This window comes from Actinoplanes sp. NPDC020271 (assembly GCF_044388125.1).
Lineage (GTDB): Bacteria > Actinomycetota > Actinomycetes > Mycobacteriales > Micromonosporaceae > Actinoplanes.
Genome location: NZ_JBIRWQ010000030.1, coordinates 1 through 57,671, shown reverse-complemented (window position 1 = coordinate 57,671; position 57,671 = coordinate 1). Strand labels below are relative to the sequence as shown.

The following is a 57,671-nucleotide window of genomic DNA, read 5'->3' as shown; positions in this document are numbered from 1 at the left end:
CGTCGGTGCCACCCCTGACCAGCGCAGGGCCGGCCGGTCCGGCTACTTGGCGGCGCTGAGCACCTACTCGTGCAGTGGAAGTCACGCGGCGAGGGTGCGGGAGGGGCCCGGGCAGGCCAAGACAGGTGGTCCGGCGGCCGGACCCCCCGCACACCGGCGGACGGCCACTGACGATCCATCGGCGCCGTTTGCTTCGCTCACGAAGTATCGGCAACAAACCTACGAGATACTTGAGTTGACAAATTCTTTTGGGGCACGTTCACTCCCCCTGGCAACGTGATCTTGCGCATTCGCGCACCCCCGCACCGCCCCGTTCCCACACCGATCCGCGTCGTGTCAGCGGCGACGCGTGCTGCATCATCCGTCAGGAGTCGTCTGAGATGCCGGAGAAAGCCGGTTCCGTGTCGTCGAACCGAGCGCTGCTGGTGCTCACCGTGGCCACCGTGCTCGCCGTGCTGAGTTTCGCCACGGCGGCCACCCTGGTGCAGCTCGGCTCGCCGTCGGTGCCGCACGACCCGGCCGGACCGCCGAACTGGGTGATGCCCGTGCCGTCACCGCCGGTCTCGATCCTTCCGGCGCTGCCCGGTGGCCTCCCGCCGAGCGGCCCGCAGGCGCTGCCGGTCGGCGGGGCTCCACAACCGACCGGCGCCCGGCCACCCCGGGCCGGTTCCGTTCCGAAGCCCAGCGCGAGCACCCCGCACAGCGCACCGGCCAGCCGCAGCATCGCGGCGACCGGGGCGCCCGTCAGCCTGACCCCCGGCACCACGATCGGGCTGGGCGTGGCGGCCCTGCCCGGATACCGCGTGCGGCACCGGGGTCCCGGGGTCAGCCTCGACGTCCTGACGGCGGTGAGCACCGCGGCCGATCGCGCCGACGCCCGGTTCGTGGTGCGGGCGGGACGAGCCGACGCCGGCTGCCTGTCGTTCGAGTCGGCCGACCACCCCGGCGCCTTCCTCCGGCACCGCGACTTCGTGCTGCGCTGGGAGCAGTCCGCCGGCACCGCCCTGTTCGACCAGGACGCCACCTTCTGCCCGGTCACCACCGGCGGCGCGACGGCGCTGCGCTCGGCCAACTACCCCGACCGTCACCTCGTGGTGACCATGGGCGGCATCCAGCTCACCCAGGTTCCGGCGCAGTGGGCGACCGGCTTCCAGGCCCTCGCACCGCTGTGACAGCGGGACGAAGGGTGTCGCTGACCCCGCCGGACCTCAACGAGGTGGCGTTCCGGAGGCCTCCGACGGGCCGGCCCGGCTACGACGAGAACCAGGTCGACGACTTCCTGGACGCGTTGCACCACCGGTTCACCGAGCTGACCGCACAGAACCGGGAGCTGAGAGAACAACTGCACGAGGCCCCGGAGCAGGAGGCGGCCTTTCTCACCGCACACTTGCGGCAGCTGCGGGACGAGCAGGCGATGGCCGAGCAGCGGGCACGCCGGCTCCAGCTCGAACTGGACGAGGCTCGCGCCGACGTCTCGGGAATGGTCGCCATGGCGCAACGCACCGCGGACAACTACCTGCGCGACGCCGAACACACGGCTGATGCCCTGCTGACCGCCGCCCGCACCAAGGCTGACCAGCTGACCAGCGAGGCGGCGATCAAGGCGTCGACCATCGAGAGCGACGCCCGGCATCGGCACGCCCAGGCGATGAGCGCCATCACCGCCGACCGCGCCGCCGCGCTGCAGGACATCGATCGCCTGGAGTCGGCCGCGCGAACGCTCCTGACCGGGATGCACGAGCAGGCCCGGCGACGACTGCAGAAACTGGATCCGCTCGCCTGAGCCGGCCCATGGCCCGGCGGGCTCCGACCGGGCCGGGGCGACCGCGCCGAGTTTCTCCGCGCCGTCGCCCAGCCCGCCGGCGACCAGCCGGATCGCCCTGGCCAGTATCGGCGGGGTGGACCGGTCGAGCATCTCGCGCACACCGGCCAGAAACGGACCACTCGCCGCGCCTCGAAGACCGTTTCCCCCAGGGCGCCGAGGTTGGCGTCGTTCTCCGCGGTCCCGCGGATCCGCACTCGGCCTGATCCGGTCACCCCGAGGCGGCGGCCGCCTGCAAGCGGGCGGCGAGGACGGCGATCTCCGCCCGCAGCTCGGCCGGCTTCTCCACGGTGAAGTCGTGGCCCAGCCCGGCGAGCATGCGGGCCATCCCGTCGAGCCGTTCCGCGCGGGCGGTCAGCCGGACGTCACGGCCGGCCCGGGTGAGCGTGGCCGCGGTCGGCGGGATCTGACGGCGTACGTCGTCGAGGTCGGCGTGCAGGAGCACGGACACCTCGTGCCGCCACGCGCCCGTGGCCAGACCGCCGGCGACGTGCGCGGCCGGGTCGAAACCGGCCGGGACCTCGAACGTGCCGTCCTGGACCGCCGGGTCGCGGACGCGGTCGAGCCGGAACGTGCGGACCGCGCCGCGCGTGTGATCACGACCGGTCACGAACCATTTCCCGGCATGGAACACCAGCCCGTACGGATCCAGCCCGCGCACACCCGGCTCGGCACCCGGCTTGGCGTAGGTGAACGTCACCGGACGGTGCCCACGGGCCGCCGCGGCCAGCGTGAGCAGCGTGCTGGTGTCGGGGTTGGCACCGGCCACCGGCCGGTTGGCGGCGAAGTCGAGCGTCGCCAGCAGCGCGTCGGTGCGGGCCCGCAGCCCGGCCGGCAGCACGCGCTGGATCTTGGCGAGCGCGGTCTCGGTCGCCGCCGCGGTCGTCGACAGGCCGATGCGGCGACCGGCGACCAGGCCGAGCAGGACGGCGAGTGTCTCTTCGTCGGAGAGCATCAGCGGTGGCAGGCGGTAACCGGGGGCGAGCGTGTACCCGCCGTACCGCCCGCGCTTGCCGGTCACCGGAATTCCCAGTTCGGCCAGGTGCGTGGCATAGCGTCGCACGGTCCGCTCGTCGACCTCCAGCCGCTCCGCGAGGTGACCGACGGTGACCCCTGCGGGCGCGGCCTGGAGCAACTCCAGCAGACCGAGCACCTTTCCCAGCGGCTGTGGCATGGACCACACATTATACCGGGCGGAAGTTGCCCGGTATTCGGCCTAGCGTCAGCGGCATGACGACATATGTGCTGGTTCCGGGGTTCCATCTCGGCGGATGGGCGTGGGACGCGGTGGCTTCCACGATCAAGGACGAGGGTCACGACGTACGGCCGGTCTCGCCCCGCCTCGATCCCGGAACCGGCGTCGAGGAGCACGTCCAGCAGCTCACCGACGTCCTGGACACGCTCGACGACGTGGTGCTGGTCGGGCACAGCTACGGCGGCCTGGTGATCACCGCGGCCGCTGATCGCAATCCGTCACGAGTGCGACACCTGGTCTACGTCGACACCGGGCCGCTGCCGGACGGCATGTCCCAGGCCGACTTCGACGGAACCCCGCCCGTAGCGGTCGGCGGCATGCTGCCCGTGCCCGTCGAGGCGCCCCCGGCGGCGATCGGCTTCGACTGGGCGGTCGTGCGGGAACGCGGCTGCCCGCAGCCGGTCGCGACCGCCACCGACCCGGTGCGGCACGGGGACGCGTGGCGGGCTCTGCCCCGTACCGGAATCCTCTGCTCTTTCTCGGCGGCGCAGGTCCGCGAGTTGGCGGCGACCGTGCCGGCCTTCGGCCTGATGGCCGGCGACGGCTGGACCTACCACGACCTGCCGACCGGCCACTGGCCGATGTTCTCCGAGCCCGCCGCCCTCGCGTCCCTGCTGCTCAAGATCTAGTCGCGGAACTGCTGAATCTTGTCCTTGAACAACGTGGTGGCGATGGCTGCCTTGTGGGGCTGACCCTTCAGCCACGCCGTGGCGAACTTCTTGGCCTGGTCGTAGGAGACCTTGCCGGGCAGCGGCGGCTCGTCCGGGTTGACCGCGACGTCGAGCAGGGCCGGCCCCGGGTACGCGAGCGCCTCGCCGAGCGCACCGGCCAGGTCGCCGGGCTTGTCGACGCGCAGGCCGAAGGCTCCGCAGCCCGAAGCCCACCCGGCGTAGTCCGGCAGGGGTGACCCGAAACGGACACCGTGTTCGGGGTAGCCCAGCACCATCTGCTCCCACAGGATCTGCCCGAGCGAGTTGTTGTTGTTGATGACCACCTTGACCGGCAGGTTGTAGCGGACCGCGGTGTGGAACTCGGCCATCAGCATCGCGAACCCGCCGTCCCCGACGTAGGCGATGACCTGCCGGCCCGGGTACGCGTGCTGGATCGCCAGCGCGTAGGGCAGCCCCGGCGCCATCGTGGCCAGCGTCCCCGACAGGTAGAACTCGCGTCCGCCCCGGATCTGCCAGTGCCGGGCCGCCCAGGTCGCGATGGTGCCGGAGTCGCAGGTCATCACCGCGTCGTCGGCGGCCTGCACGTCCAGCTGGTGGGCGAGGAACTGCGGCGCGATCGGGTCCCGTTCGGCCGATTCCAGCGTGGCCATCGCGTGCTGCCAGTCGGCGAACTTCTCTCGGTACGACCGCAGCAGCGACCCCTGTTTCGTCTCGAGCAGCGGCAGCAACGCCCGCAGCGTCGTCGCGACGTCGCCGACCAGCGGCACGTCGGTCGGGATGCGGGCGCCGGCGCGGATCGGGTCGATCTCGATCTGAACGACCTTCGCGCTGCCGGGCTCCGGCAGGAACTTCGTGTAGGGGAAGTTCGTGCCGAGCATGAGCAGCGTGTCGGCCTCCTCCATCAACTCCTCGCTGGGTTTGGTGCCGAGCAGACCGAGACCCCCGATGACGTACGGCGAATCGTCCGGCACCACCATCTTGCCCATCAGCGACTTGACGATCGGGGCGTCGAGCTTGGCCGCGACCTCCTCGACGAGCGCGCCCGCGCCCCGGGCGCCGACCCCGGCGAGAATCGCCACCTTCTCGCCGGCGTTGAGCACCTCGGCCGCCCGTCGCAGGTCGTCGTCGTGCGGCCGGACCTGCGGGGACAGGAAGACCGGCGACGTCGCGGGCGGGCGCACCGGCGCCACCGACTGGTACGGGTCGTCGTGCGCCGGCGCGATCTGGATGTCGTTGGGGATGGTCAGGTGGGCGACGCCGCGCCGCGCGTAGGCGGTCCGGATCGCCAGGTCCACGAGTGTCGGCAGCTGAGCCGGGTTCATGACCACCTGGTTGTATTCGGTCACGTCCTCGAAGAGCCGGTCGAGGGCCACCTCCTGCTGGTAAGAGGTGCCGAGCACACTGCTCTCCTGCAGCCCGGTGATCGCGAGGACGGGCACGTGGTCGAGTTTCGCGTCGTACAACCCGTTGGCCAGGTGCACCCCGCCGGGCCCGGACGTCGCCAGGCACACCCCGATCCTCCCGGTCGCCTTGGCGTGCGCGACGGCCATGAACGCGGCCGCCTCCTCGTGGTGCACGAGCACGAATCTCACCTTGTCCGAGTGCCGCCGCAGGCCCTCCATGATCCCGTTGATCCCGTCGCCGGGCAGGCCGAACACGGTGTCGACACCCCAGGCGGCGAGCCGCTCGACGAGAACCTCAGATGTAATCTCAGCCACCTGGTTGGCCTACCCGGAATCCGCGCTCCCAATCCGGCCCGCGGTTGCCGTGATCAGCCAGGCTCGGGCGTCGAACCACACGCCGTCCGCACTGGCCCGCTCCTGCAGGACCTGGCGCAACCGCGGCCGCGAACGCTCGTCCAGAAACCCTTTCGTGCAGGTGAAACCACTGATCCACGCCACCGCGGCATCGGCGTCAGGACCATGGAAGACCTTTTCCCGTACGTCGTGAAAGTCCACCTCGACGAACCCCGCGCTCGCCAGGATCGCCGCGGTGCTCCCCCGCCCGGCCAGCGAGAACGCCTCCGGAGCCGGCGGTGCTCCGATCGCCGCCCGGATCGTCACGTCCCACTCGTTGAGCTCGGCCTCCCGCCACACGAGCATGACGAGCCGGCCGCCGGGCCGCAGCGCCCGCCCCAGGTTGCGGAACGCGGCCACCGGATCGTCGAAGAACATCGTCCCGAACCGGCTGACCACCACGTCGAACGCGCCCGCCGCGAACGGGTGGGTCTGCGCGTCGCCCTGCACGAACGTCACGTTCCCGCCGGCCGCGGGCACCGCGCGCACGTCGATCCCGACCGCGCTGCCCGCCAGCCGGCCCGCCTCCCGGGTCGTCCCGCCCGCACCGCAGCCGACGTCCAGCACCCGGTCCCCGGGCCGGATCGCCCAGGCCCCGCGCAGCACCTGCGCGAAGCGGATCAGCTCGGCGTCGTAGTCCACCAGCCCACCATCAGGGGCAGTTGTCCTCGATGTCCAGACCGTGGCCGACCAGCATCCGATCGGCGAGCCGGGCGGCCGGCGGCCCGCTTACCCCGACCCATGCCCGCCCCCGCTGCAACGATGATCGTTGGAGCATAGGCCGGGCCGGAGTCTCCGGCGCCCGAGGGCAGACTTATGAGCCGTCGGGGCAGACCTCTCCGTTCACCGCCCGGACGTCTCGCGTTGGTCGGGCATAGTGGCCGGATGCCAGAGCACGTGCACCAGGAGGCCAGGTCCGCGCGCCCGTCCCGGCCCCCGCGCACCACCGGCGGTCACGCCCCGAACGATGCGGCTTCGGTGCTCGCCCTCCAGCGCACCGTGGGCAATGCCGCCGTCGGCCGCCTGCTCACGATCCAGCGCGTGCAGCAGAATCAAGCCGCGGCGCTGCCCGCACCGATCACGATCAACGAAGTCGAGGAGATCCGGCGGTACCGGGCCGACACCCCCAACGCGGACGTGCAGGATCTGCTCGACCAGCTGATCCCGCACCTGGACCGGATCTCCGCCTGGAACCGGCAGAACGGGACCGGTGGCGGCCACACCCAGATCGATCAGGACGCCACCGCCGCCGCCGGCAGCAACCGGTACGCCATCAACTACGCGGGCAACGGCACGGTCCCGCAGCAGGTCGCCATCCTGGTACACGAGCTGACCCACGTCCTCATCAACGAGTCCTACGACTCCGACATGCTCAACTATCCGGTGGCCCCGCTCCCGGCCGGCTCGGCCGCGACCACGGAAAGCCAACGGCAGTCGGAGCGGATCGCGGCCACCGACCCGGAGCAGCTCCGGCAGTTCGAGGCCTACGTCACCAGCACCGCCGCCGACCTGCTGCACCTGCTGCCGGGCGCCGGGTTCGCCCCGGCCCGCGTCTCCGAGGTCGCGCAGAAACTCAGCGGTCACACCGCGACGAAGCCGATGTTCGAGTTCGACGCGGTCCTCAGCCACCTGCTGACCTGGTCCGACCAGGACGACATCGCCACCACGTCGCCGTTCTACCAGCGCTTGCGAGCCGCCGTCGCCGAAACCCGGACCTGGCGCCAGACCGGCGTCGTCACCCCCGGGCCGGCCGGCAGCGTCGACACGGAACTCGGCCGCGTCACCAGTGCCTGGCCCGCGATCAACGCCGTGACCCGGCCGCCGGCACCTCCGCGACCACGCACCCGCGACCGCATCCTCGCCATCCTCAACAAACTGAAGCGGTAACCCATCAATCGATCAGTGCGCAAGAGCCCGCAGGTCAGGGTGCGTTCTTCTGAACTGATCAGCATGGTGGGGCAGCGAACCGATCCGGCCCTGCCAGTGCATTCCGGGCACCTCGTCGGACTGCGCGACCTCGGACTCAACGCCGCTGATACCGGCATTCGGCAACCCGCGACACTACCCTGGCCATCGTATTCACTGGCCTTATTCACTGGCCTTATCATTGGCAGCCGCACAGCGGCGCACAGCGGCGCACAGCGGCGCGGCAGCCAAGTTCCTACTCCGGCCCTGCCGCTCAATTGGAGTCGCGCCGGCCTGCTGCACAGCAAACGCTTGGCGAATGACGAGGCCTACAACTTCGCTAGGCTTGCCCAGTGGCCGGTGACGAGACGTCGGACCTCGACCAAGGTGATGACTTCAGGATTAATGGTCTCTGAGTAGCCGACAGGCATTTGAACCTTGGAGAGCCCTGGGCAAGCCCCAAGGCGCCTCAAATCGGTCAACACTGCATTTTCCAAGTCTTTGATGCGTCGGCCGTCGGGCGAATGCATTTTCAGAACATGACCCAGCTTGACGAGGCCACGATTGCTGTATCTCAGGGTCGCCGACCGCTGAACTAGATCGTTGGTCACGCCGAGCTTCCAAGCTAAAAGGGTGCCATCAGTAGAATCGCGTACGGTCTTGATGTAGAAGAAGCCAGGCTGGCTCTGGTCGTAACCACTTCGAGCGCACGACGGGCAACCCCGGCCGCGCACTGCTCGGTTCACGACCGTCGCATGCCATCGATGTCCTTCTGGGCACAACCACGGAAGCTTGGCGTTCCATCCAAATCCGACGGCACTCGCATCCCAGCCGTCCGCCTGCGTGGCCAGTTTTGGATGAGTCGTCGTAAGGTCGTTGTAACCGGCCTGAATACGCTGGCCGGCGCAGAACGGGCAGCCGGTAAGAGCGTTCGTACGGTTGTTGGGGGTGGCTGTCCATTGATGCCCGCGAGAACAGCGCCACAGGAGCTTGGTCTCGGAACCATAGGAGTACTGGAAGGGGTCCCAGCCCGCAGCCTGCGCGGCCAACTCGGGGAACATCTCAGCCAAGCTCCGGCCGGCCTGTGGCTTACTATGGAATTCGGCAGTCCTTTTGTACCCACATTTCGAGCAGCCGCTACCTCCGACGCGGTTGCTGAGTGGCGCCAGCCACTGATGCCCGCACTCAGCGCAGCGCCACGGCATCTTGCGATTCGACTTCGGCTTGAACTTCGACGGATCCCAGCCGTCCGCCTCGGCGGCAAGCGCTGGGTACTTGTCAAGCAAGCTTTCCCCTTCGCCTGGTACGGCTAGGGCCGCCCCGCGGCTGCGCGCACTGCATCGGGGACAACCCGCACCGTTGGTTCGGTGGACGATGCGCGTCTGCCATTCGTGCGAGCAGGAGACGCAGCGCCATGGCATACGTTTTCCGGAGCCGAGCCGATAGTGAGCCGGATTCCAGCCAATAGCCTCCGCGGCCAACTCGGGACGCAGCTCTGCCAGGCTAGCGCCCGTTGGCAGCATCAGGCGCTTAGCGGCAGCGCGCTCCCGCCCGCACGGCGGGCACCCCACGCCTAGCCGAGTGCGGTTTTCCACTCTGGCTGACCAACGATGCCCGCAAGATGGACAACGCCACGGCAGTTTTCTGGACGCACCAGGATGGACAGTGCTCGGGTCCCAGCCGTCGGCTTCCTTCGCCAGTTCCGGGTGAAGATCGATCAACGACTCCTGCCTCGGCTCCATGAGACGGAGAGTAGAGCGGGGGTACGACACTTCCCCGCTGCCGGGCAACGCGTGATCTCCGGTGGCTTCAGTCAGCACTGTGCCCCAGTGATACCGATACCCGACGAGAACGATCCGTCGGCGCCCCCGCTGCCGGTCACGGCGTTCACCCTGGCCGAGTGGTCTCGGTCCAAGGTCGCCCCGGACGTCCACGTCAAGTGCGGCAAGACGCTCTACTCGGTGCCCTGGCGCCTGATCAGGCAACTGGTCGACATCCGCGCGACCGCAACGATGGTGCAGATCTTCCAGCACGGCGAGCTGGTCAAGACACACGTTTGTAAGGACAAGGGCCGGGCCATGGACGTCGCGGACCACCCGCCGGAGAAGATCGCCTTCCACACGCGAACTCCGCAGTGGTGCCGCGAACGGGCCGAGCAGACCGGCCTGCGGCCGCCGCGGGTGTCGCCGAGCTGCTGGACGGGCCGGCTCTCCATCGGCTGCGTCCGGCGCGAGAGCAATGCCCGAGCGTTGGCGTTCTGCCAGCGAATCGGCTTCCGGACGACGCGCAAGGCGATCCCGTACCGACCCCACCCGGTCGAGCACTGCCACATCATGGAATACGAAAAAGTTGAGGCCGTGCTGACCTCGCGACCCGTAGTCGCCTCGGATGCCGGCTGCTTTCTCAGACGGCCGTCGAGGCGCGAGGTACCAGACGGCACGGCTGGGCCCGCTTGCCGTGTGCCGGCTCGCCGTTGATGGCGGCCAGCAGCAGTTCGGCCGCGGTCCGGCCGATACCTTCCAGGTCCATGTCGATGCTGGTGAGAGCGGGTCGGCTGGCGTCGACCATGACGTCCCAGTTGTCGAAGCCGACCAGCGCGACGTCGCCGGGCACGTCGCGGCCGGCTTCGCGGAGGCCTTCGGCGACGCCGCGGGCGATCTGATCGTTGCCGCAGAACACGGCGTCGAAGTCGGCTCCGGCGGACAGCAGCATTCCGGCCGCCTGGCGGCCCCACGCCTCGGTCCACTCGCCGTGCAGGACCGGGGCGGCCGGCTGCAGGCCCTCGGTGGCCAGCGTGTGGATCGCGGAGGCGGCTCGAACCTGGGCCGAATGGTGGTGTTCCGGGCCGGTGACGTGGGCGATTCGCCGCCGGCCGGTTTCCAGCAGATGGCGTACGGCCCGGCGGGCACCGTCGGCTTCGTCGGGCACCACCGAGCAGTCATCCGGGTCGCTGGAGCTGATGAAGGCGTACACCACCGGGACCGGCAGGCCCGTTCCGAGGGAGGCGCGCGCCTGGGTGCGGCGGCCGGTGACGATGATGCCGTCGACTTTGCGGCCGAGCAGCGTACGCAGGTAGTACTGCTCGCGGATCGGGTCGTCGCGGGCGTCGCAGAGGAACACCGACATCCGGCCCGCGCCGAGCGCGTCTTCGGCACCGATCAGCAGCGGGATGCTGAACCGGCCGATAGTGTCCGTGGTGATCATGCCGACCGTGTAGGTACGCCCGGTCTGCAGGGCCCGTGCGGCCGCGTTGACCACGAATCCGAGCTGGTCAGCGGCCTGCTGGACCCGCATCCGGGTCTCCGGCCGCAGCGCTCCCCGGCCGTTGAGCGCTTTGGAGGCGGTGCCGGTGGAAACTCCTGCGAGCGCCGCCACCTGGCTGATCGTGACGGCTCGTTCAACGGTGTTCAGTGTTTCCTCCCCGGTTTCCGCCGCTCCCGGCAAGGGCGCGCAATGTGACCGTAACTTGCTCTTGACATGCGGGCAAGCGGCTCCTAGCTTCGAGGCAATCGTTTTCCTTCTGTTTCCGTGCAGCGTTTCCTCCCTTACACACCACCGTTCAAAGGGAACCATCATGACCGTCTCCAAGCGGACCGCTCGGCTGCGCGCCGCCGCGGCTCTGGCCGTGACCGCCTGCCTCGTGACCGGCTGCTCCTCCTCCGGCTCCGGCGACTCCAGCTCAGGATCCGCCGACACCGAGTACGCCGTCTGGGATCCGTACCCGCAGTTCGACGACAGCTCGGACTGGGTGAAGCTGCTGACCAAGTGCGGCACCGACGCCGGCGTCACGGTCAAGCGCACCGGCTACGACACCACCGACCTGACCAACAAGGCCCTGCTCGCCGCTCAGCAGGGCAACTCCCCGGACGTGCTGATCGTCGACAACCCGGTCGTCTCCACCCTGGCCGAGGCCGGCGTGCTCACCACCACGGACGAGGTCAAGATCGACACCGCGGCCGTGTCGCCGAACCTGCTCGCCGCCGGGCAGCAGGGTGGGAAGACGTACGGGATCCCGATCGGCGCCAACACCCTGGCGCTCTACTACAACAAGAAGGTGCTGGACGCGGCCAAGGTCGACCCGGCCACGATCAAGGACTGGGCGTCGCTGACCGCCGCGCTGGAGAAGGTCAAGGCGGCCGGCAAGAAGGGCATCACGTTCTCGGCGATCGGCACCGAAGAGGGCTCGTTCCAGTTCCTGCCCTGGTTCTGGGGCTCCGGTGCGAACCTGACCCAGCTCGACTCGCCGCAGGGCGTCGCGTCGCTGACCCTCTGGACCGACTGGCTGAAGAACGGCTACGCGCCGAACTCGGTGCTCAACAACACGCAGACCACCAGCTGGCAGGAGTTCGCCGCCGGGGACTTCGCCTTCTCCGAGAACGGCACCTGGCAGCTGGCCAATGCCAAGAAGACCGGATTCGAGTACGGCATCATCCCCATCCCGTCCCAGGCCGGAGGTACTGCCCCGGCACCGACCGGCGGTGAGTTCGTCACCGCCCCGGTCCAGTCGGACACCGGCAAGTACGCCACCACCCAGAAGATCATCACGTGCCTGACCAGCGCAGACAACGCGCTGACCACGGACACCACGCTCTCCTACGTGGCGGCCACCACCGCCGTACAGGAAAAGCAGGTCGCCGCGAATCCGGAGCTGAAGGTCTGGGTCGAGGCGGTGCAGGCAGCCAAGGGCCGGACCAGTGACAACCTCGGCACCAAGTACCCGAAGATCTCCCAGCCGATGTGGGGCGCGTTCCAGGCCGCGCTGTCGGGTTCGAAGTCGCCGCAGGACGCGCTGAGCGCGGCCCAGCAGACCGCCGCCTCGGCTACCAAGTAGCCCATGGTTCACGACGTCACGGCTCGTCCCTCCCCCGCGGCCCGGCCGCGGGTGGAGGGGCGCCCTCCCCAGCACGAACGGTCCCGGAACCGGGGCAGCCGCTGGGCGGCATGGGCGTTCCTCGCCCCGGTGATCATCTACCTGGTCGCGTTCTACGCCTACCCGCTCTACCGCAACCTCGACCTGAGCCTGCGCCACTACACGGTCCGCAGTTTCGTGCAGGGCGACGCCCCGTTCAGCGGCATCGACAACTACACGACGGTGTTCGGCGACCCGACGTTCGGGCCGGCTCTGCTGCACACGCTGGTGTTCACCTTCGCCAGCATCGCGGTGCAGTTCGCGGCCGGGCTCGCGCTCGCGGTCTTCTTCAAGCAGCACTTCCCGCTGTCGACCACGCTGCGGGCGTTGTTCCTCGTACCGTGGCTGCTGCCGCTGATCGTCAGCGCGTCGACCTGGTCGTGGATGCTCAACAGCGACTCCGGCATCGTCAACTGGAGTCTCGGGCTGCTCGGCGTCGACCCGGTGAACTGGCTGACCTCGCCGGACTGGGCGCTGACCAGCGTGATCATCGCCAACATCTGGATCGGCATCCCGTTCAACCTGGTCATCCTCTACAGCGGGTTGCAGGCCGTCCCGGCCGAGGTGCACGAGGCCGCCGCGATCGACGGCGCCACCGGCTGGCAACGGTTCTGGCAGGTGACGTTCCCGCTGCTGCGGCCGGTCTCGGCGATCACGCTGCTGCTCGGGCTGGTCTACACGCTCAAGGTCTTCGACCTGATCTGGATCATGACCAAGGGAGGGCCGACCGACGCGTCGACCACCCTCGCCACCTGGTCCTACCGGCTGTCCTTCGGCAACCTGCTGCCCGAGTTCGGTCCCGGCGCCGCGGTCGGCAACCTGCTGATCGTGATGGCGCTGGTGTTCGGGCTGTTCTACATCCGGATCCAGCGGAGGCAGGCGTCATGAGCAGACCGCTGAAAACCGGGATCGGGGTGGTGCTCACCGCGATCATGCTGTTCCCGATCTACTGGATGATCAACGTGTCCTTCACCAAGGACACCGACATGCGCGCCGACCCCCCGCACTTGTTCCCGCTGCACGGCACCCTGGAGGGCTACCGGGCTGTCTTCGAGCAGCAGATGCCGTACCTGGGAACGAGTCTGATCGTGGGTCTGGGCACTGTCGCACTGACCCTGGCACTCGCCGCGCCGGCCGGATTCGCCCTGGCCAAGCTGCGCCCACGCGGCACCGGAGTGCTCAACTTCGTGCTGCTGATCGCGCAGATGATCCCCGGGGTCATCATGGCGATGGGCTTCTACGCCATCTACCTGCGCCTCGGCGTGCTCAACAGCGTGCCCGGCCTGATCCTGGCCGACTCGACCATCGCCGTACCGTTCGGCGTGCTGATCTTCACGGCATTCATGTCCGGCATCCCGGACGAGCTGATGAGCGCCGCGATGATCGACGGCGCCTCCCGGTGGCGCACGTTCCGCTCGGTGATCCTGCCGGTCTCGCGCAACGCGATCGTCACGGTCAGCCTCTTCGCCTTCCTCTGGGCCTGGTCGGACTTCGTCTTCGCCACCACGCTCGACGGCGGCGGCACGCACCAGCCGATCACGCTCGGCATCTACCACTACATCGGCAACAACAACCAGCAGTGGAACGCCATCATGGCCACCGCCGTGATCGCGTCCATTCCCGCAACGCTGCTGCTCATCCTGGCCCAGCGTTACGTCGCGGCCGGCGTCACCGCCGGCGCTGTAAAAGACTGAGGAACACCGACATGACTGCACCACTTGGCCCCGTCGTGCCCACCGCCCAGGCCATCAGTACGCTGCGGCCACTGTCCGCGGAGGCGGTCCGGCTCGCGCCGGCCGGTCTGCTCGGCGGCTGGCAGGCCCGCAACGAGACCGCCACGCTGCCGCACTGCGTGACCCAGCTCGACGCCGCCGGCAACCTGGCCAACCTGCGCCGGGTCACCGGGGATGCCGACGGTGACTTCAACGGTTTCTGGTTCGCCGACACCGACGTGCACAAGACTCTCGAAGCCGCGTTCTGGTCAGGAACCGCCACCGGGTTCGTCACCGAGGCGGCCGAGTTGCTGGAGAAAGCCCAGGACGCCGACGGGTACCTGGACTCCTACTACCAGGACCCGGCCAACCGCGACAAGCAGTGGGCGGAGCTGCACTTCAGCCACGAGATGTACACCGCCGGGCATCTCATCCAGGCGGCGGTCGCCGCGGCCCGGTCGGCACCCGCGGACGCCGCGGCGCAGCAGGTGGTCCAGGTCGCTCGCAAGTTCGCCGACCTGCTGGTACGGCGTTACGCCGACTCCGCCGAGGTGGACGGGCACCCCGAGGTCGAGACGGCGCTGGTGGAGCTCTACCGGGTCACCGGCCACCGGCCGTACCTGGACCTGGCCGCCCGGTTCGTCGACAACCGCGGCCACGGCGTGCTCGGTGAAGGCCGGTTCGGGTCGCCGTACTTCCAGGACCATGAGCCGCTGCGGCAGGCCACCGAGGTCACCGGGCATGTCGTGCGTCAGCTGTACCTGCTGGCCGGCGCGGTCGACGTGGCGGTCGAGACCGGCGACGAGCAGCTGCTCGCCGCGGCGGTGCGGCTGTGGGACTCGGCTCTGGACAGCCGCACGTACATCACCGGCGGGCAGGGTTCACGGCACCGCGACGAGGCCTACGGCGACCCGTACGAGCTGCCGCCGGACCGCGCGTACGCCGAGTCCTGCGCCGCGATCGGCAGCTTCCAGCTCGCGTGGCGCCTGCTGCTGGCCACCGGTGAACGCAAGTACGCCGACGAGATGGAGCGGCTGATCTACAACGGCATCGCCGGGAGTACGGGCGTCGACGGCGCCAGCTTCTTCTACTCCAACCCGTTGCAACTGCGCACCGGGCACGACGGCTCGCACGAGGACGCCCCCTCGCAGCGCCTGCCGTGGTTCTCCTGCGCCTGCTGCCCACCGAACCTGGCCCGGTTGATGGCGTCGCTGCACACCTATGTCGCCACCGGCGACGCCGACGGTCTGCAACTGCACCTTTACGGGGCCGGCACGGTCACCGCCGGCGGGCACACCGTCGAGGTGGAGACCAGCTACCCCTGGGACGAGCAGGTCGCCCTCACCGTGGTGTCCACCTCGGCGCCGGCCTGGACGCTGTCGCTGCGCATCCCGGGCTGGTGCGCCGACGCCCGCCTGGTGATCAACGGCCGGGCCGAGCCGGTGGACGCGTCCGACGGATACGTCCGGCTGCGGCGTGAATGGCAGCCCGGCGACCGGGTGGAGCTCACCCTCGCCATGCCGGCGCGCACCGTGATCGCGCACCGCCGGGTCGACGCCGTACGCGGCACCGTCGCCCTGGCCCGCGGGCCGCTGGTCTACTGCCTGGAGCACGCCGACCTGCCCACCGCACTGGCCGCTCTTCCTTTCGAGGACCTGGAACTGGACCCGGCCACCGAGCCGGCGGCCGCCTACCACACCACCGGGCTCGCCCCGGTCACCCTGCGGGTGCACCTGCGGGCCTCCGAGGGCGTGACCGAAACGCTCTACCACGACCGGCCCGGCCCCACCCCGCCGGCCGCCGGCGGTGTCGCCGCCGCCATCCCCTACTTCCTGTGGGCCAACCGGAAGCCCGGACCCATGCGGGTCTGGATCCCCGTGGCCGCACCGGAGGCGTAACCGAGCGGGCGGTTCCACCGCCGCCCGCTCACCACCCCTTCCCCCTGGAGTGACGACCGTGCACATCCGAAGAACCGCCGCAGCCGTAACCGCCCTCACCGTCCTGGGCATCCTCGCTCCCGGCCTGCCCGCGCAAGCGGCCGGCAACACGCTCACCGTCAACGTCGGCACCACTGTCCGCCCGGTCACCCACGTCGCCGCCGGCGGCCTCTACGCCGTCGACACCGGCACCAAGCCGCCGCTGGCGCAGATGTACCCGCTGCACCTGAACCACCTGACCCAGCCGCCGTACGGCGTGCAGCAACTCGGCAACGGCGCGACCACCCCGTGCTGCGACGGCCTGGCCGTGGCCGGGAAGGTCACCAGCGCCGGCGCCCAGCAGTTCTGGCGGCTGCCGGACGTCTACCCCGACTTCCCGTACAAGTGGGTCAGCTGGACCGACTGGGAGTCCAAGGTCCGCACCATGGTCAACGCACGGGTCGCGGCGACCGGCACCACCAACGTCGACGGCTACGAACTGTGGAACGAGCCGGACTGGACCTGGAACACCAGCTCGGCCGGCACCTTCAACGCCGGCTGGACGCGCACCTACCAGCTGATCCGCACGCTGGACACGGTCACCCCGATCGTCGGGCCCAGCTACTCGTACTACAACCACAACGCGATGCTGGCCTTCATGACCAACGCCCGTGACACCGGCACGCTGCCCGGCGTGACGGTCTGGCACGAACTCGGCACCGACGACTACCTCAACGTCCAGGCGCACGTCGACGACTACCGGGCGATCGAGCGGTCGCTGGGCATCTCCGCCCGGCCGATCTCGATCAACGAGTACGCCGCCCCGGCCCAGGTCGACATCCCCAGCGTCGGCGTGCACTACATGGCCGCCTTCGAACGCGCCGGCATCCGCGACGCCGAACGCGCCTACTGGTACGAGGCCGGCACCCTCAACGGCCTGCTCTACAACAACGCGCCGACCGCGTCCTACTGGGCCTACAAGTGGTACGGCGACATGGCCGGCAACGTCGTGCAGACCGTTCCGTCCTCGTGGCTCGACGGCGTGGCCGGCTACGACAGCACCCGCAAGATCGTCAACGTGGTGTTCGGCGGCGACAGCGGCGCGAACACCGTCAAGGTCAACGGCCTCGCCGCGCTCGGCTCCTCGGTCAGCGTAAAGCTGTCGCGTACCGGCACGACCGGCCGCACCACCAACCAGTCCGCGCCCACCACCGTCTCCACCAGCACCTACACGGTGTCCAACGGCAGCATCACCGTCCCCGTGTCCGGGATGGACGCACTGGCCGCCTACCAGCTGCTGATCACCCCGGCCCAGGGTGTCGCCAGCTGGCAGCAGCGTTACGAGGCGGAGAACGCCACCGCGGTCAACGCCAACCGTTTCACCTCGGCGTCGGCCTCCAACGGCGGCTACGTCGGCCAGATCGACGGCACCACCAACTCCCGCAACCAGTCGTTCGTCGACTTCGTCGTCAACGTGCCGACGGCCCGGTCGTACACGATGACCATCGGGTACGCCAACGGCACCGGCGCCACCTCGACCCAGGGGCTGGCCTACAACGGCAGCGCCTGGAAGACGGTCAGCTACCCGGCGACCGGGGCGTGGGGCTCCTTCGGATCCACCGTCAGCACCACGGTGACGCTCAACGCCGGCTACAACGTCATCCGGCTCGCCAAGGGTTCCCCCGGCTTCGCCGGTGGCACCGGCTACGCCGAACTGGACTACATCAACCTGGCCTGACGCGCGGACGGGCGTACCGTTCTCGTCGCCACCGTCCCGTCCGGGGGTTCCTCTCGGACGGGACGGGGCCGCCCACCCCGCGGCTCGACCATCCGGGCGCGATTCTCGCATTCCGTCACGTCCAGTAAAGGATGCGGCAGGCCGGCAGCCGCGCGGCGATTTCGTCGTGGAACCAGGTGCGCAGTTCGGCCATTGTCGCGGGCGGATAGACGTACTTGATGGCTCCGAATTTGCCGTGTTTGCGGCTGCGTGACTCCTCGTCCATCTCCAGCCGCGTCCGTGGATACCAGCCGAGCAGTATCTCTTTGCTGCCCGGCGTGAATCGATGGGTGATCAATTCCGCGGTCAGATCCAGATTCGGTACGTCGTGAAGCGCGCCCGCCACGTCGTTCAGCAACTCCCCGTAGTGGGTCCGCCAGTCCGGAACCGCGATGATCGGCGCGATGGTCAACCCGATCGGGTAGCCGGCGAGCGCGAGCCGCCGCAGGGCGATGATCCGGTCCTCGACGCGGCTGGTGCCGCCTTCGACGCGGGTGGTGACCGGGCGGCAGTTGACGCTGAGCCGCACCCGGGTCCGGCCCCGGTGCGCGAGTCCGAGGAACGGGCCGACGTCGTCGAATTTCGTCGTCCAGCGCAGCTGCACCGGTGCGTCCCAGGCGCCGAAGTGATCGACCGCGCGCCGCCAGCTGCCGGTCAGGTGGTCGAGGGCGAGCGGGTCGGTGTAGCAGGATGCCTCGAACGTGGTGCCTTCGTCGCGGCGGTGTTCACGGCGGCTGGTGATCGTGCCGCGGCCCGCGTAGCCGGCGAGCCCGGCGAGGATGTCGTCGAGGTCGGCGTAGACCCGGGTCACCGGCGGCCCGGACAGTGAACCGGCGAGGTAGCAGTACTGGCAGTGCGCGGGACAGCCCTCGGCCAGGTCGAAACGCCAGTCGGCACTGGGTGCGATCGGCTGCAGTGTGCGCCGTGCGGGTGGGCTGACCACGATCGCCATCGTCGACTTCGCCCGCGCGTAGGTCTCCCGGTCGGTGTCGCCGCGCAGCCCGGTGAGCCGGTTCCCGCGCAGCCGCTCCACCTCGATCCCCTGCGCTTCGACGAGGGCCATGATGCGGTGGCCGTGTGCGTGGTCGTACGCGGCCGGGGTCGCGACCACCCGCTTGGGGATCCAGCGGCGGGCCGGTCGCGGGGGCGGTGCGACCGTGTCGAGATCGTGGACGGCGATGGCCTCACCGCTGGCGCTGTGCGGGGCGGCGGGCGCGGCCGGGGCCAGTGGCGTGCTCACGTCGATCGAGTCGGTCGTCACCTCCCGCCAGATACCCCGAAGTGGCGGCTTCTACCTGGCCAGCCGGCCCGCGACCGCTCGTACGGCCGGGGTGAGGGCCTCGGCGATCACGGCGTAGCCGGCGCTCGACGGGTGGAAGCTGTCCGCGCTGAACAGGCCGCGGTTGCGGGCGAACCCGGCGGCCGAGCTCATCCCGATGTCGGCCACGTGGGCGCCGGCGGTGAGGGCGGCCCCGGCCTGCGCGTCGTGCATCAGCGTGCTGGCGGCCCGGACCGTGGCGCGCATCCCGGCCGGCACCCAGGGGACCACGCTCAGGTCCGGAGCGGGTGCGACGACCACCTCGGCGTTCACCGCCCGTAGCGCCCGGACTGCGGATTCCAGCTGGGCGGCGGCCTCGGCCGGGGGAACGAAACGGGTCAGGTCGTTGGCGCCGATGATGATCAGCGCCAGGTGCGGTGGCCAGGTCAGGGCCGTGGCGACCTGGGTGGACAGGCCGGAGCTGCGGGCGCCCGGCACGGCGAGGACCCGGGTGCGGTGCGGCACACCGCCCGCGGCCAGGTCGGCGGAGAGGCGGGCGGTGACGGTGTCGGCCTCGCGGGACGCGCCCAGGCCGTACGCGATCGAGTCCCCGAGCACGGCAAAGTTGATAACCACGTGATGTGTAACAGCGTTCAACCCCGGCGTGTTTCCTCCTGTGGGACGAGTCGCCGGGCGAGGTCGACGAATTCCGGTACGGCGGGATGGCTCGCCGGTTGCTTCCAGGCCAGGTAGACCGTGACGGCCGGCACGCCGGCGAGCGGGAGGTAGGCGACGGCCGGGTTCGGGTAGGTGGCCGCGGTGGCGATGGTGGTGACGCCGACGGCGTGACCGGCGGCGATGGCAGCGATCCAGTCGTCGGTGTTGGCGACCTCGACGATGTCGCTCGGGGCGTCGACCGCGGACCAGAGGGCGAGGCTCGCGGTCCCGGCGATGGTGTTGACGGCGATCGGCTCGGCGACGAGATCGTGCAGGGTGAGCCCTGTTCTCCGGATGAGCGGACTGTCGGCGGCGACGGCGGCGACGCGCGGCTCGTGCAGCAGGACCACGGTGTCCACCTCGGCGGGCAGGCCGGCCTCGCCCCGGATGACGGCGACGTCGACGGTGCCCTGGTCGAGCCCGGCGCTGCGATCGTCGACGCGCAGCAGTTGCAGCGGCGTGTCCGGGTGTTCCCGCTTCCAGCGTCGCAGCAGGGGCGTGGTGTGTTCGCCCAGCGCCGACCAGGCGTGACCGACACGCAGCGGCCAGGCTCCGGCACGGGCCGGGTCGAGGGCCTCGTCGACGGCCGTGACCGCGGCGGCGGCACGCGGCTGGAACGCGTGCCCGGCCGCCGTGAGCCGCAGGTGATGGGTGGACCGGTCGATCAGCCGGATTCCGAGGTGGGTTTCCAGTTGGCGCAGCGTGCGGGAGAGCGCGGGTTGGGTCACGTGCAACCGGGCCGCCGCCCGGGTGATGGTGCCCTCGGCGGCGATGGCGAGGAAGGCTCGCAGATGCCGCAGCTCCACGGTCATGACGACAGAGCATAACCGCAGCGTTTTCGGCATTTCCGCGGCCGAAGCGTGCCTCCTACCGTCGACCGCATGATCAACGCGTTAGGGCTGGTCCTGGGAGCCCTGCTGTCGGGCCCGTTCGGTGGTGCGGTCGCGGCGCTGCTGTTCCCGCAGGTCGGGGTGGACGGCGTCGTGACCCTGCGGCTGACGATCGCGGCGATCGTGCTGCTGGCGGTGAGCCGGCCCCGTGTGCGGGGCTATCGGCGTGCGGACTGGTTGCTGATCGGCGGTTTCGGGGCGGCACTCGCCGGCATGAACACGCTCGCCTACCACGCGATCTCGCTGATCCCGCTCGGACCCGTGGTGATGCTGGAAGTGCTCGGACCGCTCGTGCTGTCGGTGGTGACCGCTCGTCGCGCGGCGAGCTGGCTCTGGGCCGGGCTGGCCGCCGCCGGGGTGGCGTTGCTGAGCAGCACCGGATTCGACCGGCTCACCCCGGCCGGGATCGGGTTCGCGGTCGCGGCCGGGGTCGTCTGGGCCGGATACATCGTGGCCAGTGCGCGGGTCGGGCAGCGCTTTCCCCGGACCGACGGACTGGCCCTGGCCATGACCGCGGCCGCGGTCATCACGCTCCCCCTCGGCGCGGGAACCGCGCTGCTGAAGCCGCACATCCTGGCCATGGGCGCCGCGGTGGCGCTGCTGTCGTCGGCGCTGCCCTACAGCCTGGAGTTGCTGGCACTGCGCCGCATGCCGACCACGACCTTCGCCGTGCTGACGAGCCTCGGGCCGGCCGTCGCCGCGCTTGCCGGCTACCTCGTCCTGCATCAGCGGCTCACCCCGGTCGAGGGGCTGGCCATCGCGCTGGTCGTCGCCGCCGACATCGGCGCCGTACGCACGCCGCCCCGGGCCCAGCCGGTTCCAGCCGCCGCGACGGGACACGGTGGACATCCGCGGTGACGATCAGCCGGAGCGCCGGTCAGCCGCGCGACGCGATACCGTTGGCCACGTCGAGCAGGCCGGCGGCGACGATCGTGCGACTCAGCGGGCGGGCCAGCTCGGCCAGTCGCCGGCAGCCGTCGGCGCCCAGCACCGTGTAGGCGGGCGCGGCGAGCCGGTCGGTGGCGGCCTCGATCGAGGCACGCAGGGCGCGGCCGGCGTCGCTCAGGGTCGGTTCGTCGCCTTCGAGCACGCCGCGGTGCCGCAGGTCGTCGACGGCCCCGGCCCACTGCTCCTCGCTCCAGCCACGGCTGCGGCGCAGGAACCGTTCCGGCACTTCACCGGAGGCGGCGTGCAGCACCAGCGCCTGCAGGCCGGTCAGGCCGGCGAGCAGCAGGGCGGCCACGTGCCCGTCCCCGCGGAACTCGCGGAGGATCGTCTGCGCCTGCCACAGGATCAGGTGCGGCTGGTCGGGCCAGGGCAGGGCGGCGTGGGCCGCGAACAGGACCCGGCCCTCCGACCGGCCGGTCACCGACTCGGCGGCGCGGCGGGCCAGGCCGGCGGCCTCGGCGACCTCCGGGCTGTGCACCGCGTCGCCGAGGCCACGGGTCAGGGCGGCACCGGCGGCGTCCAGCCGAGCGGCCAGGACCGCGGCCGGGGTCGTCTTCTCCCAGGCGGCGGGCAGGGCGGCGGTGACCAGGCGCGGGTTGAAGTTGTAGAACGCGGCGACGACCGGCTCGGCGCCGACGGCTCCCATGGCCGCGGCCCGGGAGGCGAAGTAGCCGTCGCGTCCGGTGAGGCCGAGCGCCGCGTAGCGCTCGTGCGCCTCGGGAACGAAATAGATCATGCCGTGCAGGGGCTCGGCGAGGCGCCACGTCTGACGCACCACGGCGTGGTCGATCGCATCGCGTGGCTCGGTCAGATGGTGCAGGTCAGTCATGGCGCCGCCCTCCAGCACAGAAGTTACCGGTGGGTAGCTTTACATGGGAGGGGCACGATTGTCACCACCCGGGCGCGCCGTGCAAGCGTACGGGAAAATCGGGGGTTATAAATCTTTTCATGACCTTCTTCTCTCGCCTGGTGGCCGGAGCCGCCGCGTTGTCGCTGGTAGTCGTCGCGCCGGTGGTGTCACCGGCGCCCGCCGAGGCCGCTGCGGGACGGGTGCCCGGGTTCGTGGCGGTCGCCCGGGCCGACCCGTCGATCCTGTCCGACATCCGGTACGCGACCAGCCACAACTTCATCGGCCGGCCGATCGACGGATACCAGGAACCGCTGTGCATCCTCACCACGCAGGCGGCGTCCGCGCTCAAGAAGGCGCAGCGTGCGGCCCTGCGGCTCGGGTACTCGCTGAAGGTCTACGACTGTTACCGGCCGCAGCGCGCGGTCGACGACTTCGTGGCCTGGGCCGAGGATCTCGACGACACGAGGATGAAGGCCGAGTTCTACCCGGATCTGGACAAGTCGGTGCTGTTCGACCAGGGCTACATCGCGGCGAAATCCGGGCACAGCCGGGGCAGCACGCTCGACCTCACCCTGGTCGAACTGCCGCCGCGGTGGCAGCCGGCCTATCGGCCGGGGCAGCCGCTGGTCTCCTGCAAGGCACCGGTCGGTGCACGCTTCCCCGACAACACCATTGACATGGGTACGGGCTACGACTGCTTCGACACGCTTGCCAACACACTCGACCCGCGGGTCACCGGGCGGCCGCTGAGCAACCGGCTGCTGCTCAAGCGGCTGATGACCGACGCCGGATTCGTCAACTACGACCTGGAGTGGTGGCACTACACGCTCGCCGGCGAGCCGTACCCGGACACGTACTTCGACTTCCCGGTCGCGCGGCGCTCGGTCAGCGGTTGAACACCTCGTCCTCGAGCTCGTCGACGTTGACCGCGTGAGCGGCCAGCACCGCGGCCCTGAGCAGTTCCTTGTCGACCACGGTGCCGGCCGCCGCCCGGATGACGGTGGTGCCGTCGGTGCGGATGTACTCGTGGGCGGCGGCGCCGTGCCGGTAGAACAGCGCGCCGCCGTCCGCCTCGCAGCTGATCGGCCCGGGCGGTGCGGACGGGCGCGGCGACGGGGACGGGAACGAGCCGTCCGACTGGCGCAGGACCGGCGGCGGCTCCGGCACGAACAGCGGCTCGGGCCCGCAGTCGGTGACGGTGACCGCGGTGTGCGAGACGGTGACGACGATGTCCTTCTCCAGCCAGTACGCCACCGTGGACTGGTCGATCGGCTCGTACGGCGTTCGGGCGCTCAGCGGCGGAGTCCGGCGCTGATAACCGGGGATGTCCGTGGTGTAGATCAGATCGAGAGGATCCTGCAGCATGCCGAGCACGCGGTTCTGCTCGGTCTCGGCGTGCTGACGCTGCACCGCGTAGACCGCGCCACCGGCCAGCGCGACCACCAGCACGAACGCGACCACGCGGATCCAGCGGCCGATGAACAGCGCCGCGACCAGCAGGAACGGCAGGCCGCCGAGCAGGAACCACGGCTCGGGGCGTCCGTATCTCACGTGCAGCATCGCGGTCAGCCCGGCCGCGCCGGCGAGACCCAGCGCACCACCGAGCGTGACGACCACCGCCCACCCGAGCCGCCCGGCCGGCGTGGCGGTGGCCGCGGAGCCGTCCTTGGTCGCCGTCGCCACCACGTAGAGACAGGTGACCGTCGCGGCCAGCAACACGAGGACGACGAACCCTGCGACAACGGCGCCGCCGAAGAGCAGGCTCACGAAAGCGAACGCCCCGACCGGCAGCGCCACACTGCCGATCAGGTAGACCAGGGCCAGCCGGACCCCGGCCGCCCCTGGTCGCCCGCGGCCCTGATCAGCCGAAATCCGTTCCATCGAGCCAGCATGATCCGCTCAGGTCGCTGTTGCGTCACGCTGCGGCCGGGATCACGTCAAGGGCTGCAGGTCGAAACGCCCCCAGGCCAGGAAGACGAACAGGCCGAGGTAGCACAGGTCCCCGAGCAGGTAGGACCACTCGCTGCGGCGCAGGCGCGTGGTCACCGCGCCGGCCATGAACAGGGCCAGGCCGCAGGCGGCCAGCGGGGTCAGCACCGGCACCAGAAGTGCCACGGCGCCGATGGTCTTGATCGTGCCGATCGCCTTGAGGTGCGCGGCGCTGAAATCGTCGACCCAGCGCTGGCTCGGCCCGAACGCGCGGTACCGGTCCTTGGCCATCAGCAGCTGACTCAAGCCGCCCACGGTGAACGCCACGGCCAGCACGCCTGCGACGATCCAGAGAACGATGTTCATGGGTCCTCCTCGATGGTTACCTTCGCCCCTACGGGCTCGTCGTGGTGATGACGGACACCGCCGAGGAGAGGTAACACCATGACCGAGACGCCCGGGCCGGCCGACGATTTCGAGGCGCACCGCGACCGGCTGGTGGCCGTCGCCGCCCGGGTGCTGGGGAACCGGGCCGACGCCGAGGACGTGGTCCAGGAGGCGTGGCTGCGGTTCGCCCGGCAGGAACCGGGCTCGATCCGCAACGTGGCCGGCTGGCTCACCACCGTCGTCGGGCGGCTCAGCATCGACCTGCTGCGCAGCCGCACGAACCAGACAGAGATCGCTTACGACGTACGGTTCCTGGAGCCCCACGTCGAGCTCGACGACCCCGCCCCGGACGGGCCGGAGGACAGCGTGATCCGAGCGGAGGCGCTCGGGCTGGCGCTGCTGACCGTGCTCGGATCACTGCAGCCGGAGGAACGTCTCGCGTTCGTCCTGCACGACCTGTTCGCGATGCCGTTCGCCGAGATCGGGCCGATCATCGGCCGTACCGCGGACGCGGCGAAGATGACCGCCAGTCGCGCCCGCCGCAAAGTTCACGGAGCCGCCACCGGCCAGGTCACCGGCCGGCCGCAACACCGCGACGTGGTCGACGCGTTCCTGGCCGCGGCCCGTGACGGCGACTTCGAGGCACTGCTGGAGATCCTCGACCCGGAGGTGGTGTGGGAGATCCACGGGGCGCGGGCGATCACCGTCCGGTCCGGCCGGGCGGACGTGCTGCGGGCGATCAGCCGTGGACGGTCCGCCGACGTGCGGGTGCGGCGGGTCAGCATCGACGGGCAGCCGGGCCTTCTCGCCTGGGGTCCGGACGGGCGACCGGTGAGCCTGATGGCGTGCACGGTGGAGAACGGCCGGATGACGCGGATCGCGTCGTTGACCGACCGGACCCGGCTGGCGCGGATCGACGTGCCACCCGCTCCCCCGGCCCGACTCGGGAGGGACGGACGGTACGGCGCGTCCAGCACCGCAACGACCTGGTCCGGTTCATCGGGCGGGGGAAGACGGTCCACCCGGGAGAAGGACACCGACCGGTAGCCATTGCGTCGATTGTTGCGTCGATTTACGGTCGGCTGGTCAAACGAGGAAGGCGAGGTGATCCTGGTGGCCTCGACGCGCCGCAAGGTGGTACAGGCGAACAAGCGCTGGGGGAAAGACGCGTCGTTCGCCGGTTTCGAGCGCCGGCTGTTCCAGACCTGCACGGCACCACATCCGCACGACGTCGACGTCGACCTCACCGGGGTCCGCGCTCCGGACGCCTCGACTGCCGCCATGCTGCTCCACGCGCGCTCCGTCCTGCACCAGCGCGGCGGCGAACTTCGCATCACGCGCTGCCCGGACGGCTTCCTGCCGTTGCTGCAGGCCTGCGGCCTGCTGGCGACGGCGGCCGAGGGCCCGGGCTTCGCGGCGTGAAAATGCCGGCGCCGCCCGGGGCGGGCGGCGCCGCTCAGCCTCTCAGCTGCACTTCTTACCCTGGTTGATGCAGGTGGCGATGCGTTGCATGGTGCGCGCCGCGTTGACGTTGACGAAGTCGTCGTGGTCGGAGAACGGGTTGTGGTTCTCCTCCGGGAACGAGTCGAGCGCGTACTGGCCCTGGAGTTGAACGTCACGCGGAATGTCGTACGAGATGGTGACCCGCAGCTGCGGAATGGCGACAAAGCCCGACGGGCAGGCGCCGGTGGTCCGATCCGCGAAGGCGACATGGCTGCGATGGTTGGCGCTGTCCAGGTTCTTGCCGTCCCAGCAGCCCGGGAAGTCGTGCACCCGCTGGACCCGGCTGCCGTCGGGGCAGATCGAGTACTTGTCGGTGAGCCGGTCACCGAAACCGGAGCAGGTCCAGGCGGCACGGGCGTTGGCCGGTCCGCGGCTGGTCGGCTTGGCGTCACCGGTGAGCGCCCGCAGGAATTTGGGCATCGGCACCACTTTGCCGGCCGCGTTGCCGCGGTACTCGATCCGCACCTCGGCCGGGCGGACGATGCCACCGGTGTTGTTGGGCAGTTCCAGGTTCGGGCCCTGCGGATCCGGCAGCGCGCTGCCGGTAGGAGCCGGCGTGGCCGAGGCGCCACCGGGCTGGTTCAGACTGCAGTCGGCCAGGCCCGCGAGATCGCCGGGACGAGCACCGGTACGGCCGATGGCGATCCCGATCCGATCCAGGACCGCGACTCGCTTGGCCTTGAGCGGACCGAGAATCGCGTTGTCGACGAATCCCGCCCCGCCCTGGCCACGGGTCGTCACCAGTCGCTGATTCGCCTCGGAGATCTGCCGGTCCAACTCGTCCAGCGCCCGGTTCACCTCGTCCAGCGCCGTCGCCGGCACGCCCGGCAGCCGGTCCCGCACGCTCGGGCAACGTACGGCCGGCGTGGCCACCGACCCGGCCGGCACGCCGGTGGTGTGGGCGCCGTGCAGCGCCGCGTGGATCCCGTCGTAGCTGACGTCGCAGTCGGCCAGGGAGATCATCCCGGCCGGGCGTCGTCCACCACCGGCCTGGATCGCGGCACCGATCGCGGTGAGAACAGCCGCGCGCCGCGACCGCAGCGACTCCAGGACAGCGCTGTTGAGCTCGACGTTCACGCCCCGGCTGGCCAGCACCTGGCGATCGGCGGCGGCGGCCAGGCGATCCAGTTCGGCCAGTTGCCGGTCCACCGCGGCCTTGGCGCCGGCGGGGACGGCCGGGAGCCGGTCACGCACGGACGGACAGGCCACCGTCGGTGACGTCCCCGCCAGGGCCTGCTGCACCGCGCTGTTGTCGCGGACCGACCGGTCGATGCGCACCACCGGCCAGAAATATGACGACTTGTCACCGTTGCGGCATGTCGTGCCCGACGCGTCGAGGTCGGCGTCGGACGAATTCGCGGTGATGGCCAGGTTGCCGACGAAGTCGTGCACGTGCTCGGCCCCGTTACGGATACCGGGCTGAGCCACCGGATTGTCGGGGCTGAACTTGCGGTTGCCGTTCGTCCCGCAGTTGACCCGGAACACACCGGCCGAGCCGCTCGCCGACACCTTGGGCTCCCGGACGTTCGGACGCACCTGCTCGATCCGCACGTACTGGTTCAAGCTGGTCGCCGCGTCCGCGGTGCCCTTACCGCCGCCGGAGACGAACGTGACGGTCAGAACCCCGGCCGCCGCCAGCGCCACGGCTGCCGCCACGGCCCGAACCACCCTGGTGTTGCCAGATCCGCTACGCCTGCCTTGCCTTCGCACCCTGTGCCTCCTCGATGCCCATCGCGACTCCGGCCGTTCCGGCGCCGGGCGCACGGGACTACGGGGCCGGCCGGTGCGCGGACGGGCTCCGAGGCGATGCGTCATCGTTCGGTAAGAACTGCGACCACGTCCTTCCCGGTCACCGGGGACGAGCAGGCCGCGGCTGTCGCACCGAGAACGTTCGGGCGCCACCCGAGCACGACCGCCGACTGCGGCTGAGCCACCAGCGCACCTGCGGTGGCAGCCGGCAAGCCCTTCGCGGCCGGCCGCACCGGGACCAGGTCTGGCTCAGCGTGGCGGGGCGTCGTCGCGGAGATGGTCCAGTTCGGCCCGGTACATGGCCTGCATGCGCTCGAAGTGACGGGCCAGCAGCAGAAGCTCGTCGACGCGGTAGCCCTCGACGAGCTGCCGCGCCTGCCGTGCGAACCGTTCGTACGGCCGCTCGAGCTCGGCGCCCCGCTCCGGCCGCAGTGTGACGATCACCCGCCGCCGGTCGGCCGGGTCGCGGTCGGCGGTCACCCAGCCGCCCTGCTGGAGGCGGCGCACCATGCCGGTGACGGCCCCGGTGGTGAGGTTGGTCCGTTCGGCGATCTGCCCCGCGGTGGCCGGCCCGGCGTCGGCCAGGAAGTCCAGGCATTCCAGGTCGCTGACGGTCAGGCCGAGCCGGTCGGCGACGGCGTAGCGGAAGACCGTGGACAGGCGCGAGTTCTCGCGCCCGGCGCGCATGAGGCCGGCGATCGCGGACACACGCTCCGCCTCCTGGGACATGCCCGCAATCATGCCTCCGGGACGGTGACCCGGTGCAGGCGAGGTAGGAGCCGGGTCAGCACCCAGTGCGGGGCGGCCGCGGTTCCGGTGAGGCGGCGCATCAGACCGGCGGCGGTGTCGACGGCGCGGAATGCGTAGGACACCATCTCGTCCTGGTAGCCGGCGATCGCCTCGGGCATCGGCACACCGTCGGCGAGGGCTTCGCAGATTCGGTACCCGAGCAGGGCGGCGTCGCGCAGCGCGGTGTTGCCGCCGTGCGCGCCGAACGGCGGCATCACGTGGACCGCGTCGCCCATCAGGGTCGCGCCGGGCACCGCCCACTCGCGGGGGCGGCGGCCGGTGGCATAGAGGTTGAGCACCGTGGTGTCCAGCTCGGCGGTGTCGACCAGCCGGCGGACGAGCGGGTGGAAGCCGGCGCTCATCCGGACCGCCAGGTCGCGGAGGGCCAGCAGGTCACCGCGGGCGGCAACGGGGATTTCCGGCTGTCGCAGCAGCAGTCCCCACATGACGTAGTCGTCGCCGGTGGGTGCGTAGCTGCCCGGGGCCAGGCGCGCGAACGCCTCCTGCGGGTTCTCGCCGAACCGCATGGAGGTGAAGAAGAAGGCGCGGCCCGGCTGGTCGGCGATGGCCAGGACGCCGCTGGTGCGCAGCGCGTCCGGGATGACGCTGTGCCCGTTGCGCCACAGGGGCGAGCGGCTGTAGATGCCGGCCATCGGCGTGTTCTCCGGGTCGGCGCCGGGCATCAGCTGCGCGCGCAGGGCCGAGCCGACACCGTCCGCACCGACGACGACGTTCGCCGCGACCGACCCGCCGTCGGAGAAACGCAGCCGCAGCCCGGCCGGGCCGTCCCGGTCGACGGCGACCGCGGCCCGGCCGTAGTGGATGCGCCCGTCCAGCCCGGACATCAGGATCGACCGCAGGGTGGCCCGGTCGACCTGGCGGGTCGCGTGCGGCTCGTCCTTGAACGTGATGGTGAAGGCGTCCCGCAGCCGGCTGTCGGTGAAGCGCAGGTGCCCGCCGGGTTCGTCGCCGGTGGCCAGCGCGAGCCGGTACAGCGGGCGGGGCAGGCTCGTGCGCAGCGCCTGAAGCCCGTCGCGGTCGAGGATGATCCGGTAGCCCTGCTGCCGGACGAAGGGGCTCGGATCTCGTTCGTAGACGTGCACGTCGACGCCGGCGCGCGTCAGGTATTGGGCGAGGCAGAGCCCGGAGAGGCCGGCGCCGGCGATCGCTACCGAGAAGTCGCTCGATATGCCCATCCGTTTATCTTAGCCACTAAGATAGTTTGGGCAAGGCCGGCGTTACCCGGCGGCCGGCCCCTGCCGGGCGTGTCCGACGACGGTCCGGGTCAGAGCGGCCCCAGCGGCGACGGTCAGCAGGATCAGCATCGCGGTGGTGTGCGTGCCCACGCTGTCGGCGGCGGTCGCGACCGGGTTGCCGGCGCCGAGGCGGGCGAACAGCCAACCGGCCGCGGCGATCCCGGTGACGGTGGCCCCGGCGATGCGGAAGGCGGGGCCGAACCGGGTCCGGGCGATCACCACGATCACCGGCAGGGCGAGAGCCACCAGGAGCAGCTGCACCAGCTCGATGCCGAGGTTGAACCCGAACAGGCTCAGCGCGAGCCGGCCGGTCGACAGTTGCATCTCGGCCAGCACGAACGAGAACGCCATGCCGTGCCCGAGGCCGAAGAACCCGGCGACCGCGGCCTCGCGACCCGGGAACAGCGGCCGGACGGCGTGGATGGCGCCGACCAGGATGCTGGCCGCGATGAACGACTCGACCGGCCAGGCCGGGATGTCCAGGTGGGCGAAGGCGCTGACCGCCAGGGCGGCCGAGTGACCGATCGTGAACGCCACGGTGGTCCGGCCGATCCGGGCCGCCGCCGTCCGCGCACCGGCCGGTTCCCGCCAGCGGCCGGACCGGGCCGGCAGGGGCGCGGGCAGCAGCAGGATCAGGAGGAAGAGCAGGTGGTCGGTGCCTTCCAGGATGTGGCTGCCGCCGAGCCGGACCATGGCCACGAGACCGGACCAGGAGCTGCCGTTCGCCAGGTTCACCTCGAGCGGGGGCACGGTCATCGACCGAACGTCGATGCCGATCGTCCCGACCTGGACGGCAGCGCCGTCGGAGATGCGGCCGGCGGCCCAGTCCTGCCGGACCGAGACCAGCACGGTGTGTGTCACTACCTGATGCACGACCACGTCGTACGCGAAAATGAAGTTCCTGATGTCGGCGCCGGACGGCGGCGTGAGCGTGACTGTCGCGTCGAGCTCCTGGTAGGGCCCGGTCGAGGTCTGCTCGGCCTCGGTGAGCGCGAGGTCGCCGACCCCGACGGTCCACGCCCGGCCGTCGGTCGTGGCGGGTCTGATGTGGTCGCTCAGGTAGTCCCGGATCGTGTCGCTCCGGGCCGGGAGGGTCGCGGCGGTCAGGTCGAGGTGGCCGGCCACGGTGAGGTCGCCGAGCGGGATCTGCAGGTGTGCGGTCACCGACGTCTCGTGCACGTCGAGCAGGACCACCGAGTGCGGCATGGGATGCGCCGAGGCCGGCGACGCCCCGAACAGGAGCGCCGCCGTCACCACCAGCGCGATGATGAGCGCCTTGGGCATCAGAAGGAGAACTCGCCACCGTAGTCACGGGTGTGGTCACGGTAGACCGTGTGGTAGTGGATCTGGCCCTGGTAGACCACGCCGTCCTGGCAGACGAACTCGATCCAGACGCCCGGGCCGTCGATGCGCAGGTAGTCGCCCTGCGTGTGGTAGCCGGTGGTGCCGGAGATACCGACGAACGTCTTGTCGAGGTCCCGCTGGTACTCCTTCAACAGCTGCTGCGCGGTGGCGTTGTCGGCGACCGAGACCCACGGCTTGATCGCGTTGACCACGAGCTGCTTCTGCCTGGCCGAGAGCGTCTTGACCGAGACACCCTCCTTCGTGGCCGGGAACGCGCCGTCGGAGTCCGGGCCGAGCAGCACGTCGCTGAACGACTCGGTCAGGGTCGCCGCGGTCTTCTGCTTGGTGGTGAGGCTGTCGGCCAGCGCGGCGATCGCGTCGGACTGCCGGGCGAGCGCCTCGACGGTGTTGCCGTCGTCGTCGGTGAAGCTGGTCGGCTCGACACCGAGGAAGAACGGGGTGGTACCGGCGACCTTGCCGTTCTTGTAGGTCAGGTTGACGGCCAGATGATGGCCGCCGAAGTGCAGCTGCCACGTGCCGGTAGCCGACGGGGTGCCCAGGAACGCCAGGAAATAGATGCCGGAGCCGTAACCACCGCCGCCACCGCCGCCACCGTCGCCACCGGGACCGCCGGAGGGCGGGGTACCCGACGGGATGCCGGTGGGCTGGTCCGAGGGGGTCACGGACGGGTCGGACGACGGCGGGGTGCCACCGCCACCCCCGCTGCTGCCCTGCGCGGCCAGGTTGTCGTCGGCCGCGAGGATGTCGCTGATCTGGTCGAAGCCGGTGCCCGTACCGGTACCGGTGGCCGCCTTCAGCACCGCCTTGGCGGCGGTCAGCTGGTCGTCGGTCAGCGTGCTGAACTGAATGCCGACCCGGCACGACGAGCCACAGGGAAGGTTCGACCAGGCGGTTGCGTCGTCCTGGCTGAAGTCCAGCAGGACCTGGGCTTTCTGGTCGTCGGTGAGAGTGTCCACGAAGGCGTCGGCCGCGTTCACCACGCCGGTGACGCCGGCCGCACCCCGCGTCGGGTCCTTCGGGGCCGCCTTGGTCTGGTTCTGCCCGGCGCCCTTCTTGTCGCCGACGGTGGCCGCGTTGGCGGTGGCGACACCGGCGCCGAGCAGGACGACTGCGGTCGTGGCGAGCGCGAAGCCACGCCAGCGCCGCGACGCGGGCTTGGCGTGCACAGCGGTCTCCTCTTTCACAAGAAACTCCTAGGAATGATGAGGAAGAAAGTGGATGACGGCGCGCTCGTCATCGGCGGCGCCGTTCCCGAGGAATAAGAACAGCAATTCCACCCTGATAGCAAGCTGAAAAAGGCGATCATAGCTGTGAATCATTCACAGGATTCGCGATGCAGCTCTGTTCCAGAACATTGTCGCTGGTCGGAATGCTGGAGGGATCATCAACCCAGCATTCGACTATCACTGAGCTGTGAAAGCTATGCGTTTCCTTAGAAAATACTGACGCCGGCACGCGCCGACCAGAATGGCACAAACACAAGGACCAGGCACCGGTTCCGATGACGGTCCGGTGCCTGGTCCTGGTCAGATCTCGCGGCGCTCAGCCGCGGTGATCACCAGCTGGCGCGCCAGTACTGGGGCGGGTTCGGGAGGTCGGTGCGGTCGACGCCGAGGCGGGCGGCGGCGGAGGTGGCCCAGTGCGGGTCACGCAGGGCCGCACGACCGATGGAGACGGCGTGCGCCTGGCCGGTGGCCACGACCGTCTCCGCCTGCAACGCCTCCTCGACCAGGCCGACCGCGCTCACCACGACGGGGGTGCCGGCGAGCTGCCGGGTCAGTTCCGCGGCCAGGGGCACCTGATATCCGGGACCGACCGGGATCGTCGCGCCCCGGCCGAGGCCGCCCGAGGAGACGTCCACCCAGGTCACGCCGTTCTCCGCGGCAAGCCGGCGCACCAGCCGTGCGGACGCGGTCACGTCCCAGCCGCCGTCCACCCAGTCGGTGGCACTGATCCGGACACCGAGCGGCTTGTGGGCGGGCCAGACGGCACGGACCGCGGCGGCCACTTCGCGGACGAGGCGGGTGCGGCCCTCCTCGTCCCCGCCGTACTCGTCGGTGCGGGTGTTGGTCAGCGGCGACAGGAACTGGTGGATCAGGTAGCCGTGGGCCGCGTGCAGCTGGATCGCGTCATAGCCCGCGGCGTCCGCCCGGCGGGCCGCGGCGGCGAAGGCCGCGACCACCTCGGCGATCCCTTCCCGGCTCAGCCCGACTGCGGGCTTCAGACCCGGCAGTACGGGCCCGTCAACGGCACTGACCGTGCTCCAACCGCCCTCGGCCGCGGGCACCGTGCCTTCCGGCTGACCGGGAAGCCACGGGTACGTGGAGGCCTTACCGCCCGCGTGGGCGAGCTGCACCGCCGCCGCGGCGCCCTGGGAGTGCAGGAACGTGACCACACGCTCGTGCGCCCGCTGCTGCTCGTCGTCGTAGAGGCCGACGTCGCGAGGGCTGATCCGGCCGCGTGCCTCGACACCGGTCGCCTCGGTGGTGACCAGGCCGAACCCGCCCGCGGCGAAGGCGCCCAGGTGCTGCAGGTGCCAGTCCCGGGGCACACCGTCCTCGGCGTCGATGACGTACTGACACATGGGCGCGACGATGGCCCGGTTGCGCAGGACGAGGCCCGGGCCCTCAAGCGCGGGCAGGGTGAGCGGCGTGAACAGCACTGACATGGTGACGGCCCCGATCCGACGATTACTTGCACACGCTTTCTTTCAACGTATGCAACAAAACCTAGACGCGAGCATCCGGCCACGGCAAGCGATGTGACGATCGGTACGCGCCCGCTCAAGCCGGGTCGAGGAACATGATCAAGGATGCCTCCAGGCCGCGACCAGGAACGCGTCGCCGGCCTCCATGATCGCCTCGCCGACGCCGCCGAAGACCGCGAGGACCGGGACGCGCGACCAGGTCAGCGTGTTGGCCGCCGCCACCGGGGAACGGAACCGGCGTTCGGCGCGGATCCGCTCGGCCCGCGCGGTCGCCTCGACCAGCCAGGCACGCGCCTGTTCTGTGGCGTCGGCCGCTGCCGACCGCGGCTGCTCGGCCACCTGCCGCTGCTCGTCCCGGGTCTGCAGGCGTTGCAGGGCCTGGCCGACGGCGGACGACGCTTCGACCCGGTCGGCGACACCGGCGGCGCGGGCGTTGGCGATCAGCGCCTCCCGGCCGTTGCCGGCCACACCCCCTGACCCGCCGCGGCAGATTCGCCACCCCGCCCCCGATCGAAGCGGTTCGATTGACATGGGAGCGTTCCCATTCGACACTTCTCGCCAGGTGCGCGGACCGGATTCACCGCCGGTTCCCCGCCGCGGACCGCACGAGAGGAACCCCTTATGAGTTCGATGGCAAGGAGGACCGGGCTCGCGTTCGCCGCCGCCACCCTGGCCCTCGCCGGCGCCGTGTACGGCGTGACCTCCGCCTCGGCCGAGGTCACAGCCCAGCTGACCGCTCCTCAGCTGGTCGCCGACATGGGCGCCGGGTGGAACCTCGGCAACCAGCTGGAGGCCAGCAACAACGGCGTACCCAGCGAGACGGCGTGGGGCAACCCGGTCATCACCCAGACCCTGATCAACCGGGTGAAGGCGTCCGGGTTCAAGACCATCCGCATCCCCGTCTCATACCTGAACAACATCGGGGCCGGGCCGAACTATACGGTCGACGCCGCCTGGCTGACCCGGATCCAGGAGGTCGTCAACTACGCCTACAACCAGGGCCTGTACGTCGTGATCAACATGCACGGCGACGGCTACAAGTCCGTCGCCGGCTCCTGGCTGATCTGCGACACCGCCGACCAGACCACGATCAAGGCCAAGTATCAGAAGGTGTGGCAGCAGGTCGCGACGAAGTTCGCGAGCTACAACGACCACCTGATCTTCGAGTCGATGAACGAGGAGTTCGACGGCCAGTACGGCAATCCGACCCAGCCGTGCTACTCGAACATCAACGCCTACAACCAGAGCTTCGTCGACACCGTCCGCCGGACCGGCGGCACCAACGCCTCGCGCTGGCTGCTGGTTCCGGGCTGGAACACCAACATCGACTACACGGTCGGCAACTACGGGTTCACGCTGCCCACCGACCAGTACCGGTCGTCGTCGATCCCCAGCACCGAGAAGCGGATCATGATTTCCGTCCACTACTACGACCCGTGGGACTTCACCGGTCAGGAGGACGGCAACATCACGCAGTGGGGTCCGAAAGCGACCAACCCGGCGAAGACCTCCACCTGGGGTCAGGCGGACTACCTCGACGGACAGTTGAAGAAGGTGCACGACACCTTCGTCGCGAACGGCTATCCGGTGCTGGTCGGCGAGTACGGGTCGATCGACAAGACCGCCGCCGACTCCGCGAACAACACCTACCGCGCCGACTACGCCCGCACTCTGGTAGCAGCGGCCAAGAAGTACGGCGCCGCCACCGCCTACTGGGACAACGGCTACAACGGGGCGTACGGCTTCGGACTGTTCAACCGCAGCTCGGCCACCGTGACCCAGCAGGGCATCATCGACGCCATCATCAGCGCGGCCGGCGGTAGCACCACGCCGTCGACGAGTCCGTCGGTCTCGCCGTCCGCCTCGCCGTCCGCCTCGCCGTCGACGAGCAACCCGGCCGGCGCCTGCAAGGTCACCAGCACGGTCAGCGCCTGGAACACCGGGCTGACCAACAGCATCACGATCACCAATACCGGCACCACTGCCGTCAACGGCTGGAGTCTGGCCTTCACCCTGGCCACCGGACAGACCATCACGTCCGGCTGGAGCGCCACGTACAGCCCGGCCAGCGGCAACGTCACCGCGACCAACGTCAGCTACAACGGCACGCTCGCGGCCGGGGCCTCGACCACCATCGGGTACCAGGCCACCCACACCGGCAACGCCGCCGCCCCCACCGGGTTCCGGCTCAACGGCGCCACCTGCAGCTGACCCACCACGGCGGGCCGGGAGCCGAACAGCCCCGGTCCGCCGTCGCCGGCTCTGCCGCCGGAACGGGTGATGCGCCGCAGCGCCGGCAGCGTCATGGGTCGCGCCTGGCCGAGCTGTCCGAACTGCAGGCCTACCGGCAGGGGCGCGGGGTGACGCTGCCGGAGGAAGGTGTGCCCGGCTACTCCGGCAGCGCCGGGCCGGCCGCAGCACGAGGCGGTCGGCGACGGCGCGCTCCCCCGGTGGCGCAGCACCCGGCCGGCCCGGGCGTGACCCGTCAGGCCCCCGCCTTGCCGAGGCGGTCGTCGAGAGCGCGACCCTCGGCGGCGGTGATCGCGGGACCACCGATCGGCGTGCCGAGCGCGTCGGCGAGGTCGCGCAGGCGCAGGTCGATGACGGCCTCGACGAGTTCGGTCCACTCGGCCAGCGTTTCCCGGGCGCGCCGCCACGCGGTCAGCAGCACGCAGCCGGCGATGATCAGCGCGGGCCACCAGAGCAGGCCGGGCAGCAGGTAGAGGGTGCCCCAGCCGACCAGCGTGACCGCCTCGGCGTAGCGGATGCGGGCGTCGGTGACCGGGCGGCGCGTGTCCTCGGTGAGCAACAGCCAGAGCCGTGGCCAGACCAGCGCGGCGGTCACGTGGTACTGGGCACGGACCCTGACCTCGACCAGCCGCACCCGGTCGGCCATCCAGGTCGGCCGCTGCGGCAGGTAGGCCGCGACCGGAGACTGACCGGCCCGGTGGGCGGCGGCCCGGGCGCGCGAACGCCGGGAGAACCGGGTCCGCGTGATCCGATCGCCGGTCAGGAACCGGTGGCGCATCCACACACGTTGCGCCAGCCGGCCCAGCCCGGCCGCGGCGGTCCCGGCCACCCCGGCAGCCCCGACGATCAGCATCACCACGAGCACCAGCCGGGCCGGTTCCTTGACCAGACTGCGGCCGGTGCGCCCGCCCCACCCGACCAGCCGGCCCTCATCCAGGGCGTGGCCGTGCCGGACCACCAGGGCGACGGTCAGCACCGCGACGAACACCAGGCCGGGCAGCAGGATCGCGGTCACCCAGCGGCCGCTGACCCGCTTGCCGACCTCGGTCAGGACGCTGATCATGCCGGTCGCATCGGCGTGCCGAACGCCGCGCAGTTCGGCGGGTGACCGTCGTCGTCGCGGGCCGCCCGCCGGTTGCAGCGGTCCTGCGGACAGACGTAGGCACCCGCGCCGAGGCCGGCCGCGGCACCCCACCCGGGTAGTCGCGGGAGGCCCGCCGTAGGCCGGTCCGACCAGGTGCGCTGGGCCTGGTCCTGATCCTCGGGCTGCCACTTGCGCAGGGCCGGGCGGGCCGAACCGCCACCGCTGACCCGGTCGGCGTCGCGGTTCAGCCGGTCCAGCACGCCCTCCTGACGGGCCCGCTCGCGCAGCGCGGGCAGCATCGCGCACCAGGCGGCCAGGGCGTCGGCCTCGGATTCCACCGGTTCTGCCTCCTCGAATCGCGGAACCACGATCGTATCGATGGATGTTCTACTGTGGGTGCTCGGGCCATCACCGGGGAGGACCGCCGTGGGGAGTCAGGCCGCTGCCACCGCGCTGCACGAGGCACGGGCCCGGCTCTCCCGGGCCGAGCGCAGCCGCCGCGTCGCCGACATCGACCAGGCGGTCCTCGCCGGTGACCGAGCGGTGCACGCGTGTGCGGCCGGCACCCAGGAGCATTTCGAGGCGCTGGTCCTGAACGCCGACATCCGAGGCCTGCGGTACGAAGCCGCCGGCCACCCGGCCGACCTGGCCGTCTGCGTCGAGATGCGGGGCGACCTGCTCACCCTCGCCCGCAGCCGGCGTCCCGAGCTGGTGCCGAACCTGGTCTTCGCTTTCACGTACGCGTCCCTGGAGCTCGGCCTGCGCACCGGCGACCAGCGCTCGGTCGAGCTGGCGCTGGCCGGCGCCCAGGAACTGCACGACCTCGGAACCGACCACCGCGCCCCCAACCTGCACGCCGCCGCCGCGGACGTCCTGCGCCGCGGCGTGCCGCTGCTCCCGGCCGACCACCCGAACCGGGACGCGCTGGCCGGCGTGCGGGCCGCCGCCCTCGTCCAGGTAATCCTCGCGACGGGCGACCTGTCGCAGCTCGGCGAGGCCGCCGAGGAGGCGGGGCGCGCCGTCCGGCTGTGCCCGCCAGGCGACCCGAACCTGATGTCCTACCTCATGCTGCACGCCGACGTGCAGCGGCTGCGCTACTCCAGCGAGCCGGCCCTCGACACCCTGGACGCCCTCCGGGACAGCGTCCGGCAGGCGCTCGACCACAGCCCGGCGGGCCACCCGGGCCGCGACAGCCTGCTCCACAACCTCGGCCTCGTCCACCAGGAACGTTTCCGGATGACCGGCGACCGGGCCGACCTGGACAGCGCCGCCCACCACCTGCGGCTGGTCGCCGCCCAGACCCGCGACCCGGCGGTCCGCGATGCCGCCCGCACCACCCTGGCCGAGGTGAACCGGATGCGTGGCCCCGCGCCGGAAGTCCCGCCGGGGCTGACCTTCGTCGGGACCTCCGCCGATGCTCCGCGGGGTCCGTTAGATCCGGCCGGCGACGACCCGGTCGAGATCCTGCGGCACAGCGGTGTGGTGCAGGATCGGATGCTGGCGTATCAGAGGACCGGTGATCTCAACAAGCTCGACCAGGCCTGCGAGTACGGTCGCACGCTGCTGGCCGGGTTGCCGGAGGAGAACCGGTGGATGGTCGGCTCGGGGCTCGGTTCGGCGTTGATCCTCCGGTACGAGGAGCGCGGGCGGCCCGAGGATCTCGACGAGGCGGTCGACCTGCTGCGGGCGGCGGCGGCCCGCCCGGCCTGGGACCCGGATCATGTCGCGGGCGACGTGGCGAACCTGGCCAGTGCTCTGGGCCACCGGTTCCGGCGCGACCACCACGGCGCCGACCTGGACGAGGCGATCGCGCTGGCCCGGCGGGCGGTCGAGGCCGAGCCGCCGCACCGTCCCGAGTGGGCCCGGTATGCCGCCACCCTCGGAAGTCTGCTGGTGGACCGTTTCCAGCACACCGGGCGCCGATTCGACCTGGACGAGTCGATCGAGATCGGCCGCAGCGTCCTGGCCGCCGCCCGCGCCCCGGAGGCCGAACAGCACGCCCGGGCCAACCTGGGCAACCGGCTACGCATCAGGTTCCTCGTCACCGGCGAACGCGCCGACCTCGATGCGGCCATCGGCCTGCTGCGCGAGGCGATCGGGTCCGGTGACCCGTGGTCGCGGGTGAATCTCGGGCTGGCGCTCGGCGACCGGGGCGGCGACGATCTGACCGAGGCGGTCGAGCTGCTCCGGTCGGTGCTGGCCACGACCGGGGCACAGTCGATCCTGCAGGAGACGGCCAGGCTCGGTCTGGCCGAGGCGCTGGCCGCCCTGGGCCGGGTCGGCGAGGCCGTCACCACACTGGACGGGCAGCTGCCCGTCCAGCCCGTCGAGCGGCTGGACGCGCTGGAACTGCTCGGGCGGCTGCACGCCCGGCTGGCCACGGACGGTTCGGGTGACTGGTCGCGGGCCGCCGCCGCGTACGCCCGGGCGGTCGCCCAATTGCCGGTGACCGTGGCCGGCGGCCTGCCCGCCGGCGACCGGAACCGGCTCATCTCCCGCTGGTGGGATCTCGCCTGCGACGCCGCCGCGTCGGCCATCGCGGCCGGGACGCCCGAGCGGGCCGTCGAACTGCTCGACAACGGCCGGTCACTGTGGTGGGGGCAGGTGCTCGACGCGCGGGCCGACCCCGTTCCCGCCACCGCGTTCGCCGATCTGGCGGACGTCGCGGCGGACGGTCCGGTGGTGATGGTCAACGTCAGCCGCCATCGCTGCGACGCGCTCGTGCTGACCGGCGACGGCGTACGGGTGGTGCCTCTGCCCGGCCTGACCGCCGACGACGCGGACCGGCGCACCCGCCGCTACCTCGACGCGGCCGGCCGGGCCGGCGTCGGCGGCACCTCGGCCGGGCCGCGGGAGCAGGTGCTGCTGGCCTACCTCGAGTGGCTGTGGGACGTCGTCGCGGGACCGATCCTCGACGCGGTGCCGGTGCCGGGCGGGTCCCGGCTGTGGTGGTGCCCGACCGGGCCGCTGGCGCTGGCGCCACTGCACGCGGCCGGCTACCACGACCCCGAGGACGAGCCGGCCGGGCGCAGCGTCCTCGACCGGGTGGTGTCCTCGACCACCCCGACCCTGCGGGCGCTGCGGCATGCGAGGCGGACGCAACCCCGGACCACGGGACGGCGGCTGGTCGTGGCCGTCCCGGAGAAGCCGTCGTACGTCGCTGGACTGTCCGGCCTGCCGGCGACGGTCCGCGAGGCGGAACTGGTGCGGGCCCGGTTCTCGGACGCCACCGTGCTGATCGGGCCGGCGGCCACCCGTACCCGGGTGATCGAGCTCTTGGCCGACCACGACCGGGTGCATCTGGCCTGCCACGGCGAGCCCGGCAGCCGCACCGGCGAGGCCGCGCTGTACCTGGCCGACGCACCGCTGACCGTCACCGATCTGGCCGGGCTCGACCTGCGCGACGCGCGGCTGGCCGTGCTGACCGCGTGCCACACCGCGATCGGCGACACCGACCGGCCCGACGAGGCCGGTCACCTGGCCGCGGCGCTGCAGGTGGCCGGCTTCCGGCAGGTGGTGTCCACCCTGTGGGCGATCGGCGACGACACCGCGGTCGAGGTCACCGACCGGCTCTATCGCGACCTAGCGCCGGCCCACGCCGTGCACGCCGCGATCCGCGAGCTGCGCCGGCGGCATCCCTACCAGCCGGGCCGTTGGGCGCCGTTCGTCCACCTGGGCGCCTGAGACCAGTAGCCCTCCGACCGCACACGCAGCCGGCCGGCCGCTTGTTGATCGCGATCGAGCCCTCGCTGGACAGCAGTCGCGCGAGCCCGCCGCCGACGCCGGACTGCAGCCGGCCGCCCGGGCCTGACGCGTCAGCCGTTGATCGCCGGATAGTTTCCGAGTGGTTGATAGTTGCCATAGTGGAAAGCATCTGCGATAGTTTCCTCCATGGAAAACAACGCGCACGTCCCGAGCCCGGCCGAGGCCCGCGAGGCACTGGCGAACATCGAGACCGTCCAGCGCGCCGTGCGGGACACCCCGTGGCCCGCGTGGATCTACCCGGTCAACGCCCTGCTGCTGGGCGCGATGACGCTGACGTTCGCGTTCGGCGACGACGGCTTCGTCTTCCTGCTCGCCGGCGGTGCGGTGCTGATCGCGGTCAACATGCTGGCCGGTTACCGGATGGGGACACCGTTCACGCTGCCCACCAGCCGCGTCTTCCTCAGTTTGTGTCTCACCGCGATCGGGTGCCTGCTCGCCGCGTTCACCGTCGCCGAACTCACCGCCCAGCGGTGGCCGATCATCGTGCTCGCCGTCGCGGCGACCGCCCTCTACCTGGCCGCCGGTGTGGTGCACCGGCGCTCGACCGGGGCACCCCGATGACCGCGGAACTCGACCCGATCATCCACCCGACCCACCGCCTGCGGATCTGCGCGATGCTGGTCGCCGCCAACACGCTGGAACTGTCGGTGATCAAGGAGAATCTGGACCTGAGCCCGTCGGCCCTGAGCAAACAGGTCGCTGCCCTCGTCGACGCCGGTTACGTGAAGCAGGAACGGCTCGGATCGGACACCCGGAGGGTGTGGCTGTCGATGACACGACAGGGGCGGAAGGCGTACCAGGGGCATGTCGCCGCGCTCCAGGAAATCGTCACCGCGACGACGGTTCCCGCACCGGACTGACTCTCGTGATGCTGCGACGCCGGCCCAGCGCGCCGGGACTGCCGGCTGCCGGACTTCTACTCCCCATCGGCGCCGGCCGGGGGGCGGCGCCGGCGAGGAGCCCACCAGTTGGCACGCCCCAAGATCACCATGTCGTCACCCGCCGAGTTCGGCGCAGCCAGTCGGCCTGCCACACGGCATCGGCGGGTGGCGTGAACGTCGCGGTGGCGTCGTGCAGGCCACACAGCAGCACGCCCGCTCCGCCCACGGTCTCGTCGGACCAGGCGTGCGGATGCGGAGACTCCGGTGAGAGGTCGCACGTCGACGATCCGGCGTTGCCGGATCGACTCGGCCCAGCCGATCGCCACCCCGGCATCTGTGACCACAGCGCCATCCTGCCGTCGACCAGGTGGGCTACCGAGGAGCCGCCCGCGGCGGTCGCCTACGGTCAGGTGGTGGCTGACAGTTGGGTGGATTTCCGCGACGCGCTGGCGGAGACGCTGGCGACCCTGCCGGAACTCGGTGTGGTGATCATCCGGGATCGGGCCTCGCCGGGACGGTTCGTGCAGTTCCTCATGGATAGTGATCATTTCCGGGTCGAGGTGAGCACGGCGGTGGATCAGATGGGGCGCCGGCCGCGCACCGAGCAGGAGCTGTCGGCGCTGCGTGCCGCGGGGTGGCAGGACACCGGGGATCCGGGGCTGAACTACGTCCGGTTGCTGGACTGGCCGGCGCCGTCGGCCGGGTACCGGGAGCTGGCCGACATGATGGTGATCGCGTTGCGGGACGTGTTCGAGGTCCCCACGCCGGACCGGTTGGGCTACGAGGCGTGGTCGAACTTCGGCGGTGAGGGTGACATCGACCTGCCCCGGCTGGGCCTCGAGCGGGTGGCCGGATGAGCGGGGTGGATCCGTCGGCGCTGCTGAGCGTGATCCGCGAGCTGCGGCAGACGGTCGGCGAAGCGGGCGAGACCCAGCGCCGGGTGCTGGCCGTGACCGGGACCGCGAACTCGCCGGACGGTTTGATCACGGTGACGGTCGGGCCGCGTGGCCAGCTGATCGATCTGCGCATCGATCCGCGGGTCTACCGTCAGCCGAACGCGGGTGCGCTCGCGGCGACGATTCTGGCCACGTCGCGGGCCGCTGTCGAGCAGGCCGCGGAGCGGACCCGGGAAATCGTGGACGAGCGGATGCCGGCGGTCGACGGATTCCTGCCACCGGATGCGGAAAAGCCTTTCGGCGTACGCGGTCTGCTGCGCCGGCACGACAGTGAGCTGAAGCGGGCCGCGGAGGCTGCGGGTGAACCCTGACCTGCAGGTGATGCCCGGGGCCGGGCACGCGATGAGCGTGATCCATCCCGGCCCGGCCGCGCTGCGTGTCCGTTTCCGGCAGGGGGTGCTGATCGGCCCGTACGGTTTCCCGGAGTGGCTGCTCTACGCGCGCGCCGTCGTCGAGTTGCCGCCGCCGATCGCCGAGCTGACCGCCGACGAGCAGCGGGTCTTCGACGTGCTGACCGCCAACCGGGTGACGCGCGGCGCCGATCCACTGTGGCCCGCGGCGCAGGCCGGCGGGGCGACGCCGACGCCGCCCGGCTGGTGCTGGGCACGCCTGCCGGTCACCGCCGACGGCGAGCCACGGCGAACGGTCCTGGTCCCGATCGAGTTGCACGCCGCGTTCCGGCACGGTGGCGCCACGCGGACGCTGCCGACGGGCCGTCCCGGGCCCGGCGTGCGCACCGATCCCGGTGCCGTTCCGGTGCCGCCGCGGCCGGGCGTTCCGGTTCCGGGGCAGGTCCTTTCTCAGATCGAAGACCTGCTCGGGTACGAGCTTCCGGGCGCCTACCGGCGGTATCTGCTGGAGTGCAACGGAGCGGGCCCGGCCGAACCGGGTGTGCTCGCCGTCGCGGGTCTGGTCGCCGATCAGCCGTTGTTCGGGCTGGCCCGCGACGACGCGTTGCAGGACGTCGGGTTCGCCCCGCAGTGGCTGGCCGACCGGTTCACGCCCGAGTTCCTGCCGGTCGGTTTCGTGCAGGGCGGCCTCCTGGCGCTGCGCGTGGCCGGTCAGGACGCCGGCAGTGTGTGGTGGCTCGACGACGACGATCCGCGCGACGACGACCGGTTCGGTCCGGCCGAGATCTGTGCCCGGCTGCTGCGTCGCTGCGCCGACGACTGGGACGGGTTCTGGACGGGGTTGCACCGGTCGGCCGCGGTGCTGCTGGAGGTGGCCGACGACCTGGTCACGGACGGGCAGGCCCGGGTGGTGCGCCCGGAGTTCGCCGGGGAGGCGCTCCCGGCGAAGCTGCGGCCGTACACAATTTGATCTTGGCCGGTTGGGCTTGGGCTAGATTGTCGGCGTGCGAACGGCAGCGTGGGCGGCGGCGAACGACGCCGAACGGCGGATGGCCCGGGCGTGGGCCGACGGTGATGCCGACGCCTTCGCCGACGTGCTGCTGGCCTGCGATCTGTTCCTGCCGGGCTTCGCGGAGAGCGACGGGGACGGGCAGCGGCTGCTGACCCGCGAGCGGGACGGCCTGACGTTCCTGCTGGTCTACACGTCGGTGGAGGCGCTGCGGGAGGCGACGCAGCTGATCGGCGGCGGCTGGCGGCGGGTGACGTTCGCCGAGCTGGCCGGGGCGTGGCCGGACGATCGGTGGGGTCTGGCGGTCAGCCCGCACACCCCGATCGGCGCGTACCTGAGCCCGGAGCAGTTGGGTGAGCTGTTCGAGGAGGTGGCCGCCGAGCCGCCGTTCACGCCGGCCGACGAGCGGGAACGGGCGATGCACGCCGCGCAGCAGGCCGGCGACGCCGAGGTGTATCTCGACCTGCTGGTGATCGCGGACGTGCTGCTGCCGGTGACCGGCCCGGCCACGCCACAGGATCTCGGGCAGCCGGGTTTTCCCTGGCTGACCCAACGGCCGGGCGCCGAGGTGACGATCCCGGTGTTCACCTCGGCGCACCGGCTGCACGACGTGCGGCCGCAGCCGGAAGTGATCACCGTGCCGTTCATGGCGGTGGTGCGGGCCTGGCCCGGCGACCGCTACCGACTGGCGGTGAATCCCGGATCGGCGACGGCCGCGCAGTTCACCGGAGCCCAGGTGCCGGATCTGCTGCGCTGGGCCCAGGAGCTGGTGCTACGCCGCACTCACGAGCCGGTCGCGGCTGAGTCGAGGATGCGGCGGGTGCAGACGCAGATCGCCGCGGACGTCGCCGATCGCTACGTGACCTCCGGTGGTGCTCTGATCAGCGGCCTGGTGTGCCCGGCCGGGCCGGTGGACGCCGGCGACGGCTACCTGGTGCGCTGGCACGAGGACGAGGCGACGGGCGCGGCCGGGCGGCTGGCCACCGAGTTGCCGCTGCCGCACGGCGCGCAACTGGTGCGGCTGCTCGCCGGCCAGGAGGTGGTGGTCGGAACCCTGGACGTCGAGGTGGGCTACTGGCGGCCGTCGCTGCTCACCGTGCTGCGCGGTGAGGCGCCATGACATTCGTCGTGGGCGGCGCGGCTGCCGATGTGGTCAGGATGTGGGTTCGGGGCGACGGGGAGGAGGCGTACCGGTGGCTGAGTTCCTGAATCTGCCGGACGGTCCGGGCGCCGCCGCGCAGGTCGGCGTCAAGCTGCAGGCCGAGGCGCAGGACTTCAAGCAGAAGGCGCAGCGGCTGCTCGGGCACATCCAGCACCTCGACGGCGGGAAACCGTGGGGTGCGGACGAGGCCGGGCAGGCGTTCGAGACGCAGTACCACAAGCCGATGGGTGAGGCCGGTTCGCTGGCGCAGGCCCTGCAGGACCGGCTGAACACCGCCGGCCACCGGCTCGACGAGCTCGGTTCCGGCGTGGTGCAGGCCATGACGCGGTACGACAGTGCCGACGTCACCGGCGCGACCGACATCCGGGGCGCGGTGTGACGCTGCTGGGCCCGCGAGCCTGATGGCCGGCAGTAACGGCCTCGGCTCCTTCATCGACACCGCTCTCGACGAGCTGCTGGAGTTCTTCCGCGAGTGCGAGCAGTGGGTGCCGATCGTCGGCCCGGTCCTGGAGATGCTCGTCGAGATCCCCGAGGGCCGTGAGCAGGAGCTCTACGACCTGGCCGACTACTACGGGCAGGCCGTCGACCTGCACCGCCAGCACGCCGAGCAGGTGCAGACGCTGCTGGGTGACCTGCGCCAGACCTGGCAGGGCGACGGCGGGGCCCAGGCGACGCACGAGAAAGTACAGCAGTATCTGGAGCAGCTGAACGCGGACGCGGAGTCGTTCGCGCAGATGCAGCAGATGGTGCACAGCGCGGCGCTCGGTGTCGAGGCCGCCAAGATGATGGACGTCGTCAACCTGGTCATGCTCGCGATGGCCACCGTCGAGGTGATCGCGACGATCATCGAGACGGTCGGGTTGTCGGCGATCGGTGAGGGCCTGGCGATCGCGACCTGCCGGCAGGCGATCAAGACCGCGCTCAAGGAACTGGTCGAAAAGCTGATCGGCCAGGGCTTCAAGGGCGCAGTCAAGGCGATCATGAAGGCCGGGTTGCAGCGTGGCCTGCAGTTCGTCAAGTTCACCGTCGCCACCAAGCTCGGGATCCTGGGCATCCAGGCCGCCGAGGGCCACGACCCGATGACCGATTTCGACCCGATCGAGTTCGCCGGCGAGATCGCCGACTCGTTCGTCGCCGGTTTCCTCGGCGGGCCCCTGGCCGTCGGCGCGCACAACCCGCTCAGCGAAGGCACCGCGATGGCGCTGGGCCAGCTCGGCGACAACTACCTGCGCCTCTACCGCGACGACCTGTTCGACGCCCTGAACCTGACCGACTGGGCCAAGGACCACAACCTCTACGTCGACCGCGACCACTTCGACCCCCTCGACGGCGTCGCCACGGCCGGCCTGTTCGGCGCGGTCCTGGGCGCCAAGGGCATGCGCGAAGGGTTGCGTGACGCCGGTGCTGATCTCCGGCTGAAGCTCGGCGAGAAGAACACTCTGGGCACCGAGAATTCCCGATTCGGTACGGCGGAGCCGGCGCCGCGCACCGCAGGGGAAACCGGCACGCGGGCCGGGGCCGAGACCGGCTCGCGCGCCGCCTCCGGTGAGAGCAGTGCGACCGGACGTTCCTCGGGCAGTCCCGGGTCGGACCAGGGCGCGGCGACCCAGCGGTCGGCGGGCAGCCACGGATCCGAGCGGTCGGCGGGCAGCAGGCACGGATCCGAGCGGTCGACGGATACGACGGCAGCCGATCAGCGGGCGCACGGTGACCAGCGGACGAGCACCGAACACATCTCCGGGACGGAGCGCCGGGCCGAGCCGGCACCGTCGGGCGCGAGAGCACCGCTCGTCCGGGCCGGAGCCGGTCAAGGCGTCGGAACACGGCAGTCAGCAGCGCGCAGCCGAGCCCGCCGCCGGCAGTGAGACCCCGCGCGGACAGATCTCGCACCCGGATCGGCCGGTTGAGACCACCGAGGCCGGGCGCGGCAACGTTTCCCGTGGTCAGGAAAACGTTTCCAACGGTTCGGAACACGCCGGGCGCGAGGTGGGGGGCGGATCGCGGACCGAGAGCACCGTCTCCGGCCGTGCACCGGGCGAGACCGGGGTGCCGGAGAGCGGGCCGCACGCGGAGATGAACGGCGCGCGCGGATCGACGGGAGTCGAGCAGCCGGCACCCGTCCACTCGACGGCCCGCGAGCCGGTCGCGGTGCGCTCCGGCGTCGTCGAGAGCGGGTTGTCCTCCGGGATGGAGCCCGCGCGTTCCGGCGTACGGGAAACCGGTTTTTCTCATGTCGCCGAGCCTGGCCGGGCCGAACCGCAGAGCTCGCACCCGGCGGAGATCGCGCGCGGCGAAGCCCGCGCCGGGGAGCCTCGGACGGAAGGACCGGGTCGTGGTCCGTCGGCCGCCGAGGCGCCCGGGAGTGACCCGACCGGCCGGGAGCCCGGACGTGACACCCGCAGCGACCGGGCGGATCAGGATCGGGCGGATCAGCCGGACAGTGCGCGGCGACGCTCGCCGGAACAGGGCCACAAGCGCTGGCGGGACTACACGCAGCGGATCCAGCGCTGGGCGGAGAGCCGCGCCGGTGACCGGGCCGCGATGGAACGGGCTCTGGCGCGCCGGTTCGAGCCCGATCGGAGCGGCGAGCCGCGGCTGACGCCGGAAACCGTGCAGCGGATCCTGGACCGGCCCGCTCAGCAGCTCGACGCGACCGGCCGCCGGTTCCGGGAAATGGTCCGTGACTACTTCAGCGAGGTGCGGTCCGACAACGGCGAACCGGCCCGGCACCCGGCCTCGGAAGCGGACATCGCTCGCAAGCTCGACGAGCTGGCCCGGTCACGGCCGCCGAGTCCGGGCCGCCACCTGCTGAACATCAGCGCGCTGCGGGGTCCGGACGGCGCACCGATCCACTCCGATCACGTCATCGGAGGCGAGTACCACGGCTTCGGACGCGAGGCCGACCCCGCCCTGGTCCGGCACGAAGTACACGACGCCGTTCCGAAAGTCCTGGACCGGCTCTTCAAGGACGTCGAGTTCGTGCGCGGGGACCAGGAGGTGCTGCGGATCGGCGGCGAACGTGACATCCGGGTGTCGTTCGACGCCCGGCACATGGACCGCACGCACGTCGGTGAGTCCCAGCACTTCCGGCGCGGCGGCGGACGCTGGCAGGTGGAGATCAACGCCGGCACGGCACGCGAGCACGTCACGACCGTGACCAGCCACGAGATAGCCGAGATCCTGCACACCACGGACAGCCGCCCCGGCAGTACGAAAGACGTGCTGACGCCCGACCACGACGGAACCGGTGAACTCAAGCTCAGCCCCGACGATCTGGGTCGCATCGGCGAGATGCTCGACCTGCACCAACGTGCCCTGGCCGGTGATCACGTGGCCGGCGACCGGCTCGGCGAACTCCTCGACCACCTCGACCTTCGGGACGGGCCGGGCGCCGCGGCCCGCCGCGAAACGGTCACCGGCCTGCTCGACGACAGTGCCGCCCACCACTTCGCCGACAAGCCGGCCGGGCAGCTGAGCGACCTGCTCAAACGACCGCACGAAGACCTCCCGCAGGCGCCCGAGCGCACCCGGTACCGCCTGGACGACCTGCAGCAGCACGAGGGCCGGGAACCCGGCAAGCTGACCCGCCCGATCTACCCGGAGGCCCATCAGCAGACCGGCAAGGGGATCACGCCCCGCTACCACGCGGTCGGCGACCCACGGAACACCTTCCGGATCGAGAACGGGACCCGGTTCCGCTACACCCACACCGGCAAGGTCGAGTACGCGCACGAGGACTACGGCCTCGGCCGTGACGTCAAAGTCCCGGCCGAGCGCGACAAACTCGCCGACCTGCCGCACCCGCCCGGCTCCGACCAGGCCACCCGGCTCGCGGCCGAAAGCACCCTCTTCCACCAGCAGGGCGTCGACCTCGCCCCCGTCCAGGCGGACCGCCTGGTCAAGCTGGACCGGCTCAACTCGGCCCTCGACGACCTGCGTCAGGAGTCCGACGACCCGAACGCCGACGAAACGTATCGCCGTCGTACCGAATCGGATTTCAACGCGGAGAACCGCGAGAAAACCGAGAAGGCCATCGACAGGCTGATCGACCGGCATCCCGAGTTGCAATCCCACGCGGACGACGTCTTCGCTGCCGGCGAACGTGTCTCCACCGCACTCCGGGACCGGAACATGACCTCCAACCGAGCCGGGATGATCGCCGGACGCGAGTACGCCACCTCGCTCGGCGTGGCCGAGGGCGACCTGCACGGTGACGTCACCGCCGACCCCAAGAGCGGCGAACTCGACGTGTGGGGCGTCGTGCGCGACGCGGACGGCCACGTCACCGAACTCGTCGTCGTCGAGGCCAAGGGCGGGACGGCCAACCTGGGCAAACGCGACGGCAACCAGCAGGGCACGGGGCCGTACCTGCGCGACATCATGAGCCACGACAAGGTCTTCCTGACCTTCCTCGCCGAGCATCCCGCCATCGGCGACGGGCTGCGATCCGGTGCCATACCCGTGGAGTACTACCAGGTCGGCCAGCCACACATGCTGCCCGGCGGAAGCGCCGTACCGGCCGCCCGGGTCTACCGCTTCGAGTTCCGGGTCCGGCTCGAGGACGGTCAGCATCCCGGCGACCTCAACGTGCTGGACCCGCGAAGCCTGGGCCGGCCCGGCCAGCACCGGTGACCGGCACCGGACGCGATACTGTGACCGGCCGGACCAGGCCCAACCCTGACGTGAGCGGAGGACGAGCGTGACGGACGCCCTGGACGCGGCGAGCCTTGTCGAGGCCGCGAACGCCCTGCTCGCGGTGGCACCGCTGCTGGGCTCGGCCACCGCTCAGGAGATGGCCCAGGCGCTCGACTGGCCGGTCACCCGGCATCGGCCTGAACGGTCGATATCACTCGACCCCGGTTACGGGATCGGTCCGAGCGGCGCCTACGCCGGCCTGGACACCTCGGATCGGCCGCGGGCCCTGCTCGTCGACGTCAGCAACCCCGACCACGGCGGGCCGGAGTTCCGCCAGGATGTGTTCGCGGCCGCCGCGGCCACCCTCGCCGAAGCACTCGGCCCGGCCACCGACCGCCGTCCCGGCGAGAACCCGGCACTCTGGTGGCGCCGCGAACCGACCGTCCTGCGCCTGGTCAACAGCCGCGACGGCGTCTACCTGCAACTCGACCTGATCGACCGCCTCGAGCAAGAATTCTGACGGCACCGTATCCCGGCGAAGTCATGCGACGACTTCTCACAGGGATTGTGCCTGCTCGTGACGCCGGACTTCCGGTGATCGGCACGCGACGAGTTCCACGGCGGCCCGGTGGAATGGCGACGGCCTCGTCGTCGTTGCCGGTCACGGGACCTACCGGGAAAGTGAGCGTCATGGCGGAGATCGTGGCCTGCACCTCGTGCGGGCAGCGGAACAAGGTTCAGGCGGCGGCCAAGGGCAAGCCGGTGTGCGGAAGGTGCAAGGACGCCCTGCCCTGGATCGCCAGCGCGGGCGACGACACGTTCGCCGACGTGGTCGAGAAGTCGCCGTTGCCGGTCCTCGTCGACATGTGGGCACCCTGGTGCGGCCCTTGCCGGACGGTCGGCCCGGCGCTCGAGCAAGTCGCCCGTGAACTCGCCGGCCGGGTCAAGCTGGTCAAGGTGAACGTCGACCACGCGCCGCGGTTGTCCCGGCGCTTCAGCATCCAGGCCGTCCCGACCTTGATGATGGTCGACGGCGGGAAGGTCAAGGCCCGCCAGTCCGGCGCCGCCCCCGCTGCAGTCCTGCGCCGCTGGGTCGAACAGTCCCTGCCACAACCGCGCGGGACGCGATGACTGAGCGTGAGCCGCGGAACAGAAGGGCGCGGCCGCATCCACTGGGGAGGGGATGCGGCCGCGCCCGGTGGCGTCAGTTCGGAGAACCGACGCCGGTCAGGATGCGGCTGCGGATGTAGCGGCCGGATTCGGTCAGCACACCCGTGCCCTTGAACGTCGTTCCGGAGCAGGTGCCCTGCTTGAAGGCCGAATTCGATTCGCGGCCGTCGGACAGGCTCCACATGCCGTAGCTGATCTTCAGGCTCTTCAGCAGGTCCAGCCACGCGGTGGTGCCGGCGAAGTCGTTGGCGCCGTCACCGGTGAACGTCTGGGTGCCGAACTCGCTGACGAACAGCGGCAGGCTCTTCGCCGCCCGGGCAACCGCCGCGCGCCGGTCCGCGCCGTGCGACGCGGCGTAGAAGTGGAACGTGTACATCACGTTCTTGAACGTCACCGGGTCGTCGATGATCTCCTGCTCGGTGGCGCCGTCGGTCAGGCCGAGCGAGGAGAAGCCGCGGGTGCCGACCAGCACCACGCTGTTCGGCGAGTTCTTCCGGATCACCGGGATGACCTGGTCCGCGTAGGACTTGATGGCCGTCCAGCTGACCCCGTTCGGCTCGTTGGCGACCTCGTAGATCACGTTGTTGTTGCCGGCGTGCTTGGCGGTCACGTTCGCGAAGAACGTCTTGGCCAGACCGAGGTTGAAGTTCGGGTCGCCCGGCGTGAGGATGTGGAAGTCCACGATCACGTACAGGCCGAGCTTGGTGGCGGTGTCGACCAGGCCGTTGACCTTGTTGGTGAAGCCGGTCGGGTCGGTCTCCAGGCCGCCCTCCTGGACGTACATCGAGAGCCGGATGAAGTCCGCGTTCCAGTCGTTGCGAATCGCGTCGAGCGAGCCGGCGTTCACGCAGTTGGGGAAGAACTGCAGGCCGTGGCTGCTCATGCCGCGCAGCTGGATCGCCGTGCCGCTCTGGTTGCACAGCTTGGTCCCGCAGACGCTGAGCTGTCCGTTGACCGCAACCGGGGTTCCGGTCGGCGCCTTGGTGGCCGGCGCGGTGACCGTGGCGGTGGCGGCGGGCGCGGTGGTCGCCGGCGCGGTGGCCGGGGCCTTGGTCACCGGCGCGGTGGTCGGCTTCGCCGTGGCGGTCCTGGTGGCGGCCGGCATGCTCGTCGGCTGCTGCGCGGAGGCGCCGCCGCCGGTGTTCAGCGTGCAGGGGGCCAATGTGGCGGCGTTCAGGTTCGGCCGCGGCGCGTTGCGCCCGATGGCGATCTCGATCCGTTCGATGGTCGAGATCCGCTTGTCCTTGAGGGGACCGAGGATCGCGTTCTGGATGAAGTTCTGGCCGCCCTGGCCGACCGTGCTCTTCAGCCGGTTGTTGGCCTCGGCGATCTGGGTGTTGAGCAGTTGCAGGTTGCGCTGCACGTCGGCCTGCTGCTGGGCCGGAACAGCCACATTGATCTTCACTTGAGGACAGTTGACCGTCGGCACCGTCTCCCCGGCCGACGCCACCCCGATCCCGACACCCGCCGCCACCACGGCGACGGCGCCGACCGCGACCACCTGCCAGCGCCGAACCCGGCTGCTGGCACGACTCCACCGCGATCTGTACATTTGTATCCCGCGCCTTCCGCCGGAAGCCTGAACCTGTTTCTCGTTGCAGGCAGCAGTACGGGAGCGCTCCCATGAGTGGATCAACCCGGCGCGATCTTTTTCGGGAACGCCCGCGAGCCGGAACAGCGGCTGAAGCGCCGTCCACTACCCCGCCGGCACGCCCGCGAGCCGGAACAGCAGCTGAAGCGCCGTCCACTACCCCGCCGGCACGCCCGCGAGCCGGAACAGCGGCTGAAGCGCCGCCCACTCCCCCGCCGGCACGCCCGACGGACGCGGAGCTCAAAGCGGTCGGCGACGCGCTGAGGGAAACGACGGCACGGCACGGCCACGGGACCGTCCGTAGACAAGGTCACCATCTGGTCCAACCGGCCGGTCAGTAAAGTTCAGGCCGCCGTTCGCCTACGCCTCCCCGTGTCGCTGCACGACACCGAGCTGTCGAAGCGTTTTCCGGCAGCAGGCTCGCCAGGAAATCGCCGGCGCGGCGCGCGAAGAGGTGGGCCCCTCGTTCAGCGGATCGGATCCGGGCTTCGTCGGCGGCGGCTCGTACGACGTCGACGGGCTCGCCGCGGGCGTGCAGCAGACGCGCCCGCAGCAGCAGCAGGAGTCCTTCGGCATAGCGCTGGCCGTAGGCCTTGACGGCCTGGCCGGCCCGGTCGAGGGCGGCCTCGGCGTGGTCGGGCATCCCGGCGGATCCATCAGCTCGTTCGTGCTGACCGGCCGGCCCGCCCGGGCCAGCAGCAGGGCCAGCAGATAAGCCTGCCGCCGCGGGCCGGCGTCCACTTCGACGCCGTCGCGCCACACCCGTAACGGACCAAGAACTTGAAGGCGTACGCGGGGATCACCGGGCAAGGCCACGCCGACTCCCAGACGATGCGAAAGATTGCCCCGCCGACGAGCCGCGGAAGAGCGCATGTCAGCAGCGCGAAACCGGCCGGGTCCATCAGCGCGATGATCAGTGGACCGTGCGCACTTCCAGGGCCTCCGTCGCGCCGCAATCCGCCGGCGCCGGGACGGGCCGTCCCCGTACTGTGGCAATCTGCCCGTCGGTGAGCCGAGCGGCTGCGTCGCCGGTCAGCGCCCACCGGCGGCCGTTCACGGTGAGCACGACGCACCCGCCGGCGGTGTCGACCGTGCCGGTGAGCACGATCGGCGCGCCGACCCGGTCCACGGGGTTGTCCGGGTCGCCCCGGGACGGGCCCGGTGACGGATCAGGCCGCGGATGGCCGGACGACGGGGTGGTGGCGGGCACGGTGGCTCCTGACGAGGCGGGCGCGCGGCTGCTGACCGCGGGTGCGGGGCTCGGATTGTTGCCGCAGCCGGCGAGGGCCACGATCAGCAGGGCACCCAGAGCTTGCAGATACTTACGCATGCAGATGTGACGCATGGGACGCTGTGCCGGTTTCCTCAATCTACACACGAATAGAACTCGATGATTGTGCCGGGTGATCCAGTCCTGAAGATTCCACTTGAGCGTTCCCGCCGACCGGCGAGACGTCCCAGGGGGAGGTTCAGGCAGTGTTGCCTCAACACAGACTCAGCACGCGGCGGCGGTTCCTGGCTGCCGGCGCCGCTGTGATCGCCGTGATCGGGCTCGTCCCGGCCGGCGCCGCGGCCACTCCCGGCGGCGACCCACGTCCCGGACCGTACCGGCGCCACCAGCAGGTCGCCCAGGAACGCGTGGCGCAGGCCGGCCAGGCGAAGACCAGCCTGCGGGCCGCCGACGAGGACGAGGGCGAGGATCCCGAGGAGATCGCCGAACAGGCCGAACAGTACGCCGAAGCCCGTTCCGCCCCGGGAATCGTCGCCCCGGGCGCCTACACCGCGGCGTGGCGCGAGTTGCAGGCGATGGCCCGCACGCCGGGCCGCTGGCAGCATGTCACCGATCGGCCGTACAACTCGGACGATCCGCACTACCGAGACATCAACAGCAACTCCTCCGGCGGCGCCGGGCTGGTCACCGGGCGCATCACCGGGCTGGCCGCGGACGACGCCGGATACGTCTGGGCCGGCGCCGCGAACGGCGGGGTCTGGCGCTCGCGCACCGGCGGTGGCCGCTGGGAGCCGATCGCCGCGAACCTGCCGTCGCCGTCCACCGGTGACCTGCGCCTGGACCGGGCCGGGCGGCTCTGGTACGCCACCGGTGAGGGCAACACCAGCGCCACGTCGTTCGTCGGCAGCGGCGTCTACATGCTGCGCAACCCCCGGTCCGGCAGCTTCTCGGCCCGCGACCGGGTGGGCGGCACCGAGCTGGAGAGCACGATCATCCGCAAGCTGCGCATCCTGGGCACGACCGCGTGGGTGGCGACGAACCGGGGCGCGTACAGCCACTCGGTCACCGACCTGTCCGGGCCGTGGAAGCAGGAGTTCGTCCCGAACCCGGACTTCCTGCCCGGCGGCGCGCAGGCCACCGACCCGAACGCGCCGTACAAGAACATCATCAACGACTTCGCGGCCGACCCGAAGGACCCGGCGCGGGTGATCGTCGCGGCCGGGTGGCGCAGCGGCGACACGTACAACGGCTTCTACAGCCGGGTCGGCGGTGCCTGGCAGCGTGTCACGCTGGCCGGTGACATCGCCTCCGACGCCGCGAACGTCGGCACCGTGACCTTCGCCGCCGCGGCCGACGGTTCCCGCTACTACGCGATCGAGCAGTCCCCGGCGCAGCTGGCCACCAACCCGGACAGCAACCTGCAGGGCGTGTACGTGTCGCGGTCCGGCTCGCCGTTCGGCCCGTGGACCCTCGCCGCGGACTACCACAAGCTGGCCGCGTCCGGTTCGGCGCTGACCGATCCGGGATACATGCCGGGCGTGCAGGCCTGGTACAACCAGTTCCTGCAGGTCGACCCGACCGATCCGGACCACGTGTACCTGGGCCTGGAGGAGGTCTTCGAGACCCGGAACGGCGGGACGACGTGGACGACGCCGGGTCCGTACTGGAACTTCGGTTTCGACTGCTGGAGCATCGACCCGGCCAAGCAGACCGGTGACTGTCACCAGACCACCCATCCGGATCAGCACTCGGTCGCGATCGGCTCGTACCACGGAAAGCGGTTCGTGGTCGTCGGCGACGACGGGGGCACCTACCGGCGGCCGTTGCGCGGGTCCGCGGACGCCGCCGGGCACGCCACAGACTGGACGCCCCTCAACGACGGCACGATCGACGTGCTGCAATACTACTCGGTCGGTGTCGGCCGGGACCGCGGCGGCGTCGCCGTCTCCGGCGGTCTGCAGGACAACGGCCAGTCGATCCTGCGGCCCGGTGACCGGGTGATGGGCTCCAACTTCGGCGGGGACGGCGGCGACACGATCGTCGACCCGGCCCACGGCTGCAACATCGCCCAGGAGTACGTCTACCTCGACGTCTGGGTGACCAACAACTGCGCCGTCAACGACGGCCGATGGACCACCGACCCGAGCCTGGCGACCAGCTACCACGTCCCGCCGCCGGACAACGAGACCGGCGAGGCCCGGTTCATCGCCCCGCTCAACGCCGACCCGCGCAACCCGGCGACCTGGGTCGCCGGCGGCCGGCACGTCTGGCTCAACACCAAGGGGTACGCGATCCGGTCGTCCGCCGACTGGATCAACCTGTACGACCTGGGCGCGGGACACACCGCCACCGCCGTGGTCACCAGCGGCGGCCTGGTCTACGCCGGCTGGTGCGGGCCCTGCAACAACCAGGGCTTCACCCGCGGCATCGCGGTCGGCCGCACCGACGGCACCGGTTGGCACCAGCTCACCCTGCCGGTCGACGGCACCCTCCCGAACCGGTACGTCGCCGGCTTCGACGTCGACCCGGGCAACCCGCGGCACGTGGTCGTCGCCATCAACGGCTTCTCCCGCCGCTGGACCGAGGGCCCCGGCGCCGGGATCGGTCACGTCTTCGAATCCACCGACGCCGGCGAGCACTGGACCGACATCTCCGGGAACCTGCCCGACATCCCGGCCGACTCGGTCACGCTGATCCGCGGCGGTGGCCTGGTCGCGGCCACCGACAACGCGGTCTTCTACCGGCCCGCTCACCAGCGGACCTGGTACGTGCTCGGGCGCAACCTGCCCACCACGACCACCCTGCAGCTCCGTACCGATCCCGGTGGGCGGCGCCTGTACGCGGCCACCCACGGTCGCGGCATCTGGTCGTACGACCTGACGCAGCTACCGCACTGACCGGCCGATCACCCGGGTGACGCTCAGCCGAGCGGGGTGCCGTCACGGGCCCCGCGAAGCTGACGCCGGGTGATCGACGGGACACGGCCTAAGTGGTCCGAGCCGTAAGTCCTTCGGGGGTTATGCGGCCAGGGCGAGTGCGGCAGGCTGGTGATCGCAGCCGGCGGGTTGCTGGAGGTTCTGCTCTTTCTGTTCGTGTCGCTCGATCCGGGCCAAGAGGTCCTCGAGGTCGGCCGGGGTGAACTTCCATCTGAAGGGCCGGGCGGTCGCGTTGTAACGCTGCTCGAAGGCGGCGAGTCGGTCTTCGACCTGGTCAAGGCTGGTGAAGTCGTTGGGTGTGAGGACTTTGCGCTGGACGATCGAGAAGTAGATCTCGATCTGGTTGGTCCAAGAGGCGTGGATCGGGGTGTGAACCATGACCGCGTTCGGGAACCGCTGCGCGAGCCGCTCGGCTGCGGCCTGGCCGCGGTGTGAGGACCCGTTGTCGACCACCCAGAACACGCGTTTCGCCGAGGCGTAGGGCTCTTGGGTCATGACTTGTTCGACCAGGGTCATGAACGGCAGGATGCCGGTCTTCGC

Annotated in this window: 52 protein-coding genes and 1 pseudogene; 29 read left to right on the top strand and 24 right to left on the bottom strand. The window is 70.9% G+C overall.

Annotated elements, in window-relative coordinates:
- Window positions 1-380 precede the first annotated feature (380 nt).
- Both ACH442_RS40485 and ACH442_RS40480 read left to right on the top strand, forming a co-directional pair.
- Window positions 381-1,172 (top strand): AbfB domain-containing protein, encoded by a 792-nt coding sequence (locus ACH442_RS40485; RefSeq protein ID WP_396343436.1) that lies wholly within the window; start codon window positions 381-383, stop codon window positions 1,170-1,172.
- A 14-nt stretch (window positions 1,173-1,186) separates the two neighbouring features.
- Window positions 1,187-1,783 (top strand): DivIVA domain-containing protein, encoded by a 597-nt coding sequence (locus ACH442_RS40480; RefSeq protein ID WP_396343435.1) that lies wholly within the window; start codon window positions 1,187-1,189, stop codon window positions 1,781-1,783.
- Window positions 1,784-2,033: 250 nt separating this feature from the next.
- Here ACH442_RS40480 and ACH442_RS40475 read toward each other — a convergent pair whose 3' ends face one another.
- A complete protein-coding gene (locus ACH442_RS40475; protein WP_396343434.1) occupies window positions 2,034-2,996 on the bottom strand; it encodes a helix-turn-helix transcriptional regulator in 963 nt (320 codons plus the stop codon).
- A 56-nt stretch (window positions 2,997-3,052) separates the two neighbouring features.
- Here ACH442_RS40475 and ACH442_RS40470 point away from each other — a divergent pair, with 56 nt between their 5' ends.
- Window positions 3,053-3,706, top strand: coding sequence for an alpha/beta fold hydrolase (locus tag ACH442_RS40470; protein WP_396343433.1), 654 nt, complete (start codon window positions 3,053-3,055; stop codon window positions 3,704-3,706).
- On the opposite strand, the gene ACH442_RS40465 is transcribed toward ACH442_RS40470, so the two are convergent.
- Window positions 3,703-5,466 (bottom strand): thiamine pyrophosphate-dependent enzyme, encoded by a 1,764-nt coding sequence (locus ACH442_RS40465; protein ID WP_396343432.1) that lies wholly within the window; start codon window positions 5,464-5,466, stop codon window positions 3,703-3,705. The two genes, ACH442_RS40470 and ACH442_RS40465, sit on opposite strands and share 4 nt — an antisense overlap.
- 9 nt (window positions 5,467-5,475) lie before the next feature.
- Window positions 5,476-6,186 (bottom strand): class I SAM-dependent methyltransferase, encoded by a 711-nt coding sequence (locus tag ACH442_RS40460; protein ID WP_396343431.1) that lies wholly within the window; start codon window positions 6,184-6,186, stop codon window positions 5,476-5,478.
- Between the two features lie 243 nt (window positions 6,187-6,429).
- On the opposite strand from ACH442_RS40460, the gene ACH442_RS40455 reads away from it, so the two are divergent.
- Window positions 6,430-7,431 (top strand): hypothetical protein, encoded by a 1,002-nt coding sequence (locus tag ACH442_RS40455; RefSeq protein ID WP_396343430.1) that lies wholly within the window; start codon window positions 6,430-6,432, stop codon window positions 7,429-7,431.
- Between the two features lie 347 nt (window positions 7,432-7,778).
- Here ACH442_RS40455 and ACH442_RS40450 read toward each other — a convergent pair whose 3' ends face one another.
- Window positions 7,779-8,735: a zinc-ribbon domain-containing protein gene (locus ACH442_RS40450; protein WP_396343498.1), complete on the bottom strand. Its 957-nt coding sequence runs from the start codon at window positions 8,733-8,735 to the stop codon at window positions 7,779-7,781.
- 63 nt (window positions 8,736-8,798) lie between these two features.
- Window positions 8,799-9,191: pseudogene (locus tag ACH442_RS40445) on the bottom strand (zinc-ribbon domain-containing protein); the annotation flags it as partial.
- 51 nt (window positions 9,192-9,242) lie between these two features.
- On the opposite strand from ACH442_RS40445, the gene ACH442_RS40440 reads away from it, so the two are divergent.
- A complete protein-coding gene (locus ACH442_RS40440; protein WP_396343429.1) occupies window positions 9,243-9,926 on the top strand; it encodes a Mu transposase domain-containing protein in 684 nt (227 codons plus the stop codon).
- Here ACH442_RS40440 and ACH442_RS40435 read toward each other — a convergent pair.
- A complete protein-coding gene (locus ACH442_RS40435; protein WP_396343428.1) occupies window positions 9,853-10,824 on the bottom strand; it encodes a LacI family DNA-binding transcriptional regulator in 972 nt (323 codons plus the stop codon). The two genes, ACH442_RS40440 and ACH442_RS40435, sit on opposite strands and share 74 nt — an antisense overlap.
- A 199-nt stretch (window positions 10,825-11,023) precedes the next feature.
- Here ACH442_RS40435 and ACH442_RS40430 point away from each other — a divergent pair, with 199 nt between their 5' ends.
- From ACH442_RS40430 to ACH442_RS40410, 5 genes are read left to right on the top strand one after another with little or no spacing between them, the layout of a single operon-like run.
- Window positions 11,024-12,280: an extracellular solute-binding protein gene (locus ACH442_RS40430; protein WP_396343427.1), complete on the top strand. Its 1,257-nt coding sequence runs from the start codon at window positions 11,024-11,026 to the stop codon at window positions 12,278-12,280.
- 3 nt (window positions 12,281-12,283) lie between these two features.
- Window positions 12,284-13,246 carry a carbohydrate ABC transporter permease gene (locus ACH442_RS40425; RefSeq protein ID WP_396343426.1) on the top strand — a complete coding sequence of 321 codons (963 nt, stop codon included), beginning with the start codon at window positions 12,284-12,286 and terminating at the stop codon, window positions 13,244-13,246.
- A complete protein-coding gene (locus ACH442_RS40420; protein WP_396343425.1) occupies window positions 13,243-14,052 on the top strand; it encodes a carbohydrate ABC transporter permease in 810 nt (269 codons plus the stop codon). The genes ACH442_RS40425 and ACH442_RS40420 overlap by 4 nt, the downstream gene beginning before the upstream one ends.
- An 11-nt stretch (window positions 14,053-14,063) precedes the next feature.
- Entirely contained in the window at window positions 14,064-15,968 is a 1,905-nt protein-coding gene (locus ACH442_RS40415) for a glycoside hydrolase family 127 protein (protein WP_396343424.1), read from the top strand.
- A gap of 58 nt (window positions 15,969-16,026) precedes the next feature.
- On the top strand, window positions 16,027-17,724 hold the full coding sequence (locus tag ACH442_RS40410) for a hypothetical protein (RefSeq protein WP_396343423.1): 1,698 nt from the start codon (window positions 16,027-16,029) through the stop codon (window positions 17,722-17,724).
- Window positions 17,725-17,839: 115 nt separating this feature from the next.
- Here ACH442_RS40410 and ACH442_RS40405 read toward each other — a convergent pair whose 3' ends face one another.
- Genes ACH442_RS40405 through ACH442_RS40395 form a run of 3 tightly spaced genes read right to left on the bottom strand, consistent with a single transcriptional unit; the run spans window position 17,840 to window position 20,550 of the window.
- Window positions 17,840-19,024, bottom strand: coding sequence for a spore photoproduct lyase family protein (locus tag ACH442_RS40405; RefSeq protein WP_396343422.1), 1,185 nt, complete (start codon window positions 19,022-19,024; stop codon window positions 17,840-17,842).
- A gap of 30 nt (window positions 19,025-19,054) precedes the next feature.
- Entirely contained in the window at window positions 19,055-19,657 is a 603-nt protein-coding gene (locus tag ACH442_RS40400; protein WP_396343421.1) for an SGNH/GDSL hydrolase family protein, read from the bottom strand.
- A 17-nt stretch (window positions 19,658-19,674) separates the two neighbouring features.
- Window positions 19,675-20,550: a LysR family transcriptional regulator gene (locus ACH442_RS40395; protein ID WP_396343420.1), complete on the bottom strand. Its 876-nt coding sequence runs from the start codon at window positions 20,548-20,550 to the stop codon at window positions 19,675-19,677.
- Between the two features lie 69 nt (window positions 20,551-20,619).
- Here ACH442_RS40395 and ACH442_RS40390 point away from each other — a divergent pair, with 69 nt between their 5' ends.
- Window positions 20,620-21,486, top strand: a complete 867-nt coding sequence (locus ACH442_RS40390) for an EamA family transporter (protein ID WP_396343419.1) — start codon at window positions 20,620-20,622, stop codon at window positions 21,484-21,486.
- A gap of 19 nt (window positions 21,487-21,505) precedes the next feature.
- Here ACH442_RS40390 and ACH442_RS40385 read toward each other — a convergent pair whose 3' ends face one another.
- On the bottom strand, window positions 21,506-22,405 hold the full coding sequence (locus tag ACH442_RS40385) for a hypothetical protein (protein WP_396343418.1): 900 nt from the start codon (window positions 22,403-22,405) through the stop codon (window positions 21,506-21,508).
- A gap of 119 nt (window positions 22,406-22,524) precedes the next feature.
- On the opposite strand from ACH442_RS40385, the gene ACH442_RS40380 reads away from it, so the two are divergent.
- Window positions 22,525-23,322: a M15 family metallopeptidase gene (locus tag ACH442_RS40380; RefSeq protein WP_396343417.1), complete on the top strand. Its 798-nt coding sequence runs from the start codon at window positions 22,525-22,527 to the stop codon at window positions 23,320-23,322.
- On the opposite strand, the gene ACH442_RS40375 is transcribed toward ACH442_RS40380, so the two are convergent.
- Window positions 23,312-24,307, bottom strand: coding sequence for a hypothetical protein (locus tag ACH442_RS40375; protein WP_396343416.1), 996 nt, complete (start codon window positions 24,305-24,307; stop codon window positions 23,312-23,314). The two genes, ACH442_RS40380 and ACH442_RS40375, sit on opposite strands and share 11 nt — an antisense overlap.
- A 51-nt stretch (window positions 24,308-24,358) precedes the next feature.
- A complete protein-coding gene (locus tag ACH442_RS40370) occupies window positions 24,359-24,721 on the bottom strand; it encodes a DoxX family protein (RefSeq protein WP_396343415.1) in 363 nt (120 codons plus the stop codon).
- 78 nt (window positions 24,722-24,799) lie between these two features.
- Here ACH442_RS40370 and ACH442_RS40365 point away from each other — a divergent pair, with 78 nt between their 5' ends.
- The gene (locus ACH442_RS40365; RefSeq protein WP_396343414.1) at window positions 24,800-25,789 is read left to right on the top strand and encodes a sigma-70 family RNA polymerase sigma factor; all 990 of its coding nucleotides are present in this window, start codon (window positions 24,800-24,802) and stop codon (window positions 25,787-25,789) included.
- A gap of 57 nt (window positions 25,790-25,846) precedes the next feature.
- Window positions 25,847-26,164 (top strand): lipid asymmetry maintenance protein MlaB, encoded by a 318-nt coding sequence (locus tag ACH442_RS40360; RefSeq protein WP_396343413.1) that lies wholly within the window; start codon window positions 25,847-25,849, stop codon window positions 26,162-26,164.
- Between the two features lie 42 nt (window positions 26,165-26,206).
- Here the strand turns inward: ACH442_RS40360 and ACH442_RS40355 are convergent, their stop codons facing one another.
- The 7 genes from ACH442_RS40355 to ACH442_RS40325 form a co-directional block, all read right to left on the bottom strand.
- A complete protein-coding gene (locus tag ACH442_RS40355; protein WP_396343412.1) occupies window positions 26,207-27,901 on the bottom strand; it encodes a DUF1996 domain-containing protein in 1,695 nt (564 codons plus the stop codon).
- Window positions 27,902-28,243: 342 nt separating this feature from the next.
- On the bottom strand, window positions 28,244-28,723 hold the full coding sequence (locus ACH442_RS40350; RefSeq protein ID WP_396343411.1) for a MarR family transcriptional regulator: 480 nt from the start codon (window positions 28,721-28,723) through the stop codon (window positions 28,244-28,246).
- An 8-nt stretch (window positions 28,724-28,731) separates the two neighbouring features.
- The gene (locus ACH442_RS40345) at window positions 28,732-29,979 is read right to left on the bottom strand and encodes an FAD-dependent oxidoreductase (RefSeq protein WP_396343410.1); all 1,248 of its coding nucleotides are present in this window, start codon (window positions 29,977-29,979) and stop codon (window positions 28,732-28,734) included.
- Between the two features lie 42 nt (window positions 29,980-30,021).
- On the bottom strand, window positions 30,022-31,323 hold the full coding sequence (locus ACH442_RS40340) for a HupE/UreJ family protein (protein ID WP_396343409.1): 1,302 nt from the start codon (window positions 31,321-31,323) through the stop codon (window positions 30,022-30,024).
- A complete protein-coding gene (locus ACH442_RS40335; protein WP_396343408.1) occupies window positions 31,323-32,588 on the bottom strand; it encodes a DUF3500 domain-containing protein in 1,266 nt (421 codons plus the stop codon). The genes ACH442_RS40340 and ACH442_RS40335 overlap by 1 nt, the downstream gene beginning before the upstream one ends.
- Window positions 32,589-32,959: 371 nt before the next feature.
- On the bottom strand, window positions 32,960-34,072 hold the full coding sequence (locus tag ACH442_RS40330; protein ID WP_396343407.1) for an oxidoreductase: 1,113 nt from the start codon (window positions 34,070-34,072) through the stop codon (window positions 32,960-32,962).
- A gap of 138 nt (window positions 34,073-34,210) precedes the next feature.
- Window positions 34,211-34,579 carry a hypothetical protein gene (locus tag ACH442_RS40325; RefSeq protein WP_396343406.1) on the bottom strand — a complete coding sequence of 123 codons (369 nt, stop codon included), beginning with the start codon at window positions 34,577-34,579 and terminating at the stop codon, window positions 34,211-34,213.
- Window positions 34,580-34,732: 153 nt separating this feature from the next.
- On the opposite strand from ACH442_RS40325, the gene ACH442_RS40320 reads away from it, so the two are divergent.
- The gene (locus tag ACH442_RS40320; RefSeq protein WP_396343405.1) at window positions 34,733-36,322 is read left to right on the top strand and encodes a cellulase family glycosylhydrolase; all 1,590 of its coding nucleotides are present in this window, start codon (window positions 34,733-34,735) and stop codon (window positions 36,320-36,322) included.
- A 274-nt stretch (window positions 36,323-36,596) separates the two neighbouring features.
- Here ACH442_RS40320 and ACH442_RS40315 read toward each other — a convergent pair whose 3' ends face one another.
- A complete protein-coding gene (locus tag ACH442_RS40315) occupies window positions 36,597-37,424 on the bottom strand; it encodes a hypothetical protein (RefSeq protein ID WP_396343404.1) in 828 nt (275 codons plus the stop codon).
- Window positions 37,421-37,783, bottom strand: coding sequence for a hypothetical protein (locus tag ACH442_RS40310; RefSeq protein ID WP_396343403.1), 363 nt, complete (start codon window positions 37,781-37,783; stop codon window positions 37,421-37,423). Before ACH442_RS40310 ends, ACH442_RS40315 begins: the two co-directional genes overlap by 4 nt.
- A gap of 40 nt (window positions 37,784-37,823) precedes the next feature.
- Between ACH442_RS40310 and ACH442_RS40305 the strand changes: the two genes are divergently transcribed.
- The 12 genes from ACH442_RS40305 to trxA all read left to right on the top strand — a co-directional run bounded on the left by ACH442_RS40305 (window position 37,824) and on the right by trxA (window position 51,334).
- Window positions 37,824-41,129 carry a CHAT domain-containing protein gene (locus tag ACH442_RS40305; RefSeq protein WP_396343402.1) on the top strand — a complete coding sequence of 1,102 codons (3,306 nt, stop codon included), beginning with the start codon at window positions 37,824-37,826 and terminating at the stop codon, window positions 41,127-41,129.
- 207 nt (window positions 41,130-41,336) lie between these two features.
- Complete coding sequence (locus tag ACH442_RS40300) at window positions 41,337-41,771, top strand: hypothetical protein (RefSeq protein WP_396343401.1); 435 nt, start codon at window positions 41,337-41,339, stop codon at window positions 41,769-41,771.
- Complete coding sequence (locus ACH442_RS40295) at window positions 41,768-42,070, top strand: transcriptional regulator (protein ID WP_396343400.1); 303 nt, start codon at window positions 41,768-41,770, stop codon at window positions 42,068-42,070. The genes ACH442_RS40300 and ACH442_RS40295 overlap by 4 nt, the downstream gene beginning before the upstream one ends.
- Before the next feature lie 434 nt (window positions 42,071-42,504).
- The gene (locus tag ACH442_RS40290; RefSeq protein WP_396343399.1) at window positions 42,505-42,948 is read left to right on the top strand and encodes a TY-Chap domain-containing protein; all 444 of its coding nucleotides are present in this window, start codon (window positions 42,505-42,507) and stop codon (window positions 42,946-42,948) included.
- Entirely contained in the window at window positions 42,945-43,358 is a 414-nt protein-coding gene (locus tag ACH442_RS40285) for a YbaB/EbfC family nucleoid-associated protein (protein WP_396343398.1), read from the top strand. The genes ACH442_RS40290 and ACH442_RS40285 overlap by 4 nt, the downstream gene beginning before the upstream one ends.
- Window positions 43,348-44,367: an SMI1/KNR4 family protein gene (locus ACH442_RS40280; protein WP_396343397.1), complete on the top strand. Its 1,020-nt coding sequence runs from the start codon at window positions 43,348-43,350 to the stop codon at window positions 44,365-44,367. Before ACH442_RS40285 ends, ACH442_RS40280 begins: the two co-directional genes overlap by 11 nt.
- A 34-nt stretch (window positions 44,368-44,401) precedes the next feature.
- Window positions 44,402-45,526: an SseB family protein gene (locus ACH442_RS40275; RefSeq protein ID WP_396343396.1), complete on the top strand. Its 1,125-nt coding sequence runs from the start codon at window positions 44,402-44,404 to the stop codon at window positions 45,524-45,526.
- 73 nt (window positions 45,527-45,599) lie between these two features.
- Entirely contained in the window at window positions 45,600-45,947 is a 348-nt protein-coding gene (locus ACH442_RS40270; protein WP_396343395.1) for a hypothetical protein, read from the top strand.
- A gap of 22 nt (window positions 45,948-45,969) precedes the next feature.
- Window positions 45,970-47,433 carry a hypothetical protein gene (locus tag ACH442_RS40265; RefSeq protein ID WP_396343394.1) on the top strand — a complete coding sequence of 488 codons (1,464 nt, stop codon included), beginning with the start codon at window positions 45,970-45,972 and terminating at the stop codon, window positions 47,431-47,433.
- Between the two features lie 181 nt (window positions 47,434-47,614).
- Window positions 47,615-50,200 (top strand): hypothetical protein, encoded by a 2,586-nt coding sequence (locus ACH442_RS40260; protein WP_396343393.1) that lies wholly within the window; start codon window positions 47,615-47,617, stop codon window positions 50,198-50,200.
- 67 nt (window positions 50,201-50,267) lie between these two features.
- Window positions 50,268-50,723, top strand: coding sequence for a DUF6301 family protein (locus ACH442_RS40255; protein WP_396343392.1), 456 nt, complete (start codon window positions 50,268-50,270; stop codon window positions 50,721-50,723).
- A gap of 170 nt (window positions 50,724-50,893) precedes the next feature.
- Window positions 50,894-51,334 carry a thioredoxin gene (gene trxA / locus ACH442_RS40250; protein WP_396343391.1) on the top strand — a complete coding sequence of 147 codons (441 nt, stop codon included), beginning with the start codon at window positions 50,894-50,896 and terminating at the stop codon, window positions 51,332-51,334.
- Window positions 51,335-51,407: 73 nt separating this feature from the next.
- On the opposite strand, the gene ACH442_RS40245 is transcribed toward trxA, so the two are convergent.
- Window positions 51,408-52,925 carry a glycoside hydrolase family 5 protein gene (locus ACH442_RS40245; RefSeq protein WP_396343390.1) on the bottom strand — a complete coding sequence of 506 codons (1,518 nt, stop codon included), beginning with the start codon at window positions 52,923-52,925 and terminating at the stop codon, window positions 51,408-51,410.
- Window positions 52,926-53,418: 493 nt separating this feature from the next.
- Here ACH442_RS40245 and ACH442_RS40240 point away from each other — a divergent pair, with 493 nt between their 5' ends.
- Window positions 53,419-53,679: a hypothetical protein gene (locus ACH442_RS40240; protein WP_396343389.1), complete on the top strand. Its 261-nt coding sequence runs from the start codon at window positions 53,419-53,421 to the stop codon at window positions 53,677-53,679.
- Window positions 53,680-53,877: 198 nt separating this feature from the next.
- On the opposite strand, the gene ACH442_RS40235 is transcribed toward ACH442_RS40240, so the two are convergent.
- Window positions 53,878-54,294 (bottom strand): hypothetical protein, encoded by a 417-nt coding sequence (locus ACH442_RS40235; protein ID WP_396343388.1) that lies wholly within the window; start codon window positions 54,292-54,294, stop codon window positions 53,878-53,880.
- A gap of 146 nt (window positions 54,295-54,440) precedes the next feature.
- On the opposite strand from ACH442_RS40235, the gene ACH442_RS40230 reads away from it, so the two are divergent.
- Window positions 54,441-57,092, top strand: coding sequence for a glycosyl hydrolase (locus tag ACH442_RS40230; RefSeq protein ID WP_396343387.1), 2,652 nt, complete (start codon window positions 54,441-54,443; stop codon window positions 57,090-57,092).
- A gap of 120 nt (window positions 57,093-57,212) precedes the next feature.
- Here the strand turns inward: ACH442_RS40230 and ACH442_RS40225 are convergent.
- Window positions 57,213-57,671: transposase (locus ACH442_RS40225; RefSeq protein WP_396343386.1), on the bottom strand; the 459-nt coding region annotated here is incomplete at its 5' end.

Bases quoted from the DNA above. Each gene is read 5' to 3' on its own strand.
- ACH442_RS40485 (WP_396343436.1), top strand. From the start codon at position 381: ATGCCGGAGAAAGCCGGTTCCGTGTCGTCGAACCGAGCGCTGCTGGTG.
- ACH442_RS40475 (WP_396343434.1), bottom strand. From the start codon at position 2,996: ATGCCACAGCCGCTGGGAAAGGTGCTCGGTCTGCTGGAGTTGCTCCAG.
- ACH442_RS40470 (WP_396343433.1), top strand. From the start codon at position 3,053: ATGACGACATATGTGCTGGTTCCGGGGTTCCATCTCGGCGGATGGGCG.
- ACH442_RS40455 (WP_396343430.1), top strand. From the start codon at position 6,430: ATGCCAGAGCACGTGCACCAGGAGGCCAGGTCCGCGCGCCCGTCCCGG.
- ACH442_RS40430 (WP_396343427.1), top strand. From the start codon at position 11,024: ATGACCGTCTCCAAGCGGACCGCTCGGCTGCGCGCCGCCGCGGCTCTG.
- ACH442_RS40425 (WP_396343426.1), top strand. From the start codon at position 12,284: ATGGTTCACGACGTCACGGCTCGTCCCTCCCCCGCGGCCCGGCCGCGG.
- ACH442_RS40420 (WP_396343425.1), top strand. From the start codon at position 13,243: ATGAGCAGACCGCTGAAAACCGGGATCGGGGTGGTGCTCACCGCGATC.
- ACH442_RS40415 (WP_396343424.1), top strand. From the start codon at position 14,064: ATGACTGCACCACTTGGCCCCGTCGTGCCCACCGCCCAGGCCATCAGT.
- ACH442_RS40395 (WP_396343420.1), bottom strand. From the start codon at position 20,550: ATGACCGTGGAGCTGCGGCATCTGCGAGCCTTCCTCGCCATCGCCGCC.
- ACH442_RS40390 (WP_396343419.1), top strand. From the start codon at position 20,620: ATGATCAACGCGTTAGGGCTGGTCCTGGGAGCCCTGCTGTCGGGCCCG.
- ACH442_RS40385 (WP_396343418.1), bottom strand. From the start codon at position 22,405: ATGACTGACCTGCACCATCTGACCGAGCCACGCGATGCGATCGACCAC.
- ACH442_RS40380 (WP_396343417.1), top strand. From the start codon at position 22,525: ATGACCTTCTTCTCTCGCCTGGTGGCCGGAGCCGCCGCGTTGTCGCTG.
- ACH442_RS40375 (WP_396343416.1), bottom strand. From the start codon at position 24,307: ATGGAACGGATTTCGGCTGATCAGGGCCGCGGGCGACCAGGGGCGGCC.
- ACH442_RS40370 (WP_396343415.1), bottom strand. From the start codon at position 24,721: ATGAACATCGTTCTCTGGATCGTCGCAGGCGTGCTGGCCGTGGCGTTC.
- ACH442_RS40365 (WP_396343414.1), top strand. From the start codon at position 24,800: ATGACCGAGACGCCCGGGCCGGCCGACGATTTCGAGGCGCACCGCGAC.
- ACH442_RS40350 (WP_396343411.1), bottom strand. From the start codon at position 28,723: ATGTCCCAGGAGGCGGAGCGTGTGTCCGCGATCGCCGGCCTCATGCGC.
- ACH442_RS40345 (WP_396343410.1), bottom strand. From the start codon at position 29,979: ATGGGCATATCGAGCGACTTCTCGGTAGCGATCGCCGGCGCCGGCCTC.
- ACH442_RS40340 (WP_396343409.1), bottom strand. From the start codon at position 31,323: ATGCCCAAGGCGCTCATCATCGCGCTGGTGGTGACGGCGGCGCTCCTG.
- ACH442_RS40330 (WP_396343407.1), bottom strand. From the start codon at position 34,072: ATGTCAGTGCTGTTCACGCCGCTCACCCTGCCCGCGCTTGAGGGCCCG.
- ACH442_RS40320 (WP_396343405.1), top strand. From the start codon at position 34,733: ATGAGTTCGATGGCAAGGAGGACCGGGCTCGCGTTCGCCGCCGCCACC.
- ACH442_RS40315 (WP_396343404.1), bottom strand. From the start codon at position 37,424: ATGATCAGCGTCCTGACCGAGGTCGGCAAGCGGGTCAGCGGCCGCTGG.
- ACH442_RS40305 (WP_396343402.1), top strand. From the start codon at position 37,824: ATGGATGTTCTACTGTGGGTGCTCGGGCCATCACCGGGGAGGACCGCC.
- ACH442_RS40300 (WP_396343401.1), top strand. From the start codon at position 41,337: ATGGAAAACAACGCGCACGTCCCGAGCCCGGCCGAGGCCCGCGAGGCA.
- ACH442_RS40295 (WP_396343400.1), top strand. From the start codon at position 41,768: ATGACCGCGGAACTCGACCCGATCATCCACCCGACCCACCGCCTGCGG.
- ACH442_RS40285 (WP_396343398.1), top strand. From the start codon at position 42,945: ATGAGCGGGGTGGATCCGTCGGCGCTGCTGAGCGTGATCCGCGAGCTG.
- ACH442_RS40265 (WP_396343394.1), top strand. From the start codon at position 45,970: ATGGCCGGCAGTAACGGCCTCGGCTCCTTCATCGACACCGCTCTCGAC.
- trxA (WP_396343391.1), top strand. From the start codon at position 50,894: ATGGCGGAGATCGTGGCCTGCACCTCGTGCGGGCAGCGGAACAAGGTT.
- ACH442_RS40245 (WP_396343390.1), bottom strand. From the start codon at position 52,925: ATGTACAGATCGCGGTGGAGTCGTGCCAGCAGCCGGGTTCGGCGCTGG.
- ACH442_RS40235 (WP_396343388.1), bottom strand. From the start codon at position 54,294: ATGCGTAAGTATCTGCAAGCTCTGGGTGCCCTGCTGATCGTGGCCCTC.